General features: G+C 61.7%; 41 protein-coding genes and 1 pseudogene. 25 read left to right on the plus strand and 17 right to left on the minus strand.

The annotated features are described in order from the left end of the window. Nucleotides 1-47: 47 nt before the first annotated feature. The 3 genes from PQQ96_RS29750 to PQQ96_RS29760 all read right to left on the minus strand — a co-directional run bounded on the left by PQQ96_RS29750 (nucleotide 48) and on the right by PQQ96_RS29760 (nucleotide 3,014). On the minus strand, nucleotides 48-1,376 hold the full coding sequence (locus PQQ96_RS29750; RefSeq protein ID WP_408299239.1) for an SUMF1/EgtB/PvdO family nonheme iron enzyme: 1,329 nt from the start codon (nucleotides 1,374-1,376) through the stop codon (nucleotides 48-50). A gap of 130 nt (nucleotides 1,377-1,506) precedes the next feature. Continuing rightward, nucleotides 1,507-2,163, minus strand: a complete 657-nt coding sequence (locus PQQ96_RS29755) for a helix-turn-helix domain-containing protein (protein WP_408299305.1) — start codon at nucleotides 2,161-2,163, stop codon at nucleotides 1,507-1,509. 383 nt (nucleotides 2,164-2,546) lie between these two features. Beyond that, on the minus strand, nucleotides 2,547-3,014 hold the full coding sequence (locus PQQ96_RS29760) for a universal stress protein (protein ID WP_408299241.1): 468 nt from the start codon (nucleotides 3,012-3,014) through the stop codon (nucleotides 2,547-2,549). Between the two features lie 290 nt (nucleotides 3,015-3,304). Between PQQ96_RS29760 and PQQ96_RS29765 the strand changes: the two genes are divergently transcribed. Beyond that, nucleotides 3,305-3,994, plus strand: coding sequence for a FadR/GntR family transcriptional regulator (locus PQQ96_RS29765; protein ID WP_408299243.1), 690 nt, complete (start codon nucleotides 3,305-3,307; stop codon nucleotides 3,992-3,994). Between the two features lie 221 nt (nucleotides 3,995-4,215). On the opposite strand, the gene PQQ96_RS29770 is transcribed toward PQQ96_RS29765, so the two are convergent. Further along, the gene (locus PQQ96_RS29770; RefSeq protein ID WP_408299244.1) at nucleotides 4,216-4,809 is read right to left on the minus strand and encodes an acyl-homoserine-lactone synthase; all 594 of its coding nucleotides are present in this window, start codon (nucleotides 4,807-4,809) and stop codon (nucleotides 4,216-4,218) included. A 154-nt stretch (nucleotides 4,810-4,963) separates the two neighbouring features. Here PQQ96_RS29770 and PQQ96_RS29775 point away from each other — a divergent pair, with 154 nt between their 5' ends. Continuing rightward, nucleotides 4,964-5,281: a helix-turn-helix domain-containing protein gene (locus PQQ96_RS29775; RefSeq protein ID WP_408299246.1), complete on the plus strand. Its 318-nt coding sequence runs from the start codon at nucleotides 4,964-4,966 to the stop codon at nucleotides 5,279-5,281. Here the strand turns inward: PQQ96_RS29775 and PQQ96_RS29780 are convergent. After that, nucleotides 5,265-5,969, minus strand: coding sequence for a helix-turn-helix transcriptional regulator (locus tag PQQ96_RS29780; protein ID WP_408299307.1), 705 nt, complete (start codon nucleotides 5,967-5,969; stop codon nucleotides 5,265-5,267). The genes PQQ96_RS29775 and PQQ96_RS29780 overlap by 17 nt on opposite strands. 566 nt (nucleotides 5,970-6,535) lie before the next feature. On the opposite strand from PQQ96_RS29780, the gene PQQ96_RS29785 reads away from it, so the two are divergent. From PQQ96_RS29785 to araD, 7 genes are all read left to right on the plus strand, one after another. Beyond that, a complete protein-coding gene (locus PQQ96_RS29785; RefSeq protein ID WP_408299248.1) occupies nucleotides 6,536-7,477 on the plus strand; it encodes a dihydrodipicolinate synthase family protein in 942 nt (313 codons plus the stop codon). A gap of 108 nt (nucleotides 7,478-7,585) precedes the next feature. Next, entirely contained in the window at nucleotides 7,586-8,530 is a 945-nt protein-coding gene (locus tag PQQ96_RS29790; protein ID WP_408299250.1) for an SMP-30/gluconolactonase/LRE family protein, read from the plus strand. A 292-nt stretch (nucleotides 8,531-8,822) separates the two neighbouring features. Continuing rightward, nucleotides 8,823-9,992, plus strand: coding sequence for an extracellular solute-binding protein (locus PQQ96_RS29795; RefSeq protein WP_408299251.1), 1,170 nt, complete (start codon nucleotides 8,823-8,825; stop codon nucleotides 9,990-9,992). A gap of 142 nt (nucleotides 9,993-10,134) precedes the next feature. Continuing rightward, the gene (locus PQQ96_RS29800) at nucleotides 10,135-11,214 is read left to right on the plus strand and encodes an ABC transporter ATP-binding protein (RefSeq protein WP_408299253.1); all 1,080 of its coding nucleotides are present in this window, start codon (nucleotides 10,135-10,137) and stop codon (nucleotides 11,212-11,214) included. Further along, the gene (locus PQQ96_RS29805) at nucleotides 11,211-12,098 is read left to right on the plus strand and encodes an ABC transporter permease (protein ID WP_408299255.1); all 888 of its coding nucleotides are present in this window, start codon (nucleotides 11,211-11,213) and stop codon (nucleotides 12,096-12,098) included. The genes PQQ96_RS29800 and PQQ96_RS29805 overlap by 4 nt, the downstream gene beginning before the upstream one ends. Continuing rightward, the gene (locus tag PQQ96_RS29810; protein WP_408299257.1) at nucleotides 12,098-13,027 is read left to right on the plus strand and encodes an ABC transporter permease; all 930 of its coding nucleotides are present in this window, start codon (nucleotides 12,098-12,100) and stop codon (nucleotides 13,025-13,027) included. Before PQQ96_RS29805 ends, PQQ96_RS29810 begins: the two co-directional genes overlap by 1 nt. A gap of 89 nt (nucleotides 13,028-13,116) precedes the next feature. Next, the gene (gene araD, locus PQQ96_RS29815; protein ID WP_408299259.1) at nucleotides 13,117-14,856 is read left to right on the plus strand and encodes an L-arabinonate dehydratase; all 1,740 of its coding nucleotides are present in this window, start codon (nucleotides 13,117-13,119) and stop codon (nucleotides 14,854-14,856) included. Between the two features lie 112 nt (nucleotides 14,857-14,968). Here araD and PQQ96_RS29820 read toward each other — a convergent pair whose 3' ends face one another. Together PQQ96_RS29820 and PQQ96_RS29825 are read right to left on the minus strand one after the other, a co-directional pair. Then, nucleotides 14,969-15,574, minus strand: a complete 606-nt coding sequence (locus PQQ96_RS29820) for a short chain dehydrogenase (protein WP_408299261.1) — start codon at nucleotides 15,572-15,574, stop codon at nucleotides 14,969-14,971. A gap of 208 nt (nucleotides 15,575-15,782) precedes the next feature. After that, a complete protein-coding gene (locus PQQ96_RS29825; protein ID WP_408299308.1) occupies nucleotides 15,783-16,235 on the minus strand; it encodes a DUF3005 domain-containing protein in 453 nt (150 codons plus the stop codon). 347 nt (nucleotides 16,236-16,582) lie between these two features. On the opposite strand from PQQ96_RS29825, the gene PQQ96_RS29830 reads away from it, so the two are divergent. The 3 genes from PQQ96_RS29830 to PQQ96_RS29840 all read left to right on the plus strand — a co-directional run bounded on the left by PQQ96_RS29830 (nucleotide 16,583) and on the right by PQQ96_RS29840 (nucleotide 18,923). Further along, nucleotides 16,583-16,816: a hypothetical protein gene (locus PQQ96_RS29830; RefSeq protein WP_408299263.1), complete on the plus strand. Its 234-nt coding sequence runs from the start codon at nucleotides 16,583-16,585 to the stop codon at nucleotides 16,814-16,816. Nucleotides 16,817-16,943: 127 nt separating this feature from the next. Further along, nucleotides 16,944-17,870, plus strand: coding sequence for a serine O-acetyltransferase EpsC (epsC, locus tag PQQ96_RS29835; RefSeq protein WP_408299264.1), 927 nt, complete (start codon nucleotides 16,944-16,946; stop codon nucleotides 17,868-17,870). Nucleotides 17,871-18,098: 228 nt separating this feature from the next. Further along, a complete protein-coding gene (locus PQQ96_RS29840) occupies nucleotides 18,099-18,923 on the plus strand; it encodes an AraC family transcriptional regulator (RefSeq protein ID WP_408299266.1) in 825 nt (274 codons plus the stop codon). A 309-nt stretch (nucleotides 18,924-19,232) separates the two neighbouring features. Here PQQ96_RS29840 and PQQ96_RS29845 read toward each other — a convergent pair whose 3' ends face one another. The 3 genes from PQQ96_RS29845 to PQQ96_RS29855 form a co-directional block, all read right to left on the minus strand. Then, complete coding sequence (locus PQQ96_RS29845) at nucleotides 19,233-19,748, minus strand: metal-dependent hydrolase (protein WP_408299268.1); 516 nt, start codon at nucleotides 19,746-19,748, stop codon at nucleotides 19,233-19,235. Nucleotides 19,749-19,902: 154 nt separating this feature from the next. Next, nucleotides 19,903-20,256, minus strand: a complete 354-nt coding sequence (locus tag PQQ96_RS29850) for a sugar ABC transporter ATPase (protein ID WP_408299270.1) — start codon at nucleotides 20,254-20,256, stop codon at nucleotides 19,903-19,905. Between the two features lie 294 nt (nucleotides 20,257-20,550). Continuing rightward, nucleotides 20,551-21,702 carry a porin gene (locus PQQ96_RS29855; RefSeq protein ID WP_408299271.1) on the minus strand — a complete coding sequence of 384 codons (1,152 nt, stop codon included), beginning with the start codon at nucleotides 21,700-21,702 and terminating at the stop codon, nucleotides 20,551-20,553. 626 nt (nucleotides 21,703-22,328) lie between these two features. Between PQQ96_RS29855 and PQQ96_RS29860 the strand changes: the two genes are divergently transcribed. Together PQQ96_RS29860 and PQQ96_RS29865 are read left to right on the plus strand one after the other, a co-directional pair. Beyond that, a complete protein-coding gene (locus PQQ96_RS29860; protein ID WP_408299273.1) occupies nucleotides 22,329-22,901 on the plus strand; it encodes a hypothetical protein in 573 nt (190 codons plus the stop codon). A gap of 190 nt (nucleotides 22,902-23,091) precedes the next feature. After that, complete coding sequence (locus PQQ96_RS29865) at nucleotides 23,092-25,047, plus strand: PhoX family protein (protein WP_408299275.1); 1,956 nt, start codon at nucleotides 23,092-23,094, stop codon at nucleotides 25,045-25,047. A gap of 30 nt (nucleotides 25,048-25,077) precedes the next feature. Here PQQ96_RS29865 and PQQ96_RS29870 read toward each other — a convergent pair whose 3' ends face one another. Next, nucleotides 25,078-25,512 carry a hypothetical protein gene (locus tag PQQ96_RS29870; RefSeq protein ID WP_408299277.1) on the minus strand — a complete coding sequence of 145 codons (435 nt, stop codon included), beginning with the start codon at nucleotides 25,510-25,512 and terminating at the stop codon, nucleotides 25,078-25,080. Nucleotides 25,513-25,751: 239 nt separating this feature from the next. Between PQQ96_RS29870 and PQQ96_RS29875 the strand changes: the two genes are divergently transcribed. The 6 genes from PQQ96_RS29875 to ggt all read left to right on the plus strand — a co-directional run bounded on the left by PQQ96_RS29875 (nucleotide 25,752) and on the right by ggt (nucleotide 32,713). Continuing rightward, entirely contained in the window at nucleotides 25,752-26,447 is a 696-nt protein-coding gene (locus tag PQQ96_RS29875) for a CDP-alcohol phosphatidyltransferase family protein (RefSeq protein WP_408299279.1), read from the plus strand. After that, entirely contained in the window at nucleotides 26,444-27,274 is an 831-nt protein-coding gene (locus PQQ96_RS29880) for a HalD/BesD family halogenase (protein ID WP_408299280.1), read from the plus strand. The genes PQQ96_RS29875 and PQQ96_RS29880 overlap by 4 nt, the downstream gene beginning before the upstream one ends. Beyond that, nucleotides 27,271-28,290, plus strand: a complete 1,020-nt coding sequence (locus PQQ96_RS29885) for a flippase-like domain-containing protein (protein ID WP_408299281.1) — start codon at nucleotides 27,271-27,273, stop codon at nucleotides 28,288-28,290. The genes PQQ96_RS29880 and PQQ96_RS29885 overlap by 4 nt, the downstream gene beginning before the upstream one ends. 27 nt (nucleotides 28,291-28,317) lie before the next feature. Then, nucleotides 28,318-29,082, plus strand: a complete 765-nt coding sequence (locus PQQ96_RS29890) for a phosphocholine cytidylyltransferase family protein (RefSeq protein ID WP_408299283.1) — start codon at nucleotides 28,318-28,320, stop codon at nucleotides 29,080-29,082. A 259-nt stretch (nucleotides 29,083-29,341) separates the two neighbouring features. Continuing rightward, nucleotides 29,342-30,745 (plus strand): MFS transporter, encoded by a 1,404-nt coding sequence (locus PQQ96_RS29895; protein ID WP_408299310.1) that lies wholly within the window; start codon nucleotides 29,342-29,344, stop codon nucleotides 30,743-30,745. A 234-nt stretch (nucleotides 30,746-30,979) separates the two neighbouring features. Further along, complete coding sequence (gene ggt / locus PQQ96_RS29900; protein ID WP_408299285.1) at nucleotides 30,980-32,713, plus strand: gamma-glutamyltransferase; 1,734 nt, start codon at nucleotides 30,980-30,982, stop codon at nucleotides 32,711-32,713. A 187-nt stretch (nucleotides 32,714-32,900) separates the two neighbouring features. Here ggt and PQQ96_RS29905 read toward each other — a convergent pair whose 3' ends face one another. Continuing rightward, entirely contained in the window at nucleotides 32,901-33,947 is a 1,047-nt protein-coding gene (locus tag PQQ96_RS29905) for a S1C family serine protease (protein WP_408299287.1), read from the minus strand. A 186-nt stretch (nucleotides 33,948-34,133) separates the two neighbouring features. On the opposite strand from PQQ96_RS29905, the gene PQQ96_RS29910 reads away from it, so the two are divergent. Together PQQ96_RS29910 and ppk2 are read left to right on the plus strand one after the other, a co-directional pair. After that, entirely contained in the window at nucleotides 34,134-34,562 is a 429-nt protein-coding gene (locus PQQ96_RS29910) for a VOC family protein (RefSeq protein WP_408299289.1), read from the plus strand. A gap of 190 nt (nucleotides 34,563-34,752) precedes the next feature. After that, on the plus strand, nucleotides 34,753-35,679 hold the full coding sequence (ppk2, locus tag PQQ96_RS29915; protein ID WP_408299291.1) for a polyphosphate kinase 2: 927 nt from the start codon (nucleotides 34,753-34,755) through the stop codon (nucleotides 35,677-35,679). A 104-nt stretch (nucleotides 35,680-35,783) separates the two neighbouring features. On the opposite strand, the gene PQQ96_RS29920 is transcribed toward ppk2, so the two are convergent. Further along, entirely contained in the window at nucleotides 35,784-37,370 is a 1,587-nt protein-coding gene (locus tag PQQ96_RS29920; RefSeq protein ID WP_408299292.1) for an inorganic phosphate transporter, read from the minus strand. Nucleotides 37,371-37,792: 422 nt separating this feature from the next. On the opposite strand from PQQ96_RS29920, the gene PQQ96_RS29925 reads away from it, so the two are divergent. Beyond that, nucleotides 37,793-38,662 (plus strand): CHAD domain-containing protein, encoded by an 870-nt coding sequence (locus tag PQQ96_RS29925; RefSeq protein ID WP_408299294.1) that lies wholly within the window; start codon nucleotides 37,793-37,795, stop codon nucleotides 38,660-38,662. A 157-nt stretch (nucleotides 38,663-38,819) separates the two neighbouring features. After that, the gene (locus PQQ96_RS29930) at nucleotides 38,820-40,352 is read left to right on the plus strand and encodes a sensor domain-containing diguanylate cyclase (RefSeq protein WP_408299296.1); all 1,533 of its coding nucleotides are present in this window, start codon (nucleotides 38,820-38,822) and stop codon (nucleotides 40,350-40,352) included. Nucleotides 40,353-40,437: 85 nt separating this feature from the next. Here PQQ96_RS29930 and PQQ96_RS29935 read toward each other — a convergent pair whose 3' ends face one another. Next, nucleotides 40,438-41,475 (minus strand): VTT domain-containing protein, encoded by a 1,038-nt coding sequence (locus PQQ96_RS29935; RefSeq protein ID WP_408299298.1) that lies wholly within the window; start codon nucleotides 41,473-41,475, stop codon nucleotides 40,438-40,440. A 334-nt stretch (nucleotides 41,476-41,809) separates the two neighbouring features. On the opposite strand from PQQ96_RS29935, the gene PQQ96_RS29940 reads away from it, so the two are divergent. After that, on the plus strand, nucleotides 41,810-42,715 hold the full coding sequence (locus PQQ96_RS29940; protein ID WP_408299300.1) for a DMT family transporter: 906 nt from the start codon (nucleotides 41,810-41,812) through the stop codon (nucleotides 42,713-42,715). A gap of 101 nt (nucleotides 42,716-42,816) precedes the next feature. On the opposite strand, the gene folE is transcribed toward PQQ96_RS29940, so the two are convergent. The 3 genes and pseudogenes from folE to PQQ96_RS29955 all read right to left on the minus strand — a co-directional run. Beyond that, nucleotides 42,817-43,455: a GTP cyclohydrolase I FolE gene (gene folE, locus PQQ96_RS29945; protein WP_408299302.1), complete on the minus strand. Its 639-nt coding sequence runs from the start codon at nucleotides 43,453-43,455 to the stop codon at nucleotides 42,817-42,819. A 124-nt stretch (nucleotides 43,456-43,579) separates the two neighbouring features. Then, nucleotides 43,580-44,509 (minus strand): LysR family transcriptional regulator, encoded by a 930-nt coding sequence (locus tag PQQ96_RS29950; protein WP_408299304.1) that lies wholly within the window; start codon nucleotides 44,507-44,509, stop codon nucleotides 43,580-43,582. A 451-nt stretch (nucleotides 44,510-44,960) separates the two neighbouring features. After that, nucleotides 44,961-45,246, minus strand: a pseudogene (locus PQQ96_RS29955) (transposase); the annotation flags it as partial.

Below are 45,246 nucleotides of genomic sequence, written 5' to 3' on the forward strand. Positions count from 1 at the left end.
GTCGGCCAGTATTTGCAATAAAGCATAAGGCCGTTTTGACGATCAACTTACGCTTTGTTTGTCAGCTCCCTCACACACCTGAACCCCGCATACACATATTGATAATGCGGTTGAAACCAGTTGCGAAACGCCGGCCGCAACATGCATTGCGCGGTGCGCGCCGAACCGCCTTTGATCACGTAATGCTGTCCGTCGAAAAAGTTGGCGGAGTACCCCGGATAAAACGGAAACGCTTCGAACCCCGGCAGGGCGTCGAACTCTGTGGAGGTCCACTCCCAGCCATTGCCGAATTGACCCTCTACCCCGAACGCGCTGACGTTGTGCGGAGACGCATCGACCGGCTGCGGGTCCCAGCTACGAAAATCGAAATTGCCCGACATCGCATGCGGTGCGCCATGTGCCGCGCGTTGCCATTGAGCTTCACTAGGTAGACTCTTGCCGGCCCAACGCGCGTAGGCGCTGGCTTCGGCGTGGCTCACGTAGGCGGGCCAGTCGAGCGGCAGCGGCACGTCGTCGAACATGGTGCGCAGCATCCACGCGCTGCTCTGATCGCTTCCGGTTTGCTGCGACCAGCCAGCGGGATGCTCGATATGTTCGGCTTCTTTCCAGGCCCAATCCTTATCCGTCCACCACGTCGGTTCGCGATAGCCGCCTGCTTCGATGAACTCACGAAACGCGCCGTTCGTCACCATATGGCGGTCGATCTCGAACGCCGGCACGTCAACGCGCATTTCGCCGAACTCGTTGTCCCAACCAAAATGTCCACTCTCACGCGACATGCCGAGCACCGTTGCGCCAGCCGGCACGCTGACCATCGACGACAACGCGTCACGCGGTTCAGAACGGGTGACAACCGGCTCGTGCAACCCGGTGACCTTCTGTGCAAGCGGCAACTGATGGAGCATGTACGCAAGTGTCTCGGCATGCATCAGCCGATGCTCGATCGCGACGTTCAGCAACTGCTCGGACGCTTGAGCATGCGCACCCTCGCGGCCAACACGCGCCGAGTCGCTCAGTGCATCGAGTTCGAGGTCGATCTGCTCGCGGGCGCGTAGCGCGTAGCCGCGCACGGCGTCGAGCGACGGCCAGTCGCCAGGTTGATCGGTCGGAAAGCCACCGTCGACAGGGTCAATACCGAAAGCGAAGAGCTGGTCGAGGTGCGGATCGAACGCCGGCAAATCGCACAGACGTTGGTCGAAAAGATTACGGTCGAAAGCTTCCAGATGGCCGATATAAAACACAATCCGGTGGCGCTCGCGGATCGGCCGTTCATACAGAAACTCGGGTTTGACGATGGAAAACAGCGCGTCAGTCACTTGACGCGCGTCGATCAGACGCTGGATGAGCGGGTGATGCGGGGCGGGGTCGCGATTCATTTCGCCAAGTCTCCTTGCGGGGGACGGACTAAAGACTGTACCCGCTCGCAGGAGCCATGCCAAGGCGAAAGCGCGCTAAAAAACCGCTAGGCGAGGACGCGGCTGCGTGGGCCAGGTCCTGCGCGTAGGCTTACACCTTCTGCAAGCCTTCCAGATCGACGATCCGGATGTGTTTGCCTTGTGTGTCGATCAGGCCGCGCTTTTGAAATCTTGACAAGGTGCGGCTCACCGTTTCGAGCGTCATGCCGAGGTAGCTGCCCATGTCCTCGCGTGTCATGCGCAAGTTGAATTCCGCGGATGAATAGCCGCGTTGCGCGTTGCGCTCCGACACGTCGAGCAGAAATGCCGCCACACGTTCGTCCGCTGAAAGTGAGCCGAGCACCATCATCTGTCCCGCTTCGCGGACGATCTGCTCGCCCAGCAATTTGTGCAGGCGGTCCTGCATCGAACTGATTTCGCGGCACAGGGACTTGAGGGCGGGGTAGGGGACGATACAAACGGTGCTGTCTTCGAGGGCGATGGCGCTGCATGCATGCACGTCCTCGCTGATGCCGTCGAGGCCGAGTGCTTCGCCGGCGAGACGCAGGCCAGTGACCTGTTCGCGGCCGTCACGGTGCGCCATGACGGTTTTCAGGGACCCGGAACGCACGGCGTAAACACTGTCGAAGCGGTCGCCGCTGCGATACAGCGCTTCGCCGCGCTGCACCGAGCGCGCGGTGCAAATGAGCGCTTCGAGTTTCGTGAGTTCGTCAGGCGACAATCCTTGCGGCATGCAGAGCGCCCGCATCGAACAGCTCGAACAGCGCGCGGCTGTGCGCGCGGTGGCTCTCACCGGCGCGGCACGACGCCCGCCACGTGCCGGCGACGAAATCGTAGTGGACGCGGCGACGCCGGCGAAGCCAGTAACAGCGGTAGGAGTAAGCATGCTCTGCAGCCATTTGTAAGGGTGATGACTGATTGTCCCACCGCCCATGCCCCCCGTTTAGCGACAAAATGACGCGTCCACGCAGTTAGGCATCTTGAGCAATGTCACCCTTGAGTTGCTGCTTGTGGATATGGACTGCTACGCATCGTGGCAGAGCGTGCTCTGCTCTTATTTTGGAGATGAGGTTCTGCGTGTGCGGCCTCATACGGCAAGCACACGCAGTTGCAAGGTACGTCACCCCGCCTTCACGCGTCTTGACTTTCCTTGCCTGCAGCAGATGGGATCAGCAGGACCGGCAAGCTGGCCTGGCGCACGCAGCGCTCTGCGACGCTGCCGAGAATCAGGCGCTGAAAACCACGCCGGCCATGCGTGCCCATCACCAGCAGATCGGCATTGAAGTCGGCGGCCGCTTTTAGCACGACCACCGAAACGTCGTCCAGCGAGGAGGCTTCGCTCACGGCGAGCTCACCCTTGACGCCCTGCGCCGCCATGGCCTGAGCGAATTCCGCGCCGAGTTCCTTGCCTTCTTCGACCAGACGGTTACGCAGAATGGAAGGGTCGTAGCCGGGCGCCTCGAAATACATTGGCGTGTTTTCGACGACGTAGAACGGTTGCAAGACAGCGCCGGTGGATTTCGCGAGCGCTAGCGCTGCTTCGAATGCACGGCGCGAAGTGTGGCTACCGTCGACCGCTACAAGGATGCGTGTGTACATATCGACTCCGCGTCTGAGGGATTGGGATGCCGCGGCCGTTGCACCTGGCCGGGCTCATTGACAAATTATTACCGGTGCGAGCTTAAATGATCGCTGAAAAAGATGCATCGCATCTGGATGTAAATCAAACATTTGTCAAATTTTCTGATAGCGGCGCTTTACACGGCACGCACCGTGCAGCAGGCGGTTGCGGTGTTCCTGTTAAGTCATGGCGCAACTATCAAAGCAAGATAGGGACAGGTTTGCCTTACAATCAGAGCCTATTCAGACAAGCTGCTTCAGCACCGCTGATGAACGAGCGCAAAACGACGGGCTTGCCCGACAAGATCTACGGCGACATCCTCAACCGCATTCTTGAAGGCGAGTACAAGGAAGGCGAGCGGCTACCTACCGAGCATGCGCTGGCTGAGCGTTTTGCGACATCGCGGCCGACTGTGCGCGAAGCGCTCGCGCGCTTGCGGGCGGACGGGATCATCATGACGCGGCACGGCTCGGGCACCACGGTGGCGCGCCGGCCGGACCCGAATGTGCGGCGCTTCGCGCCGCTCGAAACGCTGTCCGACATCCGCCGCTGCTATGAATTTCGCATCGTGACCGAGGCGGGCGCGGCCGAGCAGGCGGCACTCAAGGCCGACGCCGACGACATCGCTGCGATCCAGCATGCGTGGGAGCAGTTGGAACGCATCATCGAAACCCGGGGCATCGGCGCCCAGGACGATTTCATATTCCATCTGGCAGTGGCGCGCGCTTCAAAGAACCCGTTTTTCATCACGGTGATGTCATTCATCGAAGAACAGATTCTGTTCAGCATGAATCTGTCTCGAAATTTGTCGCTCGTGAAGACGGTGGAGCGGCAGCGGCTCGTGCAGGACGAACATCTTGCCGTGCTGGACGCGATCCGCCGCAAGGACGGCCCCGCAGCAGGGAAGGCGATGCGCGCGCATCTTGAGAATGCGCTTGAGCGGATGTTCGGTTCCTGATAGCCCGCGCGTCTCGTCTCTCCAGCAGGCCGCAAATACCAGGCAACCACCGCCGCCAGTCCGGCCAGTCCGCCGCAACGAGGCAACTGCAAGAGGCAACCGCGATCAGGCAACCGCGATCAGGCAAACCGCGATCAGGCAAACCGCGACCGGTCCGCAGCAGCCGGTCGGCTGCTGCCACGCAACCGTAACCGCGGCGCCGCCCCCATCGCTTCCCGGTTTCAGGCGGCAGCGGCCATCGGACCGAACAGGGCGGTGTGGGTCTTCGGACTGATCGCGATATCCAGCGCCACGGCCCGTTCCACGCCGATCTGCAGGGGCGCCCCGAGCCGGCTGATATCCATCCCGGTCTTGCGCAGCATCCGTTCGATCGGCGTAGTGGTCACCGTAACGTAACGTGTGATGCCCGTCCGTTCGGCGAACGCTATGACCTCGCGAATCGCTTGCATTGTTAGATCGGCAAAGCCGAACGACTGCTCCTCGCCGCCGGTTTCGATTGCGAACCGGCTCAGCTCCCAGATATGCCTCCCGATTGGCGCATCTGCGCCATGCAGCAATTGCGGGAAGGTGTCTTTAAGCATGTTCGGCCCCTCCGTCGGCATCAGACGCCAACAGCCGCGCACCCGCCGATCATCGTCCTGAATCAGCATGTAGAGTGGCCCGAGAGCGTCGTAGCCGTCGATCTCCATGCCCGCGATGGTCGGGATGTCCCAGCCCAGCCGCCCGTGAAACACCCGGGCCCGCAGGCGGTACATCTCATTGATGTCCGCGTTGTCGAATTCCTGCCGCATTCCAATCCGGATCGATGTTTGCATGACGTTCTCCTGAACGTGTTGGGGTACCCAATACGCAAGGAAAGTTATGCATTTTGAATCGTTTTGCCACCTACCTACCTGGATAGGTGTGCATGCGGATCGGATAACGCAGAATTCGAGATAAGCCTCAGCACTCAACCGACGGGACACAAAAATGGAACTTCTCGAAAACCACTGGCAAGCGCAACCCTCGGTCCAAAGCCGCCCGGCAGAGCCGGTTTCGGCGGTGGATCGCGTCCTGATCATTGGCTATCGCAAGAAGAAGAAAGAGAGCCAGCGCCGCTTCTGGGCACGCTTTGGTGTGACGCAGTCGCGTGGCAGCCGGTTCGAGTCGGGCGCCGAGATTCCTGCGCCGGTGTCGATCCTGTTGGGCCTCTACTTCACCAAAACCGTTTCCGATGCCGATCTGGGCCGTGCCGAGCGGGTGCTGTACAGCCGCGACGCCGCTGCCTTGCTCAACCCGGGTCAATAAGCCCCAGCTGCGCGGCGATCACGGCCGCCGCGCGCCGCGAATTCACACCGAATTTTGTCCTGATGTTCTTCATGTGGAAGTTCACCACGGCTTCCGAACAGCTCAGGATATGGGAGATTTCCCAGGTGGATTTGCCGCGCGCGGTCCATTTCAGGCATTCGCGTTCGCGTGGCGTGAGCTTGGGCAATAAAGTCTGAGCGTGCGTATTCAAATGGCGCTGACTGGTGTCAATCACCAGATCGCGCAGCAGCACCAGATTCGGCAATGCAGCATTGACGTCGCGGCAGAACGTGCCGGCCGGATTGCTGTCATTGACGAAGCACATCATGCCGGCTTCCTGGTTCGGCCCATGAATGGGCAACGAGACACCGGCGCGCAGGCCATGCAGGCAGGCTTCTTCGTACAACGATTGTTGCGGTGCGGACGTAAAAATGTCGGGCGACCAGATCAGCGGTGCGGCGCGTGTCATGCAATGCGCAACAGTCGGGTCGATGTGCACGAGACCCTGTTCGTCGTAAGTGCGTCGCCACGTCGGCGCGTAGGTGCTTCGCACATAGGCGTCTTCAAGGCGAATGGTCGGGCGCGGCAGCATGGCGACCAGAATTCTGTCGAACCCCCACGTCTCGGCAAGGCCCGCGATCGCACTGAACCATTCCGCTTCATCTGCGGCGTTCAGTAGCGGCGCCATTTCCTCGATAAAATGTAGCGACAATTTGGATCTCTCAGACTCGCAACCGTCTCGTTGCGGTTAATTGCGGTACGGCAACCTGGCCGGCTGTTTTTATGGTCACAATCTATCACTAAAAATTATTTTACAGGCCGAGTGCGATTTCTAAAACATCGGCCCAGCAGCGGTTCTGCAAAGACGCCAACGAGTTACTCCTTATATCGGATTTTTTGACCGAATTAACATTCGTGAGTCGGTAAAGTGGGTAATTTTCTCGTAGTAGTGTTTTTGATGCTTTTGATCGGCAGCATTATTGTCAAACCAGTTTTAATGACGATGCATGGCGGAATTCAGGGGAAACGACGCTAATTGTCCAATTGGCAATTCCGCATTGCCCTCCATCATTCGCGAACGCCCGCGTGCCGCGCGCTTTTATCATACGAAAGCGAGGCGCTGCACGTTGCCAACTTTGCCCTCGCGTCCACTTTGGCTCATGGCGACGTAGTGACATCTGCGGCCAGGTTGTTTGACAACATTGCGAGCCCGATGCTACCTTGAACGTCCAGTCCTGGTGCGTTTGAGGCGTCATGAACGAGTCCCCGATCCTCGACAGTGAGCTCGCTGCTTCGGTCATGGCTGTGCCGCCGCTCGCGCGCCGGGCCGATTACACGCTGGATGCCGCTGAAAATCGCGCGCTGATCCGCCACATCGAGGCTGGCGGCGTGCGCACGCTGCTGTACGGCGGCAATGCGAACTTCTATCACGTGGCCGTCAGCGAGTACCGGGAACTGCTGGATCTGCTGGCCGACGCCGCGGGTGCGGGCACGCGCGTGATTCCGGCGATCGGCCCGGACTACGGAAAAATGCTAGATCAGGCCCACATCCTCGCGCAAACCCGTTATCGCACGGCGATGGTGTTGCCGCTGAGCGGTTTTACGACGTCCGAAGGTGTGGAGGCGGGACTCACACGCATCGTCGATGCGGCGGGCATCCCGCTCACGCTGTACATCAAGAGCGAAGACTACGTGGAGCTCGACGCGCTCGCGCGATTGATCGAGCGCGGCACGCTGCTGGCCGTCAAATACGCGATCGTCCGCGACAATCCTGCGGACGATCCTTATCTGCGCCGCCTGCTGCGATCCGTGCCGGCGGCCAAAGTGGTGTCGGGCATGGGCGAGCGGCCTGCCCTCGTCCATCTGCGCGAGTTTGGTCTTGCCGCATGGACGACGGGGTCGGGATGCATTGCGCCGCACATGGTTATGGCCCTGCTGCAAGCCGTCAGAACGGGTGATACGGACACGGCGCAGCGTCTCCATGACGCTCTCCTGCCGCTCGAAACCCTGCGCGACGAAATCTCGCTGATCCGCGTGCTGCACGATGCGCTCACGTTCTCGAAGATTGCCGACATGGGTCCGATCCTGCCGCTACTCAGTTCGACGCCGCCCGAACATCATGCGAAGATCGATCATGCCACGCAGGTCCTGCTCGCGCTGGAGCGTCAGTTCGCGCAGAAACCCTCGTTGCATTGACGTCGTCATGGCGTCGAAAGCGTGGGCGCTTGCGCCGCGCAGCGGCATGCAGGGCGCACCGGATTCAGCCTGCTTACCCATCCACTTCCATCACCCAAAAGCATACGCATGACCGACACCAGCCGACGCTATCCCGATCCCTCCATCCGCATTCTCGATCCGCGCTTCAAGTCGCTGATCCTGGCGTCCGCGTCCGTCGAGTGTCTGTATCAGGGCGCCCGCTGGTCGGAAGGGCCGGTCTGGTTCGGCGACGGCCGCTATCTGCTGTGGAGCGACATTCCCAACGACCGTATCCTGCGCTGGGACGAAACTAGCGGTGCGGTGACCACGTTTCGCCAGTCGTCGAACAATGCGAACGGCCATACGCGCGACCGCCAGGGCCGCCTTGTCACCTGCGAGCACCTGACGCGGCGCGTCACGCGCACCGAGTACGACGGCTCGATTACCGTGCTCGCCGACCGTTATCGTGGCAAGCGCTTCAATTCGCCCAATGACGTGGTCGTGAAGTCGGACGGTTCGACCTGGTTCAGCGATCCGACCTTCGGCATCGACAGCTTTTACGAGGGTGAGCAGCAGGAGTCGGAACTGCCCGCATGCGTCTACCGCATCGACGGCCAATCCGGCGAAGTGACGATGGTCGCCGATGACGTGCTGGGCCCGAACGGCCTCGCGTTTTCGCCGGACGAGTCGGTGCTGTACATCGTCGAATCGCGTGGTGTGCCGCGCAAGATTCGCGCGTTCGACGTCGACGCCGGTGGTATTGGCGCCGCGCTGTCGAACAATCGCGTGCTGATCGACGCCGGCCCGGGCACGCCGGACGGCTTTCGCGTCGACACCCACGGCAATCTCTGGTGCGGCTGGGGCATGGGCACCGACGAACTCGACGGTGTGCGCGTCTTCACGCCGCAAGGCGAGCCGATCGGCCATATTGCGTTGCCGGAGCGCTGCGCGAACGTGTGCTTCGGCGGACGCCATCGCAACCGGTTGTTCATGGCGGCAAGTCATGGGTTGTATTCGCTGTTTGTGAATACGCAGGGCGTCCAGGGCGGGTGAGTGCGCGAGGCGTGCGCGCAGCCTGAATGCACGGACCTGAATGCAGGTTGCCTGACAAACGGCTGCGCCATCGGCTTTCCGAGTCCGGGTTTGCCCTTGGATAAAACACGTAAACCATTGAGTCATAAAGATTCCACGCCAAAGTAGCCCGTTTCCCGAGCAAAGCGACGTGGCGAGCATTTGCTTGACATCGGCAGTTCCGCTTCGCTATGTTCCATTGGTAGAGTTAGAGAGACACCGCCAGCAGCGCATCGGACCGGCGGACTTCCATACCAAGAAGCGAGGAGACGCAATGACTGTTTCAGGCAGGTTGGCGCTCAGGCTGGTGTCCGTAAGTCTCGCGGCTAGTGCCGCATTGGCATCCGCCGCACACGCGGCCGATCCGGTAACGCTCAATATCGTCGACGTGGCGGGCGATCTTCAACTCACCCAGAAGGGTTTCGAGGCCTTCAAGGCGAAGTATCCGAATCTCGTCGCCAATCTCACGTTCACCAACGCGCCCGCCCCGCAGTTGCCCGGCAAGATCAAGGCAATGCAGGCCGCCGGCCGCTCCGATATCGATCTCGTCCTCACCGGCACCGACGCACTGGCCGCCGGCATCGAACAGAATCTCTGGATGAAACTGTTGCCGGACAATGCAGCGGCGTTCCCCGGCGTGCTCGACAAATACGCGCCCGGTCCGCGCAAGATGCAGGATCTCGCACAAGGCTTCGGTCTCGAAGTCGCGTATATGCCGGCGGGTCCGCTTCTCGAATACAACCCCGCAAAAGTCAGCGATCCACCCAAAACACCTGCGCAACTCCTGCAATGGTGCAAGGCGCATCCGGACAAACTGATCTACGCGCGGCCGGCGAACTCCGGTCCGGGCCGCACGTTTCTGATGGGCCTGCCATACGTGCTCGGGGACAAGGATCCCCAAGACCCGATTCACGGCTGGGACAAGACGTGGGCCTTCCTCAAGCAACTGAACGATTGCATTCCTTACTATCCAGGCGGCACGTCGGCGGTGATGAAGGAGCTCGGTGAAGGCTCGCGCGACATGACCGTGACCGTCACTGGCTGGGACATCAATCCGCGCGCGCTCGGCATTGTGCCGGCGGAGTTCCGCGTGCAGGCATTCGATAACATGACGTGGGTGAACGACGCGCACTACATGGTGATTCCGAAAGGCGTGCCGAAGGAAAAGCTCGACGTGCTCTACAAGTTGATGAACTTCATGCTCGAACCGGCGCAGCAGGCTATGACTTATGACGACGGTTATTTCTATCCCGGTCCGGCGATCAAGGGCGTGAGCATCGAGCAGGCGCCCGCGCACAGCCAGGATGTGCTGAAGAAATACGGCCGGCCGGAGTACGCGAAGCTGCTGGCCGAGCGTCCACATGTTTTGCCGTTGAATGCCGACGCGATGGTCGCGGCTTTCAAGAAGTGGGACAGCGACATCGGCGCGCAGAAGACCAAGTAGTCGCTGAATGAGACCGTGCGCTCGCCCGTTCGGTCCGCAGAGGTTCACGTGCCATGCACGCAGGAAACCGGCATGAAGCATCACGCGCATCTATTCGATTGAACCTTCGCGATTCAAGCGTCACGCGTACCAGGACACCGCCATGAAGCATTACTTTGAACAGTTGCGGCTCGATTCGGTGAGCCGCAGTTTCACGAATGCGGAAGGCCAGGCGGTCGCGGCGTTGCAAGGGCTCGATCTGAATATCCTGCGTGGCGAGTTCATTGCGTTGCTTGGACCGTCGGGTTGCGGCAAATCGACGGCGCTCAATTGCATCGCCGGTTTGCAACCGCTAAGTGGCGGCGGCATCTGGCTCGACGATAAACGCATCGACGTGCTGCCGCCGGAAAAGCGTGGCTTTGGCATGGTGTTCCAGAACTACGCGCTGTTTCCGCACATGAGCGTGCTCGATAACGTCGGCTTCGGATTGAAGATGCGTGGCGTCGGCAAAAGCGAAGCCATGCGGCGTGCGCGTGAAGCGTTGCAGCTCGTGCAACTGGTCGGACATGAACGCAAACTGCCCGGACAACTGTCGGGCGGTCAGCAGCAGCGCGTGGCGATTGCACGGGCGATCGTCATCGAACCCCCGCTGATCCTGATGGACGAACCGCTGTCGAATCTCGATACGAAGCTGCGCATCGAAATGCGCGCTGAGATTCGCCGCATCCATAGCCAGCTCGAACGCGCGACGCTCTATGTGACGCACGATCAGGACGAAGCGCTTTCCATGGCTGATCGCATCGTCGTGATGAAAGAAGGGGTGGTGCAGCAAGTCGGCACGCCGAAAGAGGTGTATACGCGGCCGCAGAATTTGCATGTCGCGCGGTTCATGGGCTACCGCAACGTGACTGAATTCGCGCTCGAAGGCACGCAAGGCGATGGGGTGGCGGTGAGCGCGAACGGCGTGCGGTTGATCGGCACGCCGATGGCGGGTTTCAACAGCAAGCGCGTGAGCGTCGCGTTGCGCCCGGAAGATATGGAGCGTGCAGCACCCGGCGCGGAAAACGCCTTCGACGCGCTGGTGACAACAGTGGAATACGGCGGCCACGATTCACTGCTGCGGGTGAAGACCGCGTTTGGCGACTTGTGGGCGCGTATCGCGGGCGAATTCGAAGAGGGCGAACGCATCAGCTTGCGCGTGCCGCCGTCACGCACCCTTGTCTATGACGGAGAGGCGGTATGAACACGCCCACGCTGTCGCCGCCACGCGTACCATTTGCGCCGCGCGACGCCAAAGCGTGGCTGGTTGCACCGGCATTGATCTTCATCGTCGCGTTGTTCATCTACCCGTTTGCGTATGGTTTGGTGCTGTCGTTCCGGCCGATGAACGGCGGTGGCCTGTGGGCCAACTATCTGACGTTCTTTACCGACACGTCGATGTGGCCGACCATTCTCGTCACGCTCAAGCTCGCGGTGCCCGCGACGCTGATCAATGTCGGCCTGTCGGTTCCCGTGGCGTTCGCGCTGCGCCGCAATTCGCCCTATCAGAAACTCGTCACGACGCTGCTGGTGATTCCCGTCACGCTCGGCACCGTGCTGATCGCCGACGGCATGCTCACGTACTTCGGCCCGAACGGCTGGTTTCCGCAGGCGTTGCAAGGCCTGCATCTTTACACCGATGAAGTGCGTTTGACGCATAACTTCTGGGGCGTGCTGATCTCGCTGATCGTGTCGGGTTTTCCGTTTGCGTTTCTGCTGACGCTCTCGTACGTGACCGGCATCGATCCGACGCTCGCGAGTGCTGCCGCCACGCTCGGCGCGAGCCCGTGGCAGCAGTTTCGTCGCATCTATCTGCCGCTGCTGATGCCCGGTTTAACGATGGCCGCGTGTTTGTCGTTCGTGCAGGCGTTCTCGGTGTTTCCATCCGCGGTGCTGCTGGGCGCGCCTGCCGGCCCGACGCGCGTCATGTCGATTGCCGCGGCCGAAGCGGCGTTCGAAAGCTACGACTATTCGCTTGCTTCCGCGATTGCGATGGTGATGGGCTTCGTCCAACTGCTAGTGGTTGCCGCCATGCTCGGCGCGCGCCGCTTCTTCTACAGCGGTCCGGTGACGGGAGGCAAAGGCTGATGGCTAGCGATCACCACGCGGCGCATTCTTCGTGGTCGGCGTCCGCGCCGAACGAAAACAACCACGGCGCCCGGCAACCCAGCAAGCGCGTGAAGCAGCGCGCCAGCGTGCCGGGCCGCATCTGGCATGTGCTGGTGTGGGGCGCAATGGTGTTCTTTCTCGTCAACGTGCTGTTGCTGATTGCGACCGTCGCGGTGAATTCGGTGGCGACCCGCTGGTTCGGCACCTTGTTGCCACAAGGCTTTACGCTGCATTGGTACGCGCAGGCGTGGAGTGATTTCCAGTTGGCCAGCGTGTTGTGGGTCACTGTCGAAGTGGTCGGCGCGGTCGTGGTGTTGTCGGTCGTGCTCGGCGTGCCAGCGGCATATTCGCTCGCCCGCGTGCAGTTTCCCGGCAAGCGCATGGCCATGCTGATTTTCCTGCTGCCCTTGATGGTGCCGCCCGTGACATACGGTATTCCGATGGCGACCGTGATGTACAAGGTCGGCCTTGCGGGCACGCTGGGCGGCGTGATTCTTGCGAATCTCGTGCCGGCGCTGCCGTTCGTGATCCTCGTGATGACGCCGTTCATCGAGCAGATCGATCCCAATCTCGAAGCGGCGGCGCGCATTTTCGGCGCGAACACGTTTCGCTATTTCCGCTACGTGCTGCTGCCCTTGCTGGTGCCCGGCATGCTGGCGGCCGGGCTGCTGGTGCTGGTGCGCACCATCGGCATGTTCGAACTCACCTTCTTCACGGCGGGTCCCGCGACGCAAACGCTGGTGGTCGCCTTGTACTACGCTGTATTTTCAACCGGCGTGCGCGCACCGCAATCGATCGACGCGATGGCGATGATCTACATGGCGATCACGCTGATCTGGGTGCTGATCGCGCTGCAATTCGTCAGCCCGACGCAGATCGTGTCGCGCGTGAAGGAGCAGAAGCGCTAGAGCGCTGAAGCACCGAGGCACTGAGACACTGAAGCACGCCCCGAAGGAAGTGCCCTTCTGGGACGGCAAGTGACATCGTGGAGCAGACGTTGACGACGAGAAAGAAACCTGAAGAACTGCGCAGCCACCGCTGGTACGGCGTGAACGATCTGCGCTCGTTCGGCCATCGCTCGCGCACCGCGCAAATGGGCTATAGCCGCGAGGAATACGCGGGTAAGCCAGTGATCGCGATCCTCAACACGTGGAGCGAGATCAACGCTTGCCACACGCATTTCAAGCAACGTGTCGAGGAAGTGAAGCGCGGCATCTGGCAGGCGGGCGGCTTTCCGGTTGAACTGCCCGTGCAGACCCTTTCTGAGCCGTTCCAGAAGCCCACCACGATGCTCTATCGCAACTTCCTCGCGATGGAAGCCGAGGAGACGCTACGCTCGTATCCGGCCGACGGCGTCGTGCTGATGGGCGGTTGCGACAAGACCACGCCCGCCTTGCTGATGGGCGCGATTTCGATGAATCTGCCGGCGATCTTTCTGCCGGCCGGTCCGATGCTGCGCGGCAACTGGAACGGCGTGACGCTCGGCTCCGGTTCGGATGTCTGGAAGTACTGGGCCGAGTTGCGCGCGGAGACCATCACGGAAGCGGACTGGCAAGGCATTGAAGGCGGTATCGCGCGCTCGCCGGGACACTGCATGACCATGGGCACCGCGTCGACCATGACGAGTGCTGCCGAAGCGCTCGGCTTTACGCTGCCCGGGTTTGCCTCCATTCCCGCAGCGGATTCGCGGCACGCGCAGATGGCCGCGAAAACCGGCATGCGGATCGTCGAGATGGTGTGGGAGGACCTGAAGCCATCCGACCTGATCACCGCCGGTTCAATCGACAACGCCGTGACCACCTGCCTCGCGCTGTCCGGTTCGACCAATGCGATCGTGCACATGATCGCGCTCGCGCGCCGCGCCGGCATCGAACTGACGCTCGATCGCTATGACGAGATCTCGCGCCGCACGCCGGTGCTGGCGAATGTTCGTCCGACCGGCGCGTACCTGATGGAGGATTTTTTCTACGCGGGCGGTTTGCCAGCCATGGTTGCTGAGTTGGGCGATCTGATCGACCGCTCGCAGAAAACCGTGAACGGCCGCACGCTCGGTGAGAACCTCGAAGGCGCGACGATTTTCAACGACGAGGTGATCCGCCGCCGCAGCGCGCCGCTCCTGCCCAATAACGGCCTTGCGGTGTTACGCGGCAATATCGCGCCCGACGGCGCCGTGATCAAACCCGGTGCCGCCGAGCCGCAACTGCTCGTGCACACCGGCCGCGCGGTGGTGTTCAAGGACTACAACGACATGGCTGCGCGCATCGACGACGAAGCGCTCGACATCGACGAAAACTGCGTCATCGTGCTTCAGCATGCGGGGCCGGTGGGCGCTCCGGGTATGCCCGAGTGGGGACAACTCCCGATTCCGCGGAAGTTGCTACAAAAGGGCGTGCGCGATATGGTGCGTATATCGGATGCACGGATGAGCGGGACGAGTTACGGCGCGTGCGTGTTGCACGTCGCGCCGGAATCGTTTATCGGCGGGCCGTTTGCGCTGGTGCAAAGCGGCGATCGGATCGAGCTGGACGTGCCGCGACGCGTGCTCAACCTGCTCGTATCCGACGAAGAACTGGTGCGCCGCAAGGCCGCCTGGGTCAAGCCCGAGCCGCGTTTTACGCGTGGCTATGGCGCCTTGCATCAGGTGCATGTGCTGCAGGCGAATAAAGGCTGTGACTTCGATTTCCTGCAGCGCGGCGGCGCGCAAGCGGATGCAACCGGCGAGCCGGAGATTCACTGAGTTTTCTGAGGGCCGTCGAGAGAGTCGTGAAGCTGCCATAGAGCGGCAACACGCAAGAGGGGGGGCGCGATGCGGGTGGACCGCATCGCGTGACCTTGCTTAATGCCCCACCTTAATACCCCACGCGATACACACGGCCCGTTTGCGCGCCTTCCACACTGCGCAGATAGGCCTGAGCCGCACGTTCGGCGCTCACCGGCTCAAAGCCGCGGAAGTAGGGCCCAAAAGCCTCGAGCGATTCGGTCAGTACCGTCGGGCTCACCACGTTGATGCGAATACCGCGCGGCAATTCGATCGCGGCGCCGCGTACGAAACCTTCCAGGGCCAGATTGACGGTGGTGGCATTCGCCCCTTCGCGAATCGGCTCGTCGCCGACAATGCCGCTCGTCAGCGTAAACGAGCCGCCATCGTTCACGTACCGCTGGGCGCCCAGTACCACGTTGATCTGACCCATCAGCTTGTCGCGCAGGCCGACCCAGAACTGCTCGGCGCTCATCTCCGGCAGCGGGCCGAAATGCAGCTTGCCGGTGGTGGTGACGACGCCGTCGACCTTGCCGATTTCGCCAAAGAGTCGCTCGATGCTGGCCGGGTCGGTGCTGTCGGCACGAAACTGGCCGCGCGTCGCGCCCACTTCGATGACTTCGTGGCGCGCTTTCAATGCCGCGCTCACTGCGTGGCCGACCGTACCGGTGGCGCCTATTACGACGATCTTTTTCATCTGCTGCTCCGCTCTGGTATTGGACATGCAGTCGATTGTGTCGGCATTCGGTGGGCGGAAAAAGCCTGTTCGGTTCGCAGGTCCTGCAACCCTGAGTTTCTAATCCGTGACGAAATGCGCACCGTCATTCAAACGGTGCGCATTTTGAAATTGCCTGATTAATCGGTGCAAGCGGCGCAATTCAAACGAATACGCGCAGCGCGAATAGTTATTTCGACCGATGTAATTCGATCACGCGAGTGGGCCGCAGGTGATTGAGGGCGTAATGAATGCGGCCACGTTCGCGACGGGCGCGGATCGAGAGCGGGTCGTCGAACAGATCCTCGTCTGACTCGGCGCCCTGTGGCTCAACCATGCCTTTGTCGATGACCGTGTAGCCCGGTTCTAGCGCCAGCAGCAGATGATTTCCGCCAACCCGGCTGTCGAAGCCGGCCATGCCGTCGTGAGCCTCGGGCACGCTGTTGATGAGGGTCGCGTTGGTCGTCGTGATTTCGTCGGGCGAGATCGCGCTGTAGCCGGCTATGCGGGCGGCCTCGAGATTTTTGCCGTCGGTGTCGACCGTGCTGTCGTGGGTGCGGTCGTTATGCAGTTCCGCCGTGCGCGGGTTGGTGGCGCCCGGATTTTTGCTGACGTCTGCTGGCTTGTTGATATCGCTGTTCATCATGCGTTCTCCATTGAAGAGGACATGGTTGAAGTGCAGCAAAACCCGTTCCGCCTCGCACAACTTCTTTGTGTGCGTGAGTTGTACCGCGCTTGCGCCGCAGTTGCTTCACGGTTATGCGTAGTGACGCATGCGGGCATTTTCACCTGGCGATTGCGTCCGGGATTCCTTTCGTTTTTTTTAATGGACGCCTATTTTCTACAGAGTATGATCTTACTCCGACGAGCGAAGCGCGGTTAAATTGACGACATGCGTCCGGCTGTTTTTACATGGCCTGACAGTGGACAAACGCCGAACAGACACGCGCCACTCAAAACATCTTACGGGGCCGTCAGGGCGGGTGACACATGCACTTTGATGCTGCATTCACACATCGCGGCTACTTGCTGAATTGCGCGCCGGCGCGCGCGCGCGATGGTACTTGGCAACCTTACGTGGTCATCTCCCGCTCGAGCGACGGCGAACTGGTCGCCAACCGTTTTTTTCCTGCAGACTTGCATTTTCCTGACGAAGCCACCGCCATCGCGCACGCACGCGACTGGGCGGTGCGCTGGATCGACGCGAGCAGCGTGACCATCTGAAGCGCATCCGGCGAGCGTGGCCTGGCATACCGGGCCGCCGTGCGGCGCTGCGCGGGCCGCGGCAAAACGCGGTAATCTCTTGAGACAATCACTCTGAACCGTGCCTCGCGCACGGCGCCGTCCTTTTATGCCTAACGTGCCTTCCCAGAACTGGGGTCTCGAACAGATCGTCGCGGACTTGCGTGCGTCGCGTGAAGAATTGCATCGCACGCGGCATCCGCTTGGCATTCGCGAGCTGCCGTCGCGCGATGCGGTGACCAGCATTGTCACCGGCTTGCGCGCGGCGCTGTTTCCGACACACTACGGCGCGCCCGATCTAACTGACGAAACGGTTGACTACTACGTCGGCCATACGCTCGAAAGCACATTGCGATTGCTTGCCGAACAGATTCGCCGCGCCTTGCGCTTTCTGCCCGAGTTTGGAGAAACGCCCGATGAGGATCTGAAGGCGCGCGCGTTCGACGTCGCGCGCGAATTCGGCACGCAGTTACCGGGTATTCGCGCGTTGCTGGTCAGCGATATTCAGGCCGCTTTCACCGGCGACCCGGCCGCGCAGCACATCACGGAGATTCTGCTGTGTTATCCGGGCGTGTGGGCGATGACGCACCATCGTCTGGCGCACGCGCTGCATCGCCTTGGCGTGCCCTTGCTCGCGCGCTTCATCAACGAAATCGCGCACTCGGCGACCGGCATCGACATTCACCCGGGCGCGACGATTGGCCCGAGTTTCTTTATCGACCACGGCACGGGCGTCGTAATCGGCGAGACCGCGATCATCGGCGAGCGGGTGCGCGTCTACCAGGCCGTGACGCTTGGCGCCAAGAGCTTTGCCGCCGACCTTGACGGCACCCTGGTCAAGGGCAACGCGCGCCATCCGATCGTCGAAGACGACGTCGTGATTTACGCCGGCGCGACGATACTCGGCCGCGTGACCATTGGACGCGGTTCGGTGATTGGCGGCAATGTGTGGCTGACGCACAGCGTGCCGCCGGGCAGCAGCGTATCGCAAGGCAAGATCCGCGAGGGCGAGCGCACGGACGAGGGGCGCGGTTGATGAACGGGCTGCCGCGCGGGTCGTTCCGTAGTGTGCTGCGCGGCTCGGCGTGCGCCTTGCTCTGGCGATCTATGCACGGTTCGCTGCGTAATCCGGCATGCAAACCCCGCTGCAGTTCGACGTGCGGTTCGCGGTACGTTTCGCTGCGTATGCCGCAAAGCGAATCGCCGCGCACGTTGCCGCGCAATATGTTGCGCGGATCCCTCCTTAACTTCTGAGAAGCGAACCATGTCACGCGGCCGCGTTCACATGCCTCGTTGCGCGATAGCTGGCGTCGAAGCGACGGTGGCCGAAACGGCGCATTCGTTTCCGCGCCATTCGCATGACCGGTTCGGGGTGGGTGTGATCGTGGCGGGCGGGCACCGGTCGTCGAGTGGACGCGGCGTGGTTGAAGCGCGGGCGAACGACGCGATCATGGTGAATCCGGGGGAGGTGCACGACGGCAGCCCACTCGACGAACGCGGCCGAGCGTGGCGCATGTTGTATTTCGAACCGCGGATGCTGGCCGACGTCGCCATCGAGTTGAATGGGGTGGCTGCGCGTGAGATCGAACTGACGCAACCGGCGGTACACGACCCATTGCTGAAGGTGCTCTTTGAGCGCCTGTTCGCGGTATCGGTGGACGCGCAAACCGTGCCGGACGATCTGATCCGGGAGGAGGCGATGCTCGAACTGCTTGGGTATCTGATTCGGACCCACGCGACCACGCAAACACGCTCGCGGTTGGCCCAGTCGGTGGGTCCGATTGCGCGAGCGAGAGCTCGCATCGACGACGATCCTTCGTCACCGCTGACGCTAACCGATCTCGCCGCTGACGCGGGCATGAGTCGGTTCCAATTGCTACGAGGCTTCGCGCACGAGACGGGGTTGCCGCCGCACGCATACAGGATGCAGCGCCGGGTGGTACTTGCGCGGCAACTGATCGCACGTGGCGCGACGCTAGCCGATGCGGCAGCCGCATCGGGTTTTGCCGACCAGAGTCACATGACACGCGCGTTCGCGCGATTGCTGGGAATTACACCCGCGAACTATGCGTCCGCCACTCGCGCATAGCGCAGCGAAGGGGTTTATGAATTGCGCGTCGGCGCGCGCAGCGCCGCCGGAAGAATGACTCCCTTGTCACTCCGGCTGAATGTGCGAGAGCACAGATTCCAGATGCACCACTACCGCAACTGCGCGGGAGACCCACTTATGAGCTAGCGGGGCGAGCCGCTTTCTTTGCTTATCTTTCTTTGCGGCGGCAAAGAAAGTAAGTGCCGCCCCGCACAGGGGCAACACTAATAGACCACTAAGAAAACAAGAAAAGGCCAACACCATCGGCACACAGACAACGCGCCGAGCAGGCACAAAAAAACCAGCCCCTCACCCCATCCTCAAAAACCTCAAAACCGAAACCCCATGCACGCCGTGCAACCAGACATGTTCCCCGATAAACCACGCCGCGACCCACGAAGCCCCAACAACGATCAAATCGCAGTGCCCGCTATTCCAAAGATTCAAAGAATGCCGCCCAGCAACCCATGGCACCCCAAGCGGATTAGGCCAATCGGCCAACAAATGCATCAACCCACCACAAGCAAACCCAAACGCCGGCGCAGCATAAACCGAACGCCCAAGCCAGTGATAAGAAAACGCGAGCAGCGCGAGCCACCCCAAACCCCAATGCGTCAACGTGCGATGCGTAATCCACAGCCTCCGCGCGCGTGACCACCACGCCACCTCCAGCCAGTCCGGCGCGGTACTTCCCGCCACCCCGGCGATGAAACTCAACACCACGCCGATATGAAACGAACCGCCGCCGCCGACGCGCGCGACAACAGCCGCCGCGATAACACCGGCTGCAAACCCAGTCGCGTGATGTGCTTTGTTGGATGCCATCGAACCTCACGACGCAGCGCGCCGGATAAAAGCTAAAGGGCGGCTATGTTCGCAGATGAGCAGATAAAAAAATAGCCGGCACACGATATAAAAAATCGCGCCTCGGCGTGGCCTTCAGTGTGGTCCTTAACAACGCAGCGGTGTGACCGGAAACTCAGGTCGCGCAGCGCGCAATATCGACGCGCATTTCCGGTTCCGGCGGGTCGTCCGGTGCATTCGCGGGATGCATCACCTTGACGACCGAGCCGGCGTTGAACGGCGTCAGCGTGACGAAATACGAGTTGTTCGAATCCGACCCGACAGCGAGCTCGGTCGCATCGCCCACGCGCGACATCCGCACGCGTGACAGCTTGTCTTCGAGGCAATCGGCGATATAGGCGGGGGCGCGCTGCGAAGACACGTAGATCATCGGCTGGGACGCATCGCGCGCGGGGCTGCTGGGAGAACCGCAGGCAGCAAGAAACGCGGTGACGGCAGCAGCAGGGGCAAGCAGGAGAAGTCTTTTCATGGTCCGATCGTCGGCGTCCCCGGTCGTGCACGGGAACTTGGGGCGCGGGCGAAGCGCGACGCGATTGAACGCGACGTCATGCTTCGCGACGAAGCCGCCGTTCAACCGCAACGACGTTGCGGCAAGGAAGGCAGCCGGCCTCAGTATACCCACGGCGCGTTTGCGCCGTCACTATTACTGTGTCGAAACGTGAGAACGTAAGCTCCATGAAAAAACCCGCGCGTGATCGTGCCACGCGCGGGTTCGACTGCAGAGCGGAGCGGTACACCGCTCTGCACATCCCATCAGAAAAACTTAGAAGCGATGACGCAGGCCGACAGCCGCAGCAACCTGGTTGCCAGTCGACGACGGCGCCAGCGTGTTGATCGCGGCCACGTTTGCACCGAAGTTGCCGAGTTCACCCGAGGCGTGCTGGTACACGCCTTCCACGTACACGTCGGTACGCTTGCTCAGCGAGTAGTCGCCTTGCAGCGACACCGTGTGCCACTTCGGATCGCCCGAGCCGTTCGAACCCGACATCTTGCCGTCGGTGAACGTGTACGAAGCCGCGAGGCTCAGTGCCGGCGTCAGTGCGTATTTGCCGTTCAACTCATAGTTGTCCAGATGCAGGTTCGTGCCCGCCACGCCCGGCAGCGTCACACCGCCGACGTCCACGCCGGTGATGCCGTCCAGTTGCGTATGCGTGTACACGAAGCCGGCCGTTGCCGGGCCGTACGTGTAGTTGATGCCCGCACCGAACGTGCGTTGCAGGTTCGCCGCGACGGCCGCGGTGCCGTCGCCTTGCGAGACTGCGCCGCTCAGGTTGGAGCTGCCCGAGTTGTTCAGTTGCAGGTAAGCCGCGGCAACGCTCAACGGCCCGTTGTCGTATGACGCACCGGCACTCCATGCGCGGTTGTTCGAGAACTGCCCGGCCGAGTTGCTGAAGCCGTACAAGCCGCCGAATTTAAGGCCGGCGTAGTTCGCGCTGGTGTACTTCACGGCGTTCTTGATCGAGAACGAGTTGTCCAGATTGTCGTTATCGAACGGGTGAGCGGCAAGGTTGTTGCCGAAGCCCGCGCCCGCTTCGGACAGCGGCGCGAGGTAATCGACCACGGAATCGTATTGACGGCCGAGTGTCAGCGCACCGTACTGATCGCTCTTCAGACCGACGAAAGCCTGACGATTGAACATCGTGCTGCTTTCCGTGTCCTGGCCGTTGTTCAGGTTAAAGCCGTTTTCCAACGTGAAGATGGCGTGCAGACCGCCACCGAGGTCTTCGCTGCCGCGCAGCCCGAAGTAGGTGTTCGATACGGAACCGCTGCCTTGTTGCCAGTTGCTGTGGCCGCCCTGGTTGTTCGTGTAGACGAGACCGGCGTCCAGCGTGCCGTACAACGTGACGCTGCTTTGTGCGTGCGCGGTGATGGCAAACGCGCCCATGAGACCTGCTGCGATGAGGGTTTTTTTCATGTTTAGATAACTCCAGGACAGTGCGTAGAGAATCGCATTCCAGTGCTCGCAGCCGATTCCACCGGCTGCCTGACGATCCGCAGCGCAGTGTATTTCTGCTATTAATATATTTAAGCGCGTATGGCACAACAATGATTTTTATAATTCGCAATGACTGACTTGTAATTGTGTAAGTGCGAGTAAATAAAGAAAAAACAGTTGTATGCCACGGCGCCGTAACTATTTGTCAAATTGTGAGTGTTGCTCGATCGCGACGTTCCCGCTGTGTCATATCCGGTAAGGATTTGAGGGTGTCGTCGCGTGAACTTCGATTCATTCCGTTTTCTGCAATGCACTCTTCCAATTCGTGTGCTCTATCCTGGCTAATTACGGTTCTACAATTCACCTCACCCCTTGACCAGGGGTGTCTTTTTCATCTTTTTATACGCGGCTTTCGGGCCGCGTTTTTTCTAATTTTTTATAATAGATTAATAAGTTCCCGCACATAACGAAATGCACTATTTCGACTGGCGAGGAGCGTGCCCCGGCTTATCCATTTGTCAGAGGGGCGGATTCGGCATGTGCGGGACGGGTAGAATCGCAGGCTTGAGATGTGTTTCCGCCCCGCGAACGTGAGTAAACCTGCAATGACCGATACCCCCCTTCCATCGTCCGACACCGCTGCTACCCCCACGACGGAAGGTGCGTCCGAAATCCACGAAGCCACGCCTGAGCACCTGGAAGAAGCGCAACCCGAAACCCTGCACGAACCGCGTCTGTGGCGCGACGACGGCTGGACCGCGCGCGTCATCAAGAACGAAGACGATGAAGGCTGGGCTGTCGAAATGATCAAGGACGGCGAAGCGGAACCGGCGCTCGTTGGCCCGTGGACCATGGGCCGCAACAAGAAAGATCCCAAGCCGCTCGACACGTCGGCGTTCAACACGCTGGTGAAAACCGCATCTGAAGTGCTGCGCCGTCATGAGCAGCAACTGCGCGCCCAGTTGCATAAAGAAGTACGCGTGGCCAGCGCGGATGGCAATGACGAACTCGACATCACCCTCGATATCGTCCCTGACGAAGACGAACCGTACGCGTTGCTGACCGCGCTCGACACCTTCGGCGAGCAGCTCGCGCAAGTGCAGGTCGCGCCGAACTTCAAGCTGAGCAAGGCGAGTGCGGCTGCATGGGTCGAAAACGAATTCCGCCGTCCGGGCTAGATCGGCGGCGGCGAGGTTCAGTCAATGAACGGCTGAACGCAATATTACAAAGTACTGTCAATATACTTTCACATCCACTTCATAGAATCCTCGCGTCATAGCGGCGCGAGCGTGAACCATGCGGTTTTGGGGCTGAGTGCGTGCCGGCTGTGCATTCACCCACGCCACCCAAACTCTGGATCACGACACTATGGCAGAGCCATTCGACCTTTCCCGCCGCAAGGCCCTGAAACTACTGGCCGGTGCACCGATGCTGCCGTTAGGCGGCCTCGCAACGGCGTCAATGCTGACCGCGTGCGGGGGCGGAGGCGACGAATTGGCGACGCCGGTCAAACCGGTGGCCAACTTCGTCTCGGCGGCATTCGGCGGCATGGCCGCGCCGACGCTGGCAGATCCCGCCGCGATGGCGAAAACCACGGTCGGCTCGACCCTCTCGGTGCAACTGAGCGACGGCAGCAGCCGCACCTTCAAGCTCGCTTACCAGCCGTTCTTCGTCACCGGCGACATGGTGCCGAACATCAAGGGCGGCACGATCCTGGCCGGTGGCTACTTCGACATCAACAACCAGCCGATCATCGATAAATCGGTTGCGGGTAAGGAGCGCCAGTTCTACTCGGACTGTCCGGACGGCAGCTCGCTGATCCGTCTCGACAAGCCTGCGGTCAAGGGACTCAAGGGCAATGCGGTGTTCGCCGTCGTGCAGTTCGAGTACACGACCCGCGATCAGAGTCTGAAATCAATGTATGGCCAGTTGCCTTCCCCGATCGCCGTACTCACGCTCGATCAGGACGCGACCACCGGCAAGCTCACGCTGGTGGGCTACTCCAACGTCGATACGTCGAAGGCGCATGGCTTGTGGATTACCTGCGGCGCGAGCCTGTCACCGTGGAACACGCATCTGTCGAGCGAAGAGTACGAGCCGGACGCCACGACGATTGCAACCAACAGTCAGTTCAAAGGCTTCAGCCGAAGCCTGTTCGGCGACGAAACCACCGCCAACCCCTACCACTATGGTCATCTGCCGGAAGTGACCGTCAATCCCGACGGCACCGGCACGATCAGGAAACACTATTGCCTCGGCCGCATTTCGCACGAACTGATTCAGGTGATGCCGGACAAGCGCACCGTGCTGATGGGCGACGACGCAACGAACGGCGGTTTGTTCATGTTCATCGCCGATCGCGAAGCCGATCTGTCGGCGGGCACCTTGTATGTCGCGAAGTGGACGCAGGTGTCGGCGAGCGGGGCGGGCGCGGCGACACTGGCATGGATCAACCTGGGACATGCAACGAGCGACGAAATCGAGGCGCTCGCCAACCAGTTGCGCGCGAGTGACATTCTGGACGTCGCGACCAAGGACCCGGCCGATCCGACCTACACGAAGATCAACTACAACGGCACCTTCAACTGGGTGCGCATCAAGCTGGGCATGACCAAGGCTGCGACCTTCCTGGAGACGCATCGCTACGCAGCTTTGGCGGGCGGCAGCATGGGTTTCACGAAGCTCGAAGGCACGACGGTCAATATCAAGGACAAGGTGCTGTATTCGGCGATGTCACGCATCGAGAAATCGATGGTGCGCGGCAATGCCGCGTCGACGGATATCGCCGTCGACAAGGCGATCAACGCCGGAGCGGTCTACGCGCTGAACATGAAGGGCGGCCAGCGAGACCGCAGCGGCGGCGCGATCAACAGCGACTGGGTGCCGGTGGGCATGGCCGCGCCCGCGGCACTGGTCGGCGAGGATCTGTCGCCCGCCGACGCGCTCGGCAACACGGCGAACCCGGAGCGCATCGCGAATCCGGACAACCTGAAGTTCTCGGAGAAGCTGCGCACGCTTTTCATCGGCGAAGACAGCGGCATGCACGTCAACAATTTCCTGTGGGCGTACAACGTCGATACGAAGACGCTCGCCCGTGTGTTGTCTTGCCCCGCGGGCGCCGAGTCGACAGGCTTGCACGCGGTCGACGAAATCAATGGCTGGACTTACGTGATGAGCAACTTCCAGCACGTCGGCGATTGGGAAAGTCCGTTGCACGACAAGGTCCAATCGACGCTCGATCCGCTCGTCCGGGCCAACTACAAGGATCGCTTCGGCGCAACGGTGGGCTATCTGACGGCAGACCCGGCGGGGATCAAGTTGTAGGGGAGGCGTGGGGCGGCGCAACCCGCCGTCTCAGCTCCGCTTGCAGAAAATCGCTGTCACGAGCGGCGCCACCCGGTGCACGATCGCCGCGCTGCCGGCCTCGGTGAGCGCGTTCTGAACCTTGGATTCGCCGCCGAACACCACCACGCCATAGGCCGAGCGGGCCACCGGTTCACCGTCACCGACGCGAAACATCGGATCGTCCTTTTCGTAGCCGACCACCGCGAAAACGTGAAAGCCAAATGCGGTCAGGTCGGCGCCGCGTGCCGGCGAAAATGCATTGATCGAATTGCTTTCGACGCGCGTCGGCGTGGGATCGATCATCTGCTGCTGGGTGAGATCGGCAATGAACTGATGGCCGCTCTCATTACAGAGCAGTGGCGCATCGAGGGCTGCGGCGTAGCTGGTGAGCGGCAGCGCGGCGGCGGCCAGCGCAAGGAGTACAGACGAAAAGAAGCGTTTCATATACGTGAATGGCGACCTGCTTTCGATGTAGTGAGTTCGCAACGGGCGGCGGCCAGGTGTCGCAACCCGAAAGACGTTGCGCATCGAAGTAATCGGCGTGACAGACGCGAACTGGGTTCGCACTTTAACGTGATTCGGCAAATCTTGCCCTGCACCTGACCGGCAGCGACACGGATTATCCTTAAGAAAACGTTAAGGAAGGAAGCAAGCTTTTACGATCCCGTATATATTTCCGGGTTATGAATTCGCGACCATCAATTCCAATTAACGTTCCGGCCCCCAGAACATGGGATGCGAGGCTTGCCCGCCGACTCGTCACGCCGCTCGTCAACACCTGGGTCACGCCGAACCATCTGACCACGCTGCGTCTGCTGATCGGGGTCGCCGGCGCGTTGTGTCTCGCCCACGGTGGCTTTGCCTGGACCAACGCGGGCGCCTTTCTGATCGTGCTGTCGAACTTTGTCGACCACACGGATGGCGAGCTTGCGCGTATCGGCGGAAAGTCGAGCCGGATCGGTCATTTTTACGATCTCGCGTGTGACGCGCTCGTGACTGTCATGTTGTTCATCGGCATGGGTGTCGGCACGACGCATGTCAGTTCATTGAAAGTTTCACCCGGCTGGCTGGGCGCCTTGGCAGGCGTGGCGGTCGCGCTGATTTTCTTCCTGCGCATGCGCATCGAGGAGATGGCGGGCAAGGCTGGCACGAAGCAGGCATCGGTCGGTGGTTTCGAAACCGAAGACGTGCTGTATCTGCTTCCCATCGTCACGCTGATGAGCGTAGTGATGCCGTTCGTCGTGGTGGCATCGATCGGCGCGCCGCTCTTTGCCGCCTGGGTCGTGGTCGATTACTGGCGCGTCGCGCGCCGCGCCGCGCACTCGGCGGTCGCTCCAACCGAGGCGTCTGAAACCAGTCAAATGTGGGCCAGTGAATGAGTATGCACGCCGAAGACGACGTGATCGCACCAATCTCAGTTGAACCTTCACCGGCCTCGCCGTCGGCGATGGCGGCCGCGCCTGCTCCGAATGCCGATCGCGCGGTGGCGAGCCGCACGCGTTCGTTCGACACACGGCGCCTGTCCAGGGATTTCGCCGATCAAGGCGCGTTCCTGTATCTGGAAGACTTCCTCGCGCCCGAAGTCACTGCGCAGCTCGTCCAGAGCGCGCGGGGCCTCCTCGATGAAGTGAACCGCAACTATCTGCCCGGTCACAAGCAGGGTGGCAGCGTCAGCCGCCATACGATCGACCGCCTCGCACCGTTCATCGCCGAGCTGTATCGCTCGAAGGAACTGATCGGCTGGCTCGAGCAACTAAGCGGCGACAAGCTGCAGATGTCGCCCGTGGACGACCCGCATGCCTATGCGCTGTACTACTACACGCGTGCCGGCGACCACATCGGCTGGCACTACGATACTTCGTACTATGACGGCCGCCGCTACACGCTGCTGCTGGGTGTGATTGACGAATCGTCGTGCCGGCTCGATTACGAATTGCATACGCGCAATCCGGACGTGCCGGACCAGCCGGGCTCGGTGCAGATTCCGCCGGGCGGTCTGGTGTTTTTCGACGGTGACAAGCTGCGTCATCGCATCACGCCGGCCGGCGCAAATGAAATGCGCGTGTCGCTGACTTTCGAATACGTCACCGATCCGAACATGCGGCCGTGGCGTCGCTTTATCTCGAACATGAAGGACGCGATCGCGTACTTTGGTTTCCGCCAGGTTTTCCGTCAGATGACGAAGCGCGGTAAGGACCAGGCATGACACGCGCGGCCTTGATTCTGCTGTCGATCGGGACGGCGCTGTTTGTCGGCCTGCTGGCATGGCAGGGGTTCGGCTCCGTTGCCTCGGCGCTCGCCGCGGCAGGCTGGGGGCTCGTGCTCGTCGCGGCATTCCACCTCGTGCCGCTGGTACTCGACTCCGGCGCGATTTCGGTGCTGTTCCAGCGCCGGCAGGACGGCGTGCATCACGACGTCACGCTGCGCGACGCGTTGTTCGCGCGCTGGATTGGCGAATCGGTGAATAGCCTGTTGCCGGCCGGCCAGATCGGCGGCCCCGTGGTGATGGTGCGGCAACTGTCCCAGCGCGGCATGCGCATGCGCGACGCAGCGGCTGCCATCACCGTCAGCACCACGGCACAGGCGCTCGCACAAATCGTCTTCGCGCTGCTCGGGCTGCTGCTGTTCGGCGCTTACGCCGCGCACGGCGCGTTTCACGATCTGCGAACCGCCACGTTCATTGCCACCGGCGTGCTGGCCGCGCTGATCGTGGGCTTCTATTACGCGCAGCGGCGCGGCCTGTTCGGCCGTCTGCTCGGTGTGGTCTCGAAGGTGTTCGGCCAGCGCGACTGGTCGTCGCTGATGACGCGCGCCGAAGCCGTCGACGCTGCCGTGCAGGCGATGTACCGCGAGCGTGGCCGCGTCGCGGCGAGCTTTGCCCTGAGTCTGGTGGGCTGGATCGTCGGCACGGTCGAAGTGTGGCTCGCGCTGCGTTTTCTCGGCCATCCGGTCGATTGGGTCGACGCACTCCTGCTCGAAAGTCTGGGGCAGGCGATTCGTGGTGCAGCGTTTATGATCCCGGGCTCGCTCGGCGTGCAGGAGGGCGGTTATCTGCTGCTCGCGCCGCTCGTGGGCTTGCCGCCGGATGCGGCGCTGGCGTTGTCGCTCGCCAAACGCGCACGTGAAATCCTGCTGGGCCTGCCGGGTCTGCTGGTTTTGCACTTCAGCGAACGAAGCTGGCAACGGCGGCGCGCCACGGGGCGCGTGCCGGTTGTCGATTAATCTCCGTATTTTTTCAAAGGACCGCGCATGCGTGCCATCATCCTCGCAGCGGGCCTCGGCCTGCGTCTCCAGCAACCGCCGCAGGCACAGTTCCCGAAGTGCCTGTTGCAGTTCGACGGCATGAGTCTGCTCGAACGGCATCTGCAAATGCTTGAAACCGCCGGCGTGACCGATGTCGTGCTGGCGCTCGGTTTTCAGCCGGAATCGGTGCAGGCGGAACTGGAGCGGATCAACTGGCCGCATAAGGTGGAAACCGTGCTGAACCCGCGTTATGACCTCGGCAGCGTGCTGACGGTGCACACGGTGGCCGAGCCGCTGACGCGTGGCGGCGACGTGCTGCTGATGGACGCCGACGTGCTTTATGACGAGCGCATTCTGAGCGCGCTGGTGGCGGGCGAGACGGTCAACCGTCTGTTGATCGACCGTGATTTCGAAGCCGGTGACGAGCCCGTCAAGCTGTGCCTGAAAGACGGCGTGCCGGTCGAATTGCGCAAGCAGCTCGCCGTCAATCTCGAGTACGACACGATTGGCGAATCGGTGGGCTTCTTCCGCTTCCGCCAGGAAACCGCGCAACGTTTCACGGAGATCGTCGCGGGCTACGTGGATAGCGGCCGGGCCAACATGCCGCACGAAGAAGCGGTGCGCGACCTGCTGCTGGAGCGCAGCCAGGTGTTCGACACGGCCGACGTGACCGGCTCGCCGTGGATCGAGATCGACTTCCCGAACGACGTCGCGCGTGCAAGCACCGAGATTCTGCCGCAACTGCAACCGCTGGTCAGTGCCTCGCGTTAAGTCTCGCTTCTGAATTACTGCTGTATTGCATGGTGAGCCGGCTAGTTGCCGGCTTACTATCGCGCCACTTTTTCTCTTCTTTTTCACCTCTGTTTCTCGTAGCCCGGACTGCCTCGTTGCGCGCACAACGATTGGGCACCGGATAGCCCGCGCGTCACGATCGCGAGTACGAAAAGGCATCGCTTAGCAACATCTGTTGTCGATGCGGTGCCATAATTAACGCTTTACACCGGCGGCCTTGCAACCCGTCGTCATGCCAATGCCTCTCGCTTTAGGCACTTTCATCGTTCCGCTGATCGTCGCGTGTGCGATGTTCATGGAAAACGTGGACGGCACGGTCATCGTGACGTCGCTGCCCGTTCTGGCGCGCGACCTTGGCCAGGACCCCATCACCCTCAAGCTCGCCGTGACGGCATACGTCATCGGCCTTGGCGTCTTCATTCCCATTTGCGGCTGGGTCGCCGACCGCTTCGGTTCACGCACGGTGTTTCGCACGGCAATCGGCATTTTCATGGCCGGCTCGCTGATGTGCGCCGCGTCCACGTCACTCGGCACCTTTGTGGTCGCGCGCTTCGTGCAAGGCATCGGCGGCGCGATGATGGTGCCGGTGGGACGCATCATCATCTTTCGCTCGGTGCCCAAGTCGGACTTCATCCGCGCGGTCAATTATCTGACGGTGCCCGCATTGCTCGGGCCGGTCGTGGGCCCACCGCTCGGTGGCTTCATCACGACGTATCTGCACTGGCGTCTGATTTTCTTCATCAACATTCCAATCGGCCTGCTGGGCATCTGGCTCGCGAACAAGCACATCGCCAACGTGCGCGAAGCGTATCCTGGCCGGCTCGACTGGACCGGCTTTGTTTTGTCGGCGAGCGGGGCGTCGCTGTTCATGCTGGGGCTCTCGCTGGTCGGCGGTGAACTGGTGTCGAACACCGTGTCGGTCAGCATGTGCGTGATCGGCGTGGTGCTGCTGGTGATTTACGTGCTGTACGCGAATCGTGTCGAATTGCCCGTGCTCGATCTGCGGTTGTTGCGCATTCCGAGTTTTCACGCGAGCGTGGTGGGCGGCTCGCTGTTTCGCATCGGCCTCGGCGCGGTGCCGTTTCTGTTGCCGCTCGCGTTGCAGGAAGGACTGGGCATGACGGCGTTCAAGTCGGGGTCGATCACCTGCGCGTCCGCGTTCGGCTCGATCTTCATGAAGGCGGCTGCGTCGCGTATTCTCGAGCGTTTCGGTTTCCGCACGGTGTTGATGTTTAATGCCGGCTGTGCGGGGCTGGCCATTGCGGTCTACGGTCTGTTCTTTCCCGGCACGCCGCATTGGCTGATCTGGTGTGTGGTGCTGTTCGGCGGCTTCTTCCCGTCGTTGCAATTCACTTCGTTGAATACCTTGGCGTATGCGGATATTCCGAGCCGGGACATTGGCCGCGCGACGAGTGTCGCGAGTGTGATCCAGCAGATTTCGTTGGGGCTCGGCGTGACGATCGCCGGTATCGTGCTGCAAATCTCGCATAACGTGCAGGGTCATTCGAGCATCGTGTTCTCCGACTTCTGGCCGGCGTTTCTGGCGGTCGGCCTGTTCTCGTTCCTGTCGATTCCGGTGACCGCACGCCTGCCGCAAGGCGCCGGCGATGAAATCGCGCGCGGCAGCAGGGGGAGTGCGTGAGCGTTCAACGCGGTGTGCTGCGCTGGACCTCGTGGTGCGGCGCACCGACTTCGGTCGATGCCGGTTCGAGCATGACTACTCGCGGCAATTGGCGTCATTAAATGGGGCATTTTTTGTGTGTTGCAGCATGCACCCTAGGCGTGCAACAGCTTCGCAATTGGCGGACCGGCATGTTATAAGCCCAAGACGGCTTTCATTTTTGTCAGATGAAAAAATCGTCTTGGAGGATATGCAATGAAGTTGTTTCAAAACGCCAAATGGTCCGCTAGTGGACTTGCGTTCGTCGCAGTCGTCTCTGTTTCAAGCGGTTTTCTCGAAGCCACGCCGGCTTTTGCCAAAGCGCCCGAAAAAGCGCAGCCGGCCATTCTCACGGCGTCGGCCATTGCGGTCGCCGACAAGTACAGCGCCGACGCTGCAGAACAGATCTTCAAGGAAGGCGGTAACGCCGTCGACGCGGCAGTTGCGATTGCCTTCACGCTTGCCGTGACGTATCCGGAAGCGGGCAACATCGGTGGCGGCGGTTTCATGACGCTATATGTCGACGGCAAGCCGTACTTCCTCGACTATCGGGAGCGCGCCCCGCTGGCCGCGACGAAGAACATGTATCTCGACGACAAGGGCGAGGTCATCAAGGATATGAGCGTGTTCGGCTATCGCGCGGTAGGCGTGCCGGGCACCGTCGACGGCATGTGGCAGGCGCAGCGTCGCTTTGGCAAGCTCAAATGGAAGCAGGTGCTCGCGCCCGCCATTCACTATGCGCGCGACGGCTTCGAGGTCAGCGAGCAACTGCAGCAGCGCCGTGACGACGCCGCGAAAGACTTTGCCGGCAAGACCAACTTCGACACCTACTTCGGCAACCTGAAGCAGGGCGTCAACTTCAAGCAACCGGATCTCGCCGCCGTGCTGCAGCGCATTTCGGATCAAGGCGCGAAAGACTTCTACTCGGGCAAGACGGCCGATCTGATCGCGGCGTCCATGCGCGGCCACGGGCTGATTACGAAGGCCGACCTGCAGCAGTACAAAGCAGTGTGGCGTCAGCCGATTCAGGCGGACTGGAATGGCTATCGCGTGATTACCGCGCCGCCTCCGAGTTCGGGTGGCATCGGTCTCGTGCAGTTGCTGAAGATGAAGGCCGACATCGCGCCCGACTTCAAGGACGTCACGCTTAATTCCGCGCAGTACGTGCACCTGATCGCTGAAATCGAGAAGCGCGTGTTCGCCGATCGTGCGCAGTATCTCGGCGATCCGGACTTCTACAAGGTGCCGGTCGCACAACTGACCGACGACGCGTATATCGCCAGGCGTGCCGCCGAAGTTAACCCAAATACGCCGTCGGACACGAAGAGCGTGCTCCCGGGGCTGGGCACGTCGATGCCGGAGAAAGCGGAAACTACGCACTTCTCGGTGATCGACAAGTGGGGTAACGCGGTGTCGAACACGTACACCATCAACGGCTACTTCGGTTCGGGCGTGGTGGCGGATCGCACGGGCATCGTGCTGAACGACGAGATGGACGACTTCTCCGCGAAGCCGGGCGTTGCGAACCAATTTGGCGTGGTAGGTGCCGACGCGAATTCGATCGAACCGAAGAAGCGCCCGTTGTCGTCGATGACCCCGACGATTCTGACCAAGGACGGCAAGGTATCGCTCGTGATTGGCACGCCGGGTGGCTCGCGCATCTTCACGTCGATCTTCCAGGTGATCAACAACATTTACGACTTCAACCTGCCGTTGCAGGCAGCCGTGGGCGCGATGCGCTTCCATCACCAACTGTTGCCGCCGAACACGATCTTCTGGGAGCCGTACAAGCCGATCGAGGGCGAGCTTGCCAAGCAGATCGAAGCCAAGGGTTACAAGCTGGAAGGGCAGGATTTCAGCGGCGACATCCAGGCGATCAAGGTCAATGGCGATACGCCGGAAGCCGCAGCCGATCCGCGCGGCCGTGGTGTGACGCGGGTGATTCAGTGAGCGTTTGACTGGAATCGTTCAGGTACCTCTGAGCGGCGCATCTTTGCAGATGCGCCGCAGGCAGAAGAAAGGCCTCGCACTCTATTGAGTGTGAGGCCTTTTGTATCTGCGAGATTAATGGCGCGTGAGGCATTGAGCGAAAGGCACGGAGCGCGAAACTTCTATGAGCCGCTGTGCAGCCACGCAGTCAGCTCGTCTGCTCCACCGGCGTCAAGGTCAACTCGAGCCGTTGCGCGCCACGCAACACGGTCACGCTCACCGCCTTGTCGATACGCGACGCATCGAGCGTGCGTTGCAGGCTGTCGACGTCTTGTACGGCAAGCGCGTCGATCGCGACGATCGTGTCATCGGTTCGCAGGCCGCCTAGCGCGGCTGGACTGCCTTTGACGATTTCCATGACGTGCACGCCGCTCTCCGAACTCAACGCGAAATAGCGCTGCACGCGGCGCGACAGCGGCCTCGTGGTGCCGGCCACGCCGATATACGCGCGCCGCACGCGGCCGTGCGCGAAGATCTGCATGATGACCCACTTGGCCGTATCGATCGCGGTGGCGAAGCAGATCGCCTGCGCGCCGGGAATGATCGCGGTGTTCACGCCGATCACCTGACCGGCAGAATTGATCAGCGGGCCGCCCGAGTTGCCGGGATTGAGCGCGGCATCGGTCTGGATCACGTCGTAGATCATGCGGCCCGAATTCGAACGCAGCGAGCGGCCGAGCGCCGAGACCACGCCGGTGGTCACGGTTTGGGCGAGGCCGAGCGGATTGCCGACGGCGATCGCGATCTGGCCGACCCGCAGCTTTGACGATTCGCCGAGTTCGACGTGCGGCAACGGCTCCGGCGAGCCGATGCGCAGGACGGCCAGATCGCTGCCGGGGTCGTCGCCGACCAGATCGGCGTCGAATTTCGCGCCGTCGGCGAGCGTTACCTTGATGTGCGTGGCGCCATGCACGACGTGGCTGTTGGTGAGCAAATAGCCGTCGGGGGTGAACAGAAAGCCCGAGCCGGTGCCGCCGCGCACGCCTCGGCTATCGCGCCCGGGAGGGCCGCCGGGCAACCTGCGTTCGACGGAAATAAAGGCGACCGCCTGCTGAACGCGTTCCAGCGCGCCGATCACGGTACGGGAATAGGCGTCGAGCAGGGCGTCGTCGGATAGGGGACTGAGGGTATTGGGCCCGGGGGCGTCGGATGCGGCGCGCGACAGGTCATCAATGAAGCGTGGACGGCTTCCCATGGCGATGCTCCGGATAAACGGAAATCCAGATGCGGGGCGGCAGGAGCGTTTTCAAGTGTGGCGGGCTGGGGCGCGCGGGGCTGACTGTGAGACACTTTCTTGTGTCAGGCCACGCCAATGCCGGCAACGCCCGGACTTACGCAATGTAAGCCCGCCAGGCGTCGCCCTACCAAGGAGACAGCCGCCATGAACTCGCCCGCCACGCCCGCCTCTGCCTCTGTCTCGTCGAGCGCGTCGACCGACCCGGCAGAACTGGCCGGGCCGTACATCGAATCCCTCAGCGCCATCACGCTCGCCACCCGCGATATGCCGCGCGCCGTGCTGTTTTACGAAGCGCTCGGATTTCCGATCAAATTCGGTGGTCCGCAGGAAGCGTTTACGTCGTTTTCATTCGGCGGTTCGTATCTGAACCTGATCGTCGATGCGCGCGCGCCAGTCAACTGGTGGGGGCGCGTGATCATTTATGTGTCGGATGTCGACGCGCTCTACCGGAAGGCGCTGGCGGCGGGTTTGAAGCCGTCGCTCCAGCCGTCCGATGCGCCGTGGGGCGAGCGTTATTTCCACATTACCGATCCTGACGGCCACGAACTCAGCTTCGCGAGGCCATTGCGTTAGCGCCGGGCGGCCGCGCTAAACTCGCTATCATGGATAGCCATAAGGCGCCGGCCGCTGGCCAGCACCCTTTGTCCCACGGCGCGGCTACTGCGCTAGTAACACGGCTGACACTTCGCGCTTCGATAATCGAACGCGTTCGCGACGCGCATGCGCCGCGTGCCTAATCATTCCCGTTGCCAGGAGAGTCGCAATGAAAGAGCTGGATCCGAGACCCGAGGCCGAAGTCATGGCAGAACGGCAACGCCGTTTCGAGGAAGACCTCATCGATGCGTACGACGAGGAACTCGAAATGGAGGTCGACGACCGAATCATCGACGGCGCGGACGGCTTCACACCCGAGCATCGCGAGGCGCGCAAGGTGTACTTCCGCGAGCTGTTCCGCTTGCAGGGCGAGCTGGTCAAACTGCAGGACTGGATCGTGCAGACAGGCCACCGGCTGGTGGTGATTTTCGAAGGACGCGACGCGGCCGGCAAGGGCGGCGCGATCAAACGCATCACGCAGCGGCTCAATCCGCGCGTGTGCCGCGTGGCGGCGTTGCCGGCGCCGAACAACCGTGAACGCACACAATGGTATTTCCAGCGTTACGTGTCGCATCTGCCGGCCGGCGGCGAAATGGTGCTGTTCGACCGCAGCTGGTACAACCGCGCGGGTGTCGAACGCGTGATGAATTTTTGCAGCGACGACGAGTACGAAGAGTTTTTCCGTTCGGTGCCGGAATTCGAAAAGATGCTGGCGCGAAGCGGCGTGCAGATTCTGAAATACTGGTTTTCGATCACTGACGAAGAACAGGAAATCCGCTTTCAGAACCGCATTCACGATCCGTTGAAGCAGTGGAAGCTGAGTCCGATGGATCTGGAGAGCCGGCGCCGCTGGGAAGCCTATACGCAGGCGAAAGAAGTCATGCTGCAGCGCTCGCACATTCCCGAGGCGCCGTGGTGGGTCGTGCAGGCGGTCGACAAGAAGCGCGCGCGTTTGAACTGCATTCACCATCTGCTGAGCCAGGTCCCGTATCACGAGATCGAGCATTCGCGTGTCGAGTTGCCGGCGCGGGTCTATCACGACGAATACAGCCGCCAGCCGGTGCCGTCGTCGATGATTGTGCCTGACGTGTATTGATCGGGTTTCGGCCTGGTGGAATGAAAAAGCGCGGCAGAAACCGCGCTTTTTTTACCTTCGCTGCGGCCGGACTGGCACCCGGCACACCCACAGATTCAGCCGTTTCAGAACAGCATCCGGAACACCCAGTACAAGCTCGCGGACAGCGCGATTGAAACCGGTAGCGTCAGCACCCAGGCGAGGATCAGGCTGCGCACGGTGCTCCATTGCAAGCCGGAACCGTTAGCCGCCATGGTGCCGGCGACGCCTGACGCCAGCACGTGCGTCGTCGAGACCGGCAAGCCGTACATGTCGGCCGCGCCGATGGTCAGCATCGCCACCACTTCAGCCGACGCACCTTGTCCATAGGTCAGATGCTGCTTGCCGATTTTCTCGCCGACCGTGACGACGATGCGCTTCCAGCCGACCATCGTGCCGAGACCCAGGGCGATGGCCACCGCGACCTTGACCCACGTCGGGATGAACTTGGTGGCGTGATCGGTTTGCGCCTTGAAGTTGTCGATGGCCTTGGCGTCTTCCGGCGAGAAGGCGGGCTGTTTGCTCTTCTCCATCAGGCGAATGGCTTCGGATGTCACGTACATATTGTTGCGCACGTTATCGACGATATTTTGCGGCACGGCTGCCATCGATCCCGACGCGCTGACCTGTTTGCCGATCTGATCGGCCAATTGCTGCAAGGCCGGCAAGGTGGCGGGCGTCAACTGGCGCGTGCGCACATACGCTTCGACATCGGCGCGCGGATTGGCGGACGGCGCCGCGCCCTGGGTGTACTTCGCGAACGTCGTCGAGGCTTGTTGCGCCACCGCGAGGAAGGTCTGCGTTTCCTCCGGTGTGACCGCCTTGTTCAGCGCGTACGCCGTCGGTACCGTACCGATCAGGATCAGCATGATGAGGCCCATGCCTTTCTGCCCGTCGTTCGAACCGTGCGCGAACGAAACGCCGGTGCAGGTCAGAATCAGCAGGCTGCGAATCCAGAACGGCGGCGGTTTTTTGCCCTTGGGCTCGGCATACAGCGCGGGAACCCGCACCACTGCCTTCAGGATCAGCAGCAGCAAACCGGAGAGGAGAAAGCCGACTATCGGCGAAAACAGTAACGACTTGCCCACGCCGAGCGCCTGATTCCAATCCACACCGCTCGTGCCGTTTGCGCCGTGCATCAGCTGATTCATCAGACCTACACCGATGATCGAACCAATCAGCGTATGCGAGCTCGACGACGGCAGTCCGAAATACCAGGTGCCCAGATTCCAGATGATCGCCGCGATCAGCAGGGCGAAGACCATCGCGAAGCCGGCGCTGCTGCCCACTTGCAGAATCAGTTCGACGGGTAGCAGTTGCAGAACGCCGAATGCCACTGCGCCAGTTGAAGTCAGCACACCGAGAAAATTCCATCCGCCTGACCAGAGCACCGCAATATTTGGCGCGAGCGAATGCGTGTAGATCACGGTGGCGACCGCGTTGGCGGTGTCATGAAAGCCGTTGACGAATTCGAAGCCGAGCGCGATCACGAGCGCAATGCCGAGCAGCAGGTAGGGTAAAAACGAAGGTTCGCGAACCGGTTGCAAATCGTTTGCCAGATGCATGGCGCAATAGGCAGCACCGATCGCAATCACAGCGAAGAAAATAATGAGGCCAATATTGCGCCCCTTTCCGCGTGCAGCGTCCGGTTGCGGGTACGAAAGTTCCGGCATGGCGTAAGCCTCAAAGAAAGTCGCGGAACTGCCGATCCTGCGTGGCCTATGTGTCGTAATGATGACAATGGCGTGACGGTTATGCGGGACGGATGTTCGCGGGGAGGCGCGCGGAGAGTGGCCGTGCGCCCGCTGCCAGTGTGTGCGTGGCGGATCCTGATGATAAGCGGTCCGAAATGAGCGCGATGTGCGTAACGCGGTTGCACCGCGCAAATGGGCGTTTGATAGGCCGCCCACGGGTGTGTTCAGGTTCGCGAGGCGGCGGTAGCCGTCAGCTCCTGGAAAGAATCCCGGCGCATGCAAGGCGCATGTCCGGCGCACCGTCTCATGCATTTTATGCACGGCGGCTACGGATAACCAGCGGATATCCACCCGGACCTTTTTTTGCTACTGTGTCTGAAGGCCCTTTTGTAGGACGTCCGATGAAGCGGGAGCGCCGGAAAATCGACAAACAGGCTGCGGATAGCCAACCGGCCGGTGCCGGGCTCTCGGCGGAGGCGGCCTTCGCGTCCTATGCGGCGCCGCTCGTCGATCACGCTGTCGAATGCGCCAATGTGGTGCGCGACGACGCGTCTCCCGAACCGCTGCACAGACTGCGCGTGTCGCTGCGGCGGTTGCGCTCGTTGTGGTGGGCGTTCGAACCCTTGCTGGACAAAGGCGAGAATACGCGCCAACGGGCGCTGTATAAATATCTGTCGACGGCGGCCGGCAAGACGCGCGATTGGGACATTCTGATCGAACTGATTGCGCAGGACGAGCGCGTTGCGCGCAAGATGACGCCCGAACTCGTGGAGGCGCGTGGCGGCGCGTTGGCGGCGAGCCGTGAAACGCTGTCGAACGCGGACGTCAAACAACTGCTGCAAGACGCCCTGACCAGCGCCAATCAGGAATTGAACACGGCCCATGAGCGCGTGCCGCTGCAAAAATTCGCGGATAAGCGCGTGGCCGCTTCCGAGCGTTCGCTGAAAAAACGCATCAAACGTGCGTCTCGCGCGAAGCGCTCCAACTACGCCGCATTTCATGACGTGAGGAAGGCGGGAAAAAAATTGCGCTACCTGCTCGAGTTTTTCGAACCAGTTCTGAGCGGCAGCCACAAACGTATCATGAAGCGCTTGATACAGATTCAGAAGCGTTTCGGCACGCTGAACGACATTGTCGCGAGCGAGATGCTGCTGCGCGACAATATGGGTTTGCTGGCCGGATCCGGCGACACCGATGCAGCGCTTCAGTGGCTCAGGAAGGAGCGCAAACGCCGGATGCGCGCGGCGGCGGGATTGCTGCGCAAATTGTGATGCGGCTCGAGTGGCGGCTGCACGTTTGAGCGAACCGGTCTGAATCCCCCCATGGGTTTTGTGTGTCCGTGTCCGATCAATCGGACGGACCCTTTGCGAAGGAGGTGATGCGCACGTGGCACGTCAAACGCTTTCGCTGCGTCGACGATTGCGATTCATGTTGCGTGCCGGCGGAACCGGCGCGGGGCGTTACGTGGGTAACCACCCGTTTTTTGCCGGCGTGGCCGGTACCCTGGTCGCCGTCGCGATGGCCGGCTTGACGCTGCTGACGCTGGGCAGCGGCCGGGCCGACGCGCTCGACCACGCGCGCGAAACGGCACAAAACCTCGTCTCGATCATTTCCTCCGATCTCGAACGAAACGTCGAGATCTACGATTTGTCCCTGGAGGCAATGGTGGACGGGGCACGGGACCCCGGCACCTGGGCCTTGACTGGGAACTTGCGCCAAGCCGTGCTATTCGATCGCGCAACCACGGCGGCCTACCTGGGCGGTGCCTATGTGATCGGTCCGGACGGTCGAGTGATCGCTTCGCAGAACGGTGAGGTCAATGCCGCGGTCAGCCTGGCCGACCGTGACTACTTTCTCGTGCATCAACGCAGTCCGGCCGTCGGCCTCTATTTCTCCCACCCGTACCGCTCGCGGCTGCGTGACGGGAAGTTCTCGATCGGTCTCACACGGCGCATCAACGAAGCCGATGGGACGTTTGGCGGCGTCGCGCTGCTCGCGATTCGTATCGAATACTTCCAGCGCCTGCTGGATCGGATCAATACGGGCGAACTGGGCTCCGTGTTCATCGTGATGGACGACGGCACCTTGCTCGCACGCAAGCCGTTTTCCTCGCGTGATATCGGCTCGAGCATAGCGAAGTCGCCGACCTTTCAGGTGATGGCCGCGCACAACTCGGGCTCGTATGTCGCGAAATCAGCGGTGGACGGCGTGCGCCGGATGTTCACCTATGCACGCGTGCCGGGCACGCCGCTGATTGCGGTAGTTGCACCGTCCGTGGATGACGTGCTCGCGCCGTGGCGGCGACGCAGCAGGATTGCCGGCGTGCTGACGCTCGCTTTCGGCGCGGTATTCGTGATCGTCTCGTGGCTGCTTGCTTTCGTCTTGCGCGACAAGATGCGCGCGCAAGCCGCGCTGGTGCGTCTGGCCGCGACGGACCCGCTTACCGGGCTCAGCAATCGCCGGGTGCTCGACGCCCGACTCGACGAAGAATGGCGGCGTGCGCGGCGCTCGGGGCAATCGTTATCGGCATTGTTCATCGATATCGACCATTTCAAGCAATTCAACGACGTCTACGGCCATGCGAGCGGCGACGAGGCGTTGACCGCCGTGGCCGAATGCATCTCGGCCACAGTGCTGCGCCCGCTCGATCTGGTGGCGCGATACGGCGGCGAGGAGTTCGCCGTTATCTTGCCGGACACAACGGCGGAGGGCGCGCTCCACCTCGCAGAGAAGATTCGCCGCAAGGTGCAGAACCTGCGTGTCGTGCATGGCGATGGCGACGCGATCGCGGTCACGGTGAGCATTGGATGCGCGACCTGCGTGCCGGCGGAAGGGGCGAACGCGCTCGACCTGCTGGCCGCTGCCGACCGGCAGTTGTATGCCGCCAAGGCAGCAGGGCGCAACCGGGTCAACTCGACGATGTGCGCCGGGCATTCGATGGCGCAGGACTCGTCGCCGTGAATGGTGGCGTGTGCCGGTAACGTCTTGCAGGTCGCGGCGTTGCGGTGCCGGGCCGGGCGATCGCTCAGGGGCAAGCCCCGGCGCTTTAGCTGCGCCGAGGGGCGAAACCGCGTAGGGTCACCGCACCGCCTGCTTCGCCGTAGGGCTTCGACGTGCGCTTGCCGGCGGTCAATTCCTCCGTCAGCGCGAGCGGTTCGACGGGAAATCCGCGCTTTTGCCAGGCGTCGAGGCCGCCCCTCAATGCGCGAATCCGCGTGTAGCCGTTCAGGCGCATGCGTTGCGTGATCTCGACGGCGGTCGCGCTGTCCGGGCAAATGCAGTAAATCACCATGTCATAGGCGAGCAGCGCACCGTCGATCTGTTCAGGCGAGTGCGGGTCGAGCGCCAGCACGCCAGGAATGGGGCGCAGCGCCTCATCTGCCGATGCGGCTGGGCGGGCATCCAGGACCAGCGGGGGCGTGACGCGGGGCCATCCGCCGGGTTTCGCTTGCGACGCAGTCGCGGCGGCGGCGTCCGCGAAACGGCGTCGTTCGCGGCGTCGCTGCAGCAGGCGGTACAGCAGATAGCCCAATGCCGCCGCCAGCAGGATGTCGACCACGGTGCCGCCGCGTGCTCTGACGAAGGCAAGCAGCATATGCAACTCCTTTTCCGCTGCGGCGCCGCCAAGCAGCCAGAAGGTGGCCCACGCCAGGGCGCCGGCGAGGTCCCACGCAGCGTAGATGCGGGCATCCACGGCCGTTGTGCCCATGAGCGGCGGGGTGATGAGCCCCAGTCCGGGGACGAACTTCGAGATCGACACGAGCGCCACGCCGAAGCGCTCGAATAGCAAGCGGGCCTTGTGGACCCTGGCATCGACCGCCGGGGAGATCCGTCCCAACACTGCGATCAGTTTGCGGCCATAGATGCGCCCGGCGGTGAACCATGCACCGTCGCCGATGAGCGCGCCGAGCACGGCGGCGAACAGGATCGGCCAGAAAGACAACGTGCCGGCGGCAATCGCCGAGCCCGCGAAGAGGAGCACGGGGACCGCGGGGATCGGCAGGCCGAGGCGGGTCAACAGCACGTTGAGGAATACGACGGTGCCGCCCCAGGTTGAAACCGCCGACGACGGAAACTCTACCAATTGCGGGACTCCTGTCATTGCGGTTGGGCCGCGTCGCGGGGCAAGCGGTTTTTGCTGAGATGCAAAGCGTGTTCCTGGGGCGCTTGTCTGTTCATTCGATGGATTCGTTTATTCGTCTTTCGTGCGGCGTGCTATGTCGATCAGGATACCCGATGGGCCAGCCTGCCGCGCCCGCTGGCCCCACCCGACAGTCCGCCGGATTCGCACCGGTATTGCGTGAAGCTGACGGTATGCCGCGATCCGTAGGCGGGCGTTTTCCCTGCAATTTCGTTCAAGACTGCCCGCGTATGCCGCGCCTAATCTGGCTGCTCGTTCAAAGTAACAGGACTGCAGCATGAATTCACGATATGTCGGATATGTGTTTTGCGCGCTGGCGATGATCGGGGTCGGCAGCACGGTTGTCGTCAGCAAGTCGATCGCAAGCGGATTACCGCCGTTCAGCGCGACCGCATTGCGCTTTGCCATCGCGTTTCCCCTCTTTGTGCTGGTGATGCGCTGGCGTGGCGTGCGCTGGCCCCGTCTCGATCGACACGATACGTGGCTCGTGATCGCCCAGGCGGGGGCGGGCAGCGTTGGTTATACGGTGTTGCTCATTAGCGGCATGAAGCTCGCATCGGCCGCCGATGCCGGTGTAATTGCCGGCACTCTGCCGGCTGTGTCGGCCGTCGTGGCGATGCTCGTGTTGGGTGAGCGCCCCGCGCCTGCGTTGATCGGTGCAATCGTCCTTGCCACCTTGGGCGTGCTGGTGTGCACCGTGCGGATCGACGAGTTCGCCGCGCCGCATGCGGCCAGTTCGCTGGCCGGTAACGCATTGGTGTTCGCGGCGATCGTCTGCGAGGCGCTTTTTATCTTGCTCAATCGCAAGTTGCGCAAGCCGGTCGCGCCGCTGCCACTGTCGGCGTTGATGTGCGGCATCGGTTTCGCGGTAGCGATCGTGCCGGCATGCTTCGAAAGCCCCTGGAATGTGCCGTTTGACGCAAGCGCCCTGACCGGTGTGCTGTATTACGCGCTCGTGCCGACCGTGGCGGGTTTCGTTCTCTGGTATGCGGGCGCTGCGCGTATCAGCGGCGCGGAGGCCGGACTCATGACTGCGCTCGTGCCGGTGAGCGCGGTGGCGTTGGCCGCTGTCGTGTTGCGGGAGCCGGTAAGCGCGGCGCAACTTGCGGGTGTTGCCTGTGTGCTTGGCGCGGTGTTGCTGGCCACCTTCGGCCAGATGCGTACGGCGCGCAGCACGGCCTGAGGCGGCGAAGCAGCCTCGGCCACAGACGGCAATGCTGTGCAAGTAGACGTGACGCAGCAACCAACGCCGCAGCTTCATCCGCGGCCTGACTGCATCGCTATTCAGGTATTGGCGACCGCCACCACACCGGGATTACCGACGATCGACAGAAACTCGCGCCGCGTCGACGGATCGGTGCGGAACGTGCCCAGCATGCGCGAGGTGACCATCGTGACACCGGCCTTGTGCACGCCCCGAGTGGACATGCATTGATGCGCGGCTTCGAGAATCACGCCGACGCCTGCCGGTTGCAGCACTTCGTTCAACGTATCGGCGATCTGCACCGTCATCTTTTCCTGGATCTGCAGACGCTTGCCGAACGCGTCGACGAGACGCGCCAGCTTTGAAATACCGACCACCCGATGCTCAGGCAGATAGGCAACGTGCGCCCGCCCGATGATCGGCACCATGTGGTGTTCGCAATAGCTTTCGAAGCGGATATCTTTCAGCACGATCATTTCGTCGTAGCCGTCCACTTCGGAAAAGGTGCGGGCGAGGATCTCGCGCGGATCGACCTGATAACCCGCGTAGAACTCCTCGTAGGAGCGCACCACGCGAGATGGCGTATCGAGCAGGCCTTCGCGTTCGGGGTTGTCGCCGGCCCAGCGCAGCAGCACGCGTACCGCTGCTTCAGCTTCTTCGCGGCTGGGGCGGTCAACTGCGGCCGCGGGTTTGGTTTTCTTTGCTTTGCTGCTGGCCATCCGTGGCTCCTCCGGGATCGCGCGTCGACGCCAAATGGAGCGCGCGGGTTCAATGAGTTCGGCCATTGTTCCATGTTTTGTGTCGCGTCGTGTCGATGCCCCTGTTGACGGGCGGGGCGCGTGCTTACTTTGGCCACTCGTCCTTATCGTCGTTGAAGAGTTCGGCGACGATACTGCGCAGCCAGCTCCCCCGCGGATCGTTATGAAACTTGCGATGCCAGTGCTGCCGCAGATCGAAACGCGGCAACGGCAGCGGCGGCTCGACCAGCGTGATCGACGCATGCTCCGACACGTACGCGAAGCCGATGGCGTGCGGCACTGTCGCGAGCAGATCGGTGCGCGCGAGGATGAACGGCAGACTCATGAAGTGCGGCGTTTCGAGTACCGCGCGGCGCTTGATGCGTTTCTTTTCCAGGAATTGTTCGAGGACTTCCTGGCTGCGTCCTTCGGCACGCACGACGGCGTGGCCTGACGCCACGTACTGAGGCAGGGTGAGCGGCGCCTTCGAAAGCGGGTGCCCTGTGCGCATCAGGCAGATGAACCGATGGGTGAAGAGCCGTTGCTGGAAGAAGTTATTGCCCGACAGATCGGGGAAATAGCCGACGGCGAGATCGACGTCGCCCGATTCGAGCCCACGTTCCACGTGTGAGGGTGGGAGCGACACGGAGCGCAGATTCGCGTATGGCGCTCGTTCGGCGAAGAGTTGCAGGAGGCGTGGGAGGAAGACGATTTCGCCGACGTCGGAGAGCGCGAGGGAGAAGGTATGGGTGCTGGTGGCCGGATCGAAGTCCTGCACGTCCAGCATGCCTTTCTCTATGCGCAGAAGCGCGTCGCGGGCGGCGGGGAGGATGGCGAGCGCGCGGGGTGTGGGCTCCATGCCCTTTGATGTTCTGACGAAGAGGGGGTCGTCGAAGTATTCCCGCAAGCGGCCTAGCGCGGTGCTGACGCGGGGTTGGCTGACGCCGAGTTGTTCCGCTGCGCGGCTGACGTTTCGCGTGTCTTCCATTGCTACCAGGTAGGGGATCAGGTTTAGATCCAGGGTTGTGTCGGGCATGCTGGTTCTTTTTGCCTGCGGCGCTTTGGTGGTTTGGGTATTCGGGATTTCGATAGAGGGTAGTTTAATAATTCTGGTTTGGGATAGTGGTTTTTTTGCCTGTTCGGCGCTTTCTTGTCTGTATGCCTACGGCGTTGGGTTTTGCTTTGGTTTGTTTGCCCGCGTGGTGCTTTTTGCTCTGTGCGCTTACGGTGTTGGCCTTTCCTTGTATTCTTATTGGTCTATTAGCGTCGCCCCTGTGCGGGGCAGGCACCTACTTTTCTTTGCCTGCCGCAAAGAAAAGCAACCGTATTGGAAGTCAAGGGCCGGCTGTTTCCTGTTGGCAGATTTGCAGCATAGTGAACCGGCTGGTCTACGCACTGTATGGACGAGCGCCAACCGCGCGAGTGTTCGCGCAAAAAACGGATGACGCAGTTCTGGCCTTGCCGGGGCGCCAGGTTGCGGTGGGACTCCAGGGTGTCGATTTGTGGACCATGGCGTTGAGCGTAACGATGAGCTTGCGAATGCACGCGGTCATGGCCACCTTGAACGGTTTGCCAGCCTTGCGCAGGCGGTCATAGAAGGCTCTGATCACCGGATTGAAGCGCAGTGCCGGTATGCAGGCCATGTAAAGGGCGCGACGCACAATGGCGCGACCGCCCTGCACGCGACGCTTGCCCTGATGCCTGCCGCTGTCGCAATTGAACGGTGCAACGCCGGTCAGTGCGGCGATCTCGCGGCGGTTCAGCGAGCCGAGC

This window comes from Paraburkholderia sediminicola (assembly GCF_046027825.1).
Lineage (GTDB): Bacteria > Pseudomonadota > Gammaproteobacteria > Burkholderiales > Burkholderiaceae > Paraburkholderia > Paraburkholderia sediminicola_D.

What these genes read in the sequence shown, in the direction of transcription:
- PQQ96_RS29870 (WP_408299277.1), bottom strand. Translation starts at nt 25,512, where the DNA reads ATGAAACGCTTCTTTTCGTCTGTACTCCTTGCGCTGGCCGCCGCCGCG.
- PQQ96_RS29775 (WP_408299246.1), top strand. Translation starts at nt 4,964, where the DNA reads ATGGAACTTCTCGAAAACCACTGGCAAGCGCAACCCTCGGTCCAAAGC.
- PQQ96_RS29860 (WP_408299273.1), top strand. Translation starts at nt 22,329, where the DNA reads ATGACCGATACCCCCCTTCCATCGTCCGACACCGCTGCTACCCCCACG.
- PQQ96_RS29780 (WP_408299307.1), bottom strand. Translation starts at nt 5,969, where the DNA reads ATGGCGCCGCTACTGAACGCCGCAGATGAAGCGGAATGGTTCAGTGCG.
- PQQ96_RS29795 (WP_408299251.1), top strand. Translation starts at nt 8,823, where the DNA reads ATGACTGTTTCAGGCAGGTTGGCGCTCAGGCTGGTGTCCGTAAGTCTC.
- PQQ96_RS29845 (WP_408299268.1), bottom strand. Translation starts at nt 19,748, where the DNA reads ATGGCATCCAACAAAGCACATCACGCGACTGGGTTTGCAGCCGGTGTT.
- PQQ96_RS29920 (WP_408299292.1), bottom strand. Translation starts at nt 37,370, where the DNA reads ATGCCGGAACTTTCGTACCCGCAACCGGACGCTGCACGCGGAAAGGGG.
- PQQ96_RS29750 (WP_408299239.1), bottom strand. Translation starts at nt 1,376, where the DNA reads ATGAATCGCGACCCCGCCCCGCATCACCCGCTCATCCAGCGTCTGATC.
- PQQ96_RS29790 (WP_408299250.1), top strand. Translation starts at nt 7,586, where the DNA reads ATGACCGACACCAGCCGACGCTATCCCGATCCCTCCATCCGCATTCTC.
- PQQ96_RS29830 (WP_408299263.1), top strand. Translation starts at nt 16,583, where the DNA reads ATGCACTTTGATGCTGCATTCACACATCGCGGCTACTTGCTGAATTGC.
- PQQ96_RS29850 (WP_408299270.1), bottom strand. Translation starts at nt 20,256, where the DNA reads ATGAAAAGACTTCTCCTGCTTGCCCCTGCTGCTGCCGTCACCGCGTTT.
- PQQ96_RS29810 (WP_408299257.1), top strand. Translation starts at nt 12,098, where the DNA reads ATGGCTAGCGATCACCACGCGGCGCATTCTTCGTGGTCGGCGTCCGCG.
- PQQ96_RS29880 (WP_408299280.1), top strand. Translation starts at nt 26,444, where the DNA reads ATGAGTATGCACGCCGAAGACGACGTGATCGCACCAATCTCAGTTGAA.
- PQQ96_RS29910 (WP_408299289.1), top strand. Translation starts at nt 34,134, where the DNA reads ATGAACTCGCCCGCCACGCCCGCCTCTGCCTCTGTCTCGTCGAGCGCG.
- PQQ96_RS29940 (WP_408299300.1), top strand. Translation starts at nt 41,810, where the DNA reads ATGAATTCACGATATGTCGGATATGTGTTTTGCGCGCTGGCGATGATC.
- PQQ96_RS29890 (WP_408299283.1), top strand. Translation starts at nt 28,318, where the DNA reads ATGCGTGCCATCATCCTCGCAGCGGGCCTCGGCCTGCGTCTCCAGCAA.
- folE (WP_408299302.1), bottom strand. Translation starts at nt 43,455, where the DNA reads ATGGCCAGCAGCAAAGCAAAGAAAACCAAACCCGCGGCCGCAGTTGAC.
- epsC (WP_408299264.1), top strand. Translation starts at nt 16,944, where the DNA reads ATGCCTAACGTGCCTTCCCAGAACTGGGGTCTCGAACAGATCGTCGCG.
- PQQ96_RS29930 (WP_408299296.1), top strand. Translation starts at nt 38,820, where the DNA reads ATGTTGCGTGCCGGCGGAACCGGCGCGGGGCGTTACGTGGGTAACCAC.
- PQQ96_RS29840 (WP_408299266.1), top strand. Translation starts at nt 18,099, where the DNA reads ATGTCACGCGGCCGCGTTCACATGCCTCGTTGCGCGATAGCTGGCGTC.
- PQQ96_RS29895 (WP_408299310.1), top strand. Translation starts at nt 29,342, where the DNA reads ATGCCTCTCGCTTTAGGCACTTTCATCGTTCCGCTGATCGTCGCGTGT.
- PQQ96_RS29770 (WP_408299244.1), bottom strand. Translation starts at nt 4,809, where the DNA reads ATGCAAACATCGATCCGGATTGGAATGCGGCAGGAATTCGACAACGCG.
- PQQ96_RS29885 (WP_408299281.1), top strand. Translation starts at nt 27,271, where the DNA reads ATGACACGCGCGGCCTTGATTCTGCTGTCGATCGGGACGGCGCTGTTT.
- PQQ96_RS29755 (WP_408299305.1), bottom strand. Translation starts at nt 2,163, where the DNA reads ATGCGGGCGCTCTGCATGCCGCAAGGATTGTCGCCTGACGAACTCACG.
- PQQ96_RS29905 (WP_408299287.1), bottom strand. Translation starts at nt 33,947, where the DNA reads ATGGGAAGCCGTCCACGCTTCATTGATGACCTGTCGCGCGCCGCATCC.
- PQQ96_RS29765 (WP_408299243.1), top strand. Translation starts at nt 3,305, where the DNA reads ATGAACGAGCGCAAAACGACGGGCTTGCCCGACAAGATCTACGGCGAC.
- PQQ96_RS29800 (WP_408299253.1), top strand. Translation starts at nt 10,135, where the DNA reads ATGAAGCATTACTTTGAACAGTTGCGGCTCGATTCGGTGAGCCGCAGT.
- PQQ96_RS29855 (WP_408299271.1), bottom strand. Translation starts at nt 21,702, where the DNA reads ATGAAAAAAACCCTCATCGCAGCAGGTCTCATGGGCGCGTTTGCCATC.
- PQQ96_RS29825 (WP_408299308.1), bottom strand. Translation starts at nt 16,235, where the DNA reads ATGAACAGCGATATCAACAAGCCAGCAGACGTCAGCAAAAATCCGGGC.
- PQQ96_RS29950 (WP_408299304.1), bottom strand. Translation starts at nt 44,509, where the DNA reads ATGCCCGACACAACCCTGGATCTAAACCTGATCCCCTACCTGGTAGCA.
- PQQ96_RS29820 (WP_408299261.1), bottom strand. Translation starts at nt 15,574, where the DNA reads ATGAAAAAGATCGTCGTAATAGGCGCCACCGGTACGGTCGGCCACGCA.
- ggt (WP_408299285.1), top strand. Translation starts at nt 30,980, where the DNA reads ATGAAGTTGTTTCAAAACGCCAAATGGTCCGCTAGTGGACTTGCGTTC.
- PQQ96_RS29805 (WP_408299255.1), top strand. Translation starts at nt 11,211, where the DNA reads ATGAACACGCCCACGCTGTCGCCGCCACGCGTACCATTTGCGCCGCGC.
- PQQ96_RS29925 (WP_408299294.1), top strand. Translation starts at nt 37,793, where the DNA reads ATGAAGCGGGAGCGCCGGAAAATCGACAAACAGGCTGCGGATAGCCAA.
- ppk2 (WP_408299291.1), top strand. Translation starts at nt 34,753, where the DNA reads ATGAAAGAGCTGGATCCGAGACCCGAGGCCGAAGTCATGGCAGAACGG.
- PQQ96_RS29875 (WP_408299279.1), top strand. Translation starts at nt 25,752, where the DNA reads ATGAATTCGCGACCATCAATTCCAATTAACGTTCCGGCCCCCAGAACA.
- PQQ96_RS29760 (WP_408299241.1), bottom strand. Translation starts at nt 3,014, where the DNA reads ATGTACACACGCATCCTTGTAGCGGTCGACGGTAGCCACACTTCGCGC.
- PQQ96_RS29785 (WP_408299248.1), top strand. Translation starts at nt 6,536, where the DNA reads ATGAACGAGTCCCCGATCCTCGACAGTGAGCTCGCTGCTTCGGTCATG.
- PQQ96_RS29865 (WP_408299275.1), top strand. Translation starts at nt 23,092, where the DNA reads ATGGCAGAGCCATTCGACCTTTCCCGCCGCAAGGCCCTGAAACTACTG.